We start from the raw sequence: 57,671 nt of genomic DNA, 5'->3' as shown, positions 1-57,671 counted from the left end.
GCTTTACTTGCAGATGGTATTATTACGCCGAGTATTACGGTAACTTCAGCTATTGAAGGATTAACCAATAAGTTTGATGTACCAGTAATTCCTATTGTAATCTCCATTTTAACCTTATTGTTTATAATTCAGCAATTTGGAACAAACTTGGTAGGCAAATTATTTGGCCCAGTAATGTTTGTATGGTTTGCGGTTTTGGGGGTTTTGGGATTTTCATTTATCGTAAAGGATTTTAGTATTCTTAAAGCATTTAATCCTTATTACGCCATTCACTTATTGGTTACCAATAAATTGGCATTTATAATTTTAGGAGGGGTATTTTTATGTACAACAGGAGCTGAAGCATTATATTCTGATTTAGGTCACTGCGGTAGAAACAACATTCGCATCAGCTGGATTTTTGTTAAGCTTACTTTAATCTTGAATTACTTGGGTCAAGGGGTTTGGATTTTACAGAATGCAAATAGCTACGTGCCTGGCGCTAAAATGAATCCTTTCTTTGAAATCGTTCCAGGGCAGTTTCAAGTTGCAATGGTAATACTAGCTACTATGGCTGCAATTATTGCCAGTCAGGCGTTAATAAGTGGTTCATTTACTTTAATAGCTGAAGCCGTTCGATTAAACCTTTGGCCAAAAATTAGAATTGTATATCCTTCTGTTTCAAAAGGACAATTGTATGTTCCATCTATCAATTGGATGCTTTGGTTGGGTTGCTGTGGAATTGTTTTACTTTTCCAAAAGGCAGAAAAGATGGACGCGGCTTATGGTTTATCTATAACGATAGCCATGTTGATGACCACTATTTTGGTGAGTTTTTACCTTCGAAGCAAGCGCTTTCCGAAAGGACTGGTGTTTACATTCTTTATCACTTACGTAATTATTGAAGGTACTTTTTTAATTAGTAATTTAACTAAATTCTTACATGGTGGTTGGGTAACCGTATTAATTGGTTCCCTATTATTTACCATTATGTGGAGTTGGTTTGTGGCTAGAAAGATCAAAAATCGCTTCGTTAAATATGTTGAAATTGAGGATTATTATCAGATTTTGACAGAGCTAAGTGGTGATGAATCTGTTCCTAAATATTCATCCCAATTGGTGTATTTAACCAGCGCCAATTTTAAAACTGAGATTGAATCTAAAATTATTTATTCCATTATTCAGAAGGAACCGAAACGTGCAGATGTGTATTGGCTAGTTCACGTTGATGTAATGGATGAACCTTATACGTTAGATTATAAAGTTGAATTTTTAATTCCTGGCAAGCTTATTCGGATTGATTTTAGACTTGGTTTCAGAATAGAGCAGCGTGTAAATTTACTATATCGCAAGGTTGTTGAGGAACTAGTTAAAAATGGAGAGATTGATATTACGAGTCAATATACTTCGTTGAACAAACATAAAATAGCTGGAGATTTCCGCTTTGTACTTTTAGAAAAACACTTATCTAAGTTTACTAAGTTGAGTTTCTATGAAAGAACAATTATGGATTACTACTTCATTTTAAAGAAATTAAGTTTATCAGAAGAAAGAAGTTTTGGTTTGGATAGCAGTTATGTTGATGTAGAAAAAGTGCCATTGATATTTGTTACTCCAGATGATATTGAATTACATAGATTGCCAGTTTAAATAATGAGAAATGCACTTTTAATCCTTGCGATTTTATTATTTCTCGCCGGACCACTCGCAAAGTTTTATCATTTTGGTGGTGGAAACCTAATCATTTTATCTTTTGTAGGATTAGGGATTATAACCTTCTTGGCCTTCCAAAAGAAGGCATAATCTGAATATATTACAACCTCAGTCTGTTAAAGGCTGAGGTTTTTTATTGGGTATGAAATTTGTCTTCATCCCATTTTTTAGGATTATTTATGATATAATTTGAGATGTTATAATAAGCATTTTCGTCTCTCATGATATGCTCATAATAATTGCGTTGCCACAATTTTCCCATTGATTTATTTTGCGATTTATAGATTTTCAAACACTCATTTGAAACAATTGATTTGTATGCTCCAACTATATCAGCAATAGTCGGGGCAACCCTAGCGGTTGCCCTATCTAATTTCTGATTTGAAGAATCAGAAATTATTAAATCTTTGTTTTCATTTTCTTCTTGGGCAACCGCTAGGGTTGCCCCGACATCTGACAAAACAATAATGCCATGCATATGATTAGGCATGATTTGAAAAACATCAAGTTCGAAATTTACAAATCTTTCAGAGAGATTTATCCATTCGTTATAGGCTATAACTCCTAATTTATTTAAAATCATTTCATTGCCTGAAACTTTTCCAAATCTATGAAGCCTATCTTCACAACAAATCGTAATGAAATAAGCGCCTGTTTTGCTATAATCATAATCCTTTAATCTTATCGATCTTCGATGGTGAATCAAAGGGTTATACTTCATTTTAGATAGCTCTGAACTTGTGCCAACTTACTATGCCTATACCCATAAGCAAAATACACAACTAGGCCAATTACTAGCCAAATTCCAAAGCCAATCCAGTTTGAGATACCAAGTTCGCACATCATGTAAAGACAGCTAATCAACCCTAAAACGGGAATTAAGGATAAGTTTTTGGTGATGCAATAGTAAGTGATAATTACGCAGATGATTAGGAAAATCCACATTGGTATTTTATGTTTAAATAACCCCCAGCCACTTTCATATTTCTTATCTATAGCCACTTTGGATGCCGAAATAAACTGCTCATAACGATCGCCAGGTAAAGCGCTTAGGTAAGATTCAGCGTCAACTTTATCTGTTAAAATTAATTGTGGCGCTGCGTTTTTAATAATTTCTTCTTTTACAATTTTCAGTTCATCACCACTTAATGAAGTTACGAAAGTTACCGTTTCGATAGTTTTTGGGGAATTTAATAGGAATGCTTTAGTTTCTTTGCCGTATTTTGTAAAGGCAAATGCGATAGTAGCAACAAAAACGATTGGAATAATATATTTACTGTTTGCATAAGGGATTTTAAATTTCCCACGCTGTACATCAGGTCTATTTTGAAGCACCAACACGCCTGCGCAAACCAATACAAATGCAAATAATGTTCCGATAGAACAAAGATCTGTTACAATGGTTAAATTCATAAATAACGAAGGAACTGCAACAACAAAGCCAACAACAATGGTAGCAAAAGATGGTGTTTTATATTTTGGGTGAATTCTAGAAAAAGCCTTTGGCAACAAACCATCTCTACTCATGCTCATCCAAATACGAGGTTGACCCATTTGGAAAACCAAAAGTACACTCGCCATGGCAAATACGGCACTCACGGCAATAATTCCACTCATTAATTTTAAATCAATTTGATCAAAAACAAACGCTAATGGATCACCGACTGCTAACGTATCCGATTTTACAATTCCGGTTAAAACCAGCGCAATTGCTACGTATAAGATTGTACAGATAATAATGGCCCACATCATCCCGCGAGGTAAATCTCTTTGTGGATTCTTACATTCTTCTGCAGTAGTAGAAATGGCATCGAAACCGATGTAAGCAAAAAATACTGCTGACACACCTTTTAAAACTCCAGAAACACCGTTAGGAGCAAATGGATGCCAATTTTTAGTGTCAACGTAAAATACACCTACGGCCAAAACCAAAAGAATTACGGCAAGTTTAACCACAACCATCGCATTACTAGCGTTGCGACTTTCCTTCATTCCGCGGTAAATTAACCAAGTAATTAAAATGATAATGCCCAGAGCTGGAATATCCGCAACTAAGTGGAAGCTACCAATTAATGGAGCAGTAATCCAGGCGTTATTCGCTAGAGCAGTTGCAGAATCTAAATCAGCTATGTTTTTGCCAGCGGCTAAAAGTGCCTCAGCGTGTTTATGTCCGTTATAAGCACTTAAATAATCCATTGTCATCCAATCTGGAACATGGATGCCATTAATCCCGAGAAAGGGTATTTTTATTGTGGAGAGAAGCCCTGTAAAATAATCCGACCAGGAAATCGCTACAGTTATATTTCCGATAGAATACTCCATTATAAGCGACCAGCCGATTATCCAAGCAATTAATTCGCCAAAGGCTACATAAGAATAAGTATAGGCACTTCCAGAAACTGGAACCATAGAAGAAAATTCTGCATAGGCAAAAGCCGCAAAACTACAAGCAACAGCAGTAAAAATAAATAGAAAAATTACGGCCGGGCCACCATCAGCACTTGCTTTACCAATTGTGCTAAAAATTCCAGCACCAATAATCGCTGCAATACCAAATGCGGTTAAATCGCGAACGCCTAAAGTTTTATGAAGTGTATTTTCATGGTCGCCATAACCATTTGCAGCATCTTGTAGTATTTTGGAGATAGACTTCTTTCTAAATAGCTTTTCGAACATCGTAATTTGCTTGTTGTATTCCTCAAACTTAAAAAAATATCGTTTAAAAACCTTCAACGGAGTATATAAATTTCATAACACTCCAATTAGCAGTTAATTATTTGGCTAGAGTGTAATTAAAGATAGGTTTATAGCAGAAAAGTCAAATTCCGTAATTCTTTGTCAAGCATAAATGTTTATTTGATTCGCATAATTTTATAGTCTGATAAAAATTTACTTTTGCCTCTCTTTATCAATCAAAGGATAATTTTAGGTTTAAAAGCACTTTGATTGAAAATAGAATTCAGATAAAATACTATGGCATCAACAACAATAAATACTAAGTACATAAAAGAAAAAAACCAAAGCTTAGCAACTTTACTAGCGTTTGCTTTGATTCCACTTTCGGGTTTTGCAACTGATATTTATATTCCTTCTTTACCAACAATGGCAGGAGAAATGAGCGTCAGCAGTATTCAGGTTCAGCTTACATTAAGTATCTTTTTAATTAGTTATGGGATTTCGCAGCTTTTCATTGGAAGTATTTTAGATAGTTTTGGGCGCTATAAGATTGGTTTATATTCACTTTTAATCTTTGCTGTAGCAAGCATAATTATTGCAACAACTCACAATATTTATCTGATTTATTTAATGAGGGTTGTCCACGGATTAACTGTTGGCGCTATCGTTGTAGCCAAAAGAGCTTACTTTGTGGATTTATTTAGTGGCGATACCCTTAAACATTATTTAAGTCTATTCTCGATCATTTGGTCTACAGGTCCAATTGTAGCACCTTTTATTGGTGGCTATTTGCAAAGTGCATTTGGCTGGGAATCTAACTTTTACTTTTTGGCGGGATTTGCGCTCGTATTTGCACTTTTAGAATTTCTTTTCAGCGGAGAAACCTTAAAGCACTTTACTGATTTCCAACTGAAGAAAATCACAGATATCTACGTCAGCATGATCAAAACCACAAGTTTTACTCTTGGAATTATTATGTTGGGCTTGGCTTATTGTATGGTTATGGTTTATAACATGACGGGGCCTTTTATTATCGAACACGAATTACACCTTTCTCCAATCATCGCTGGTTATAGCTCTTTAGTTTTAGGCTTTGCTTGGATGGTTGGCGGTTTTATCGGCAAAGCAACTATTAACAGGCCATTTTTTAAACGCTTAGCAATAAATTCTTTAATGCAAGTAGTTTTCGTAATTGCTATGATTGTTAGTCTGAATTTTATTTCAAATCTCTACTCGTTAATATTTTTCGCCTTCATTATCCATATTGGTGCTGGTTTTACTTTCAATAATTACTTTACTTTCTGCCTAAGCAAGTTCCCTAAAAATGCTGGGATTGCTGGTGGTTTAACGGGTGGAATTACCTACGTTATTGTTTCATTTTTAAGTTATGGAATTGTAAATATTCTTCCGGCTAAAGATGAACGAAACCTTAGTTTTAGCTATTTGATTATGATTGTAATCTCCGTTTTGGTTATGATTACCATATTGAAACTTAGAAAAAAGGATGAAGTTTTGATTTAATTAATAAGTATGATACTTAGTTTTTAACCACAGATGCACGCAGATAAACACGGATATAAAATCTGCAATCCAACCTTTTTCTGTAGATAAATTCTCGATTAAATAAAAAAAGTCGTAGCGAAATGCTACGACTAGAATATTTCTTAGATCTGTGTTTATCCCTTTTATCTGTGGTTAAAGTTTATTAACCCAATTTCTCCAATTCTTCTTTAACAAAGCTGGCCAATTCTTTTACATATTCAGCACTGAAATCAAATTTGATTCCCGCAGTTTCGTAAATTTCATTCATTGGTTTGGTGTAACCCAAAGCTAAGGCAGCTAAGTATTGTTCTAATGCTTTTTGTGGATTTTCTTTATAGTTTTTCCAAACTGCAATGGCACCTAATTGCGCAATTGCGTATTCAATATAATAAAAAGGAACTTCGAAAAGGTGCAACTGTTTTTGCCAAACATTTCCAAACTCGTGCTCTAAACCTTCCCAATTGGCAAAACCTCCACCAAAACGGTTGTAAATCTGTTTAAAGGTTTCTTCTCTATCTGCTGCGGTATGATTTGGATTGGTGTAAACCCAATGTTGAAATTGATCAATCACTGCAACCCAAGGCAAGGTTTTTAAAACATCTGCCAATTGCTCTTTTTTAGCACGATTCAATTCCTCGGGATTATCAAAATAAACATCCCAATTATCCATAGAGATTAATTCCATGCTCATTGATGCCAATTCTGCAACTTCTGATGGGCAATGCTTAAAATCGTTTAATTCTAAGTTTGCCGTTAAGAAAGTATGAATCGCATGACCGCCTTCATGTACCATTGTGGTTAAATCGCGAAGCGAATTAGCCGAATTCATGAATATAAATGGCGCCCCAGTTTCTGCCAAAGGATAATTGTAACCACCCGGAGCTTTGCCTTTTCTGCTTTCTACATCAAACAAATTATTGGCTTTCATTGCAGCCAATTTTGCACCTAGTTTCTCATCAATCGCATTAAAACAAGCGATGCTTTTATCAATTAGTTCTTCACCATCGTTAAAAGGTTTTAAAGCTGGTTTCCCACTAATACTAACTTCTAAATCCCAAGGTTTTAAAACCTCTAAACGCAATGCCTCACGGCGTTTTTCTGCCTGTTCTTTCAGGATCGGAACAATTTCTTTCTCAATCGCATTGGCAAAATCATAGCAATCTTGTGGTGTATAATCAAAGCGACCTAAAGCTTGAAACATATAATCGCGATAGTTTTCAAACCCAGCATTTAATGCCACCTGATTGCGCAAACGAATCAATTCATCGTATAAAATATTTAAGTCGTCTTTATCAACTAATCTGCGTTGCTGAATGGTTTTCCAAGCATTTTCTCTAACCTCGCGGTTTAAATCTTTAACAAAGATTGATGCCTGCTCCAACGTATATTCTTGACCATTAATTTCAACGCTCATTGCGCCGGTAATGCCTTGGTATTTCTGTTGTTTAACTTGAAGTTCGGTAAACAGCTCAATGTTTTCTTCTCGATAAAGTTCTAATGCTTTTTTAATCGCCCTGCTGTAAACGAAGAATTTTTCTTTGTCCAATTCGTCCATATAAGGGCTATCGACAAATTTTTTGTTTAATTCGTTGGCCAAAGGAGAAATCTTCGGATCAATTTCAGTTGCAAAATATTGGAAATTTTTAACCAACTCCTCATTTGCAGTATCGCAACTCATTTTAATGTATCGCCATGCGAAGTCCTCCTCTAAAGCGGCTTCCATTTCAGAACGGTCTTTTAACCATTGTTCCAATTCGGTAACATTATTAAGCTCACGATTTTGTAATTCGGTAAAAAGAGGTTCAAGGCTAGTCCAGGTAATGGCTAAATCTTGAGGAATATATGTTCTAGGTTTTTTGCTGATAATCATAACTATGGAATTCTATTATTTTTATTTAGTTCTCAAATAAGCATCCAGCAGAAAGCAAATTGCAAAAACTACAGACGCCATTCCATTTGTGGTTGCGAAGGCTTTATTTACTTTGCTTATATCGTTCGGTTTAACTAAAAGATGCTGATAGGTTAATGCAAAACAGAAAAATGCTACACCTATATAATATACCCAACTAAAAGAATGTGGCATTAAAAATATGGGTGCAATTACGCAAGCTGCAGAGAAAATGTGCAATACAACGGAAACATTAAGTGCATTTTTAATGCCTAGCGCCGATGGAATTGAGTGTAAATTTTCTTCCCGATCAAAGTCTTCATCCTGCAAGGCATAGATAATATCAAAACCACCAACCCAAAATAATACCGCAAACGAATATAAAACAGGTACTAAGGCAAAATGTCCGGTAACCGCAATGTAGGCGCCAATAGGAGCGAGGGATAAGCCCAAACCTAAAACCAAGTGACAAAGTGCTGTAAACCTTTTGGTGTAACTATAAAATAAAACTACAAACAGTGCAATCGGCGATAAATAGAAGCAAAGACTGTTAATGAAAAAGGTGCTCACTATAAAAAATACGCAGTTTGCAATTACAAATATTAAAGCCTCGTTAGCCGAAATTTTCCCAGCAGGGATGTCACGCATTTTCGTTCTAGGATTTTTAGCATCGATGTTTCTATCCAAATAGCGATTAAATGCCATTGCCGAATTTCGAGCGAAAACCATGCAAAGTAAAACCAAAATTAGTTTTTGCCATTGAAACGGATTTTCGGTTGTGGTTACACCCAAAAAGAATCCAATCATTGCAAATGGCAAAGCAAATATAGAATGTGCGAATAATACGAGTGAAAAGTATTTTTTCATTGATAACAGGTTAACTGCTTTAATTGTTAAATTGTTTGGATATTTAGCCCTCAAAATCAACTAATGACTATTGAACCAATTTTAAAATTTTTTATAATCCGTTGGGATAACGAAATCTTTATTTACCTCGCGGATGAAATCCAAAACTTCATCTTTCCCAGTTCCTTTTTCTGCCGAAGAAACAAACGTTGAAGGAATTTCCTCGAAAAACTCGCCTAGCTTTTTCTTAAAAGCAGCAACGTTTTTCAATGTAGTCGTCATCCCTTGTTTATCAGCTTTTGTAAAGATCAAAGAGAAAGGGATTTGCTTTTCACCCAACCAATAACAAAATTCGATATCAATCTGTTGAGGATCTAATCTACTATCAATCAAAACAAAAATGCATTGTAAGCTTTCTCTCTTTGTGATATAAGCACGGATAAACTTTTCCCACTTCTCTCTACTCGTTTTCGAAACTTTCGCGTAACCATATCCTGGTAAATCGACAATATACCAAGACTCATTAATTAAAAAATGATTAATTAATTGAGTTTTTCCTGGCCGTTGAGACGTTTTTGCTAAACCATGCTGATTAACCAACATATTTATTAAAGAAGATTTGCCCACGTTTGAGCGACCTATAAAAGCGTATTCAGGCATTACCGGTGGTGGTAGAGCCGAAATTTGGGTGTTGCTGCAAACAAATGTTGCCGTTTTGATAACCATTTCGCAAAGGTAGTAATTTTGTAAGGATGGTTAAGCGTTTGAAATGTTTAACTGGTTAACTGTTGTGCATTTGACAATTAACCGATTAAAAATGGCTAGGCTTTGAAATGTTTAACTGGTTAACTGTTGTGCATTTGACAATTCACCGATTAAAAATGGTTAAGCGTTTGAAATGTTTAACTGGTTAACTGTTGTGCATTTGACAATTAACCGATTAAAAATGGCTATGCTTTTGAAATGTTTAATGTGTTAATTGTTGCGCATTTGACAATTAACCGATCAAAACAATTTAAACAGTTAAACAATAAACTTATCTTTGCCTCACATCATGAATCAGAACATCACTCCATATCAAGTAGCAGATGCGACCAAAAAAGAGCAGGTTGCAACCATGTTTAATAACATTTCGGGCACATACGATTTTTTAAATCATTTCCTTTCTTTAGGGATTGACGTTTTGTGGCGAAAGAAAGCGATTAAGGAATTGGTTTCTACTCACCCAAGAATAATGCTTGATGTTGCCACCGGAACAGGAGATTTTGCTTTTGAAGCAATCAAGAAATTGCATCCAGAAAAAGTTATCGGTGTAGATATTTCTGAAGGCATGCTAGAAGTAGCAAAAAAGAAAATAAACGATCGTAGTCTGCATGAGGTATTTTCCGTTCAATTAGGCGATTCTGAAGGTTTGCATTTTGAGAATGATACTTTCGATGCCATTACTGTAGCTTATGGTGTTCGCAATTTCGAAAATCTTGAAAAAGGCCTAAGCGATATGTTTAGAGTTTTAAAACCAAATGGTAAAATTGTAGTATTAGAATTTTCTAAACCTAAAGCATTTCCTGTAAAACAGTTATATAGTTTTTATTTTAAACAGGTTACGCCATTCTTCGGAAAACTGTTTTCTAAAGATAGTCGGGCTTATACTTATTTGCCAGAATCTGTTGCTGCTTTTCCCGATGGAAATGATTTTACAACTTTAATGGAAAAAGTGGGCTTTAAAAGTACCAAACAGAAAATTTTGACGTTTGGAATAAGTTCGATATACACCGGTACTAAATGATCAGAAAATTAAGCCTCATAATCTCCCTCTTCACAATTTCTACAACTGCTTTTGCTCAAAATTGGGGCGGGGGTGTAGATGACGAGGATTGGACTTGGGGTTTTAACTTTCAATATATTTCTGCCGAATACAAGATTCTTAAAAAACCAACCTGGCGAAACATTTACCTCGATCCTTTAGATGGTTCTCCGGTAACTTCGGCACCGCTTTCTATTTCAAGTCCACCGTCTCAAGGTTTTGGTTTGGGCTTTGTAATGAATAGAAATATCAATGATAACTTCGATATCCGTGCAACTCCATCTTTAATTTTTAGCGATCGGGTTGTTCGATATGAATATGAACCACTTCCGCCTGTTGATTTGGGTAATGGTCAAACCAAAAACTTTCAGTCATCTATCGATAAAAAGATCCAATCTACCATGTTCGAATTCCCTTTGGGATTGAAGGTGAAATCTAACCGAATGAACAATTTTAGGGCCTATTGGTTGGGTGGAATGAAATATTCTATGGATATCGCATCTAAAAAGAAAACTTTTGATGAAGGCGAAACGCCTATAAACAAGTTGCTGAAAAGCCAACGGAGCTATCTTTCTTACGAAACTGGCATTGGCTTCGATCTGTATTTCGAATATTTCAAAATGTCGCCAGAAATTAAACTTTCATATTCTACAAGTGATTTGCTTCAACACGATGATACTGCTTTCGCGAATCCGATAGATAAGTTAATGTTGCGTCAATTAACGTTCAGTTTGATTTTTCAATAGTCGTACAAAACAAAAAAACTTACCTTTGCTGGCGTTGGTAAATCATTAACGCGTTGTTAATTTATTTTACCGAGACTTAAAATTCATAAACATGTCTAAAATTGCATTAATTACAGGCGCAACTTCTGGTATCGGCGAAGCTTGTGCACATATATTTGCTCAGCAAGGTTATAATTTAATTTTGTTGGCTCGTCGTGAAGATCGCTTAGCAAAAAATGCTCATCATCTTGAAGATAAATATGGCATTACCATTAAACAGGTTTTAGCTGATGTTCGGGAAAAAGAAAATCTTTCGACAGCATTAGAAGCTCTCCCTGAAGAATGGAAGAAAGTTGATGTTCTGATTAATAATGCAGGTTTAAGTCAGGGTTTAGATCCTATTGATAAAGGAAATACCGATGATTGGGATACCATGATCGATACCAATGTAAAAGGATTGCTTTACGTAACCAAAATCGTTTCTAACTGGATGATTCCGAATCAATCCGGTCATATCATTAACATAGGTTCTATCGCTGGAAAAGAAGTTTATCCAAACGGAAACGTATATTGTGCAAGTAAACATGCCGTTGATGCTTTGAGTAAAGCAATGAGAATAGATCTTTTGCCTTATGGAATTAAGGTTACCGAGATTAATCCAGGTATGGTAGAAACCGAATTTTCTGTCGTTCGTTTTAAGGGCGATGAAGAAAGAGCAAAAAAGGTTTACGAAAATTTCGAACCCTTAATTGCTGATGATATTGCCGATGCAATTTGGTACGTGGTAAGTAGACCTAAGCATGTAAATATTAATGATATGTTAATTATGCCAACAGCGCAAGCAACAGCGACAATTGTAAATAAAACCCCCTAGCCCCTGAGGGGGGAATTAAGAACTGGGAGTATTTAAACCAAATAATTAAACTTAAGAATGGAGGCCCCTTTAGGGGTTTGGGGTATGATATCAAATACAATAGATCAAGAAATAAAAAAAGCCATGTTGGCTAAAAATAGTGCTCAATTAAGAGGCTTAAGAGCAATTAAAGCAGCTTTGCTTTTGGCTAAGACAGAAAAAGGATCTTCGGAAGAAATTACAGAAGAAACTGAATTGAAAATTCTTCAGAAACTAATTAAACAACGCCGTGAATCTGCTGATATCTACAAACAACAAAATCGCGAAGATTTATTCCAAGTAGAAGAAGAAGAGATTGAAGTAATTAATCAATTCCTACCTCAACAACTGAGTAGAGAGGAAGTTGCTGTAATTATTGAAGACGTAATCAAACAATCTGGCGCAACATCAGTTAAGGATATGGGAAAGGTTATGGGCATGGCTAATAAAGCACTCGCAGGCAAGGCTGATGGAAAATTGATTGCGGAGCTGGTTAAAGAAAAACTGGCGTAGTTTAGTTTCAAGACCAAGTGAAAAGGACTAAAGCTTAATAGGCTACAGTCGAAGATTTAGGTTATAAGTACGGAGAAGTGCTCCTTCATCGCTTATAATTGCCTCTTGATACTTTAATATATGTTTTTGTACCGTTTTCGATTTTATTTCAATAAAATGGCACAGAAATGCAAAAATTTAATTTTACTCTACTAACTTAGTAGCAAAGTACCATCTCGAATATAATATGACCTACCAGATAATAGAAGAAGACGGATTTAAATTCATAGAAGCCGGACAAGGTGAAACGCTGGTATTACTACATGGCTTAATGGGCGAATTGAGCAACTGGGAGCTGGTTATTGAACATTTCAAGGATCGTTATCATGTTGTTGTTCCAATATTGCCAATTTACGATTTGCCTATTTTAACCTTAGGTGTTAAAGCATTGTCAAGATACGTACATCGTTTCTTGAAATATAAAAACTATAGTCAAGTAGTGCTTATTGGAAACTCTTTAGGTGGGCATGTTGGTTTGGTATTTACCGTTGCACACCAGGAATTTGTTAAGGCATTGGTGCTTACCGGGAGTTCTGGTTTGTACGAGAATGCATTTGGTGGATCGTTTCCAAAAAGAGAAAGTTACGATTACATAAAAGAGAAAGTAGAATTTACTTTCTACGATCCTGCAACAGCAACAAAAGAACTTGTTGATGATGTTTTTAAAACCGTTAATGATCGTTCTAGGGTAATTCGAATATTAACCATGGCAAAATCGGCTATCCGACATAACATGAGTAAAGAGTTATCAAAAATTACCATTCCTGTTTCTTTAATTTGGGGTAAAAACGATAAAGTTACGCCACCAGAAGTTGCAGAGGAGTTTCATCATTTATTACCCAATTCAGAATTGAACTGGGTTGATAAATGTGGCCATGCGCCAATGATGGAACATCCAGATGTTTTTAATAATTACCTAGAGAAGTTTTTAGATAGAATATTACTTAAATAATGTTTGCCGAAGAAATCATATCAAATGCAATATCACCTTTAAGAACCGATGACACGGTGCAAAAGGCTTTAGATCGTATGAACGAGTTTAAACTAAAGCATATGCCGGTTGTTAACGATGGCTCTTTTTTGGGTTTAATTGCCGAAGATGATTTGTTAAACCTTCGTGATCATGATACTTTAATTAAAGATATTTCTGTAAATCTGCTCAACGTTTTTATCTTAAAAGATGCCCATACTTATGATGTAATCAGATTGTTAAGTCAGCTTAAATTAACTGCCGTTGCTGTTTTAGATGCGCAGAAAAACTACGTTGGTTTAATCTCGATTAATAATATGATTGATGCCGTTGCCGAACAATATGCGGTTAATCAACCTGGTGGAATTATCGTTCTGGAAATCAGCAATCGCGATAATTCTTTAGCGCATATTTCACAAATTGTGGAGGCTGATAATGCACAAATCTTATCATCTTATGTAAATTCTTTCGAAGATTCTACTCGATTGGAAGTTACCCTAAAGATAAATAAAACCGAAGTAAGTGGTCTTGTTGCTTCATTTGAGCGATACGATTACCTAGTGAAAGAAGTATATAACAATACCCAAATTGATGATGGTTCTCAGGAACGATACGATTCTTTCATGAACTATTTAAATGTTTAAACCCTAATTATGAGGATTGCAATTTACGGGAGGGATTTTAATGATTCAGTTTTACCTTATATTCAAGAGGTTTTCGATCATTTAAAAAGTCATAACATCCAACCCGTTTTACACCATAAATTTAAAAACTCTTTACACGGCAAAATTAAATTGCCAGCAAATACGGTCATTTTTCATAATCATGACGAACTTAAACTCCATGCCGATGTGCTCTTGAGCTTGGGTGGAGATGGAACTTTGCTGGATACACTTTCTTTAATCCGTAACTCGGGCATTCCCGTGATCGGAATCAATTTTGGCCGTCTGGGGTTTCTCGCCAGCATCAATAAAAATGAAATTGGTTCAGCTTTGCACGCACTTATTAATGGAGAATATACGTTAGATACACGTTCCCTTTTGGTGCTTGAATCTGAAAATGGTTTATTTGGAGAAGAGAATTTTGCGCTTAACGACATTACCATCCACAGAAGAGATAATTCTGCCATGATGATTATCCATGCTTCCATGAATAACGAATTTATTAATTCTTATTGGGCAGATGGATTAATTATAGCAACGCCAACGGGGTCTACAGCTTATTCTTTAAGTTGTGGCGGACCAATTATTTATCCAGATTCTGAAAATTTTGTAGTTACACCAATTGCACCGCACAACTTAAATGTTAGGCCTGTTGTTGTTCCCGACGATAATTCCTTGTCTTTTGAAGTTGAAGCTCGTGAATCCAAATTTTTGGTTTCATGCGATAGTAGAACCGTTACTGTAGAACGATCAGTAAAAATTACCATAAAAAAAGCCGATTTTTGCGTAAATCTTATTCGCCTTAACAATGAAACGTACTTAAACACGTTAAGGAATAAATTATTATGGGGCATTGATACCCGTAACTACTAAGTATGACGCTAAACAAACTCCTATTAATCATCCTCTTATTCTTTTTCGGTGGACAGCTTGCTCATTCGCAAACTGCCAATTGGGAGCTCGGCTTAAATGCCGGCGGAGCTGGCTATATGGGCGATTTGAATCAGAATAATCCCTTGAAAATAAGTGGTTTTTCTGCAGGTGCTTATGCAAAACGCAACTTTAATCAGTACTTGGGTCTTCGTTTTAACTATACCTATGGCCAAATTCAGGCAAAAGATTCAGAATCTAGCAACGAACAATTTCGTGAACGTAATTTGAGTTTTAAAACCTCGCTTAATGAGTTTAGTGCTTTGTTGGATTTTAATTTCTTCGATTTTAAACTAGGCGGAGGAACAAGGCAATTTACACCCTACCTTTTTATGGGGGCTGGTGCGGTTATTTTTAAGCCAACTGTTAAATATGATGGAAATACTTATCGATTAGATCGATTGGGTACTGAAGGTCAAGATTACGCCTATAGCACTGTCGTTTTAACCATCCCTTATGGAGTTGGTTTGCGTTATAATTACAAAGATACCTGGAGTGTTTTTACAGAAATAGGGTATAGAACACCGTTAACCGATTACATTGATGATGTAAGTGGCAGTTATCCTGTGAGACAAGTTGTTGTTGGAAACCCGCCAAATCAACTCAATTTAACCGACCCTTCCCTTAACCAGACTGGATACGCAGGAACACAAAGAGGCGATTTTAGAAAAAGAGACACTTATCTATTTGTTAGTGTTGGCATATCTTTTACCTTTGTATCCTCAAAATGCTATTCCTTTTAAGCTGATTTTGATATAATTAATGGGATTTAAAGAACAAATAGACTATAACCGCCTGCCAAAGCACATCGCCGTAATCATGGATGGTAACGGGCGTTGGGCAAAAGGCCAAGGCAAAATGCGTGTTTTTGGTCATGAACATGGCGTGTTATCTGTAAAAGATATTGTGGAAGGTTGTGTAGAAGTGGGGATTGAATATCTTACTCTTTATGCTTTTTCTACAGAAAACTGGAACAGACCAAAAGAAGAAGTAGATGCTTTAATGCAGATTTTGATTTCGACCATCAATAAAGAAACCGAAACACTTAATAAAAACAATGTAAAGCTTAATGCTATTGGCGATATTAAATCATTACCGCAAGAATGTATTGATGATTTAAAAGAGGCGATGGCTAAAACGGCCCACAACGAGAAATGTACTTTAACACTAGCTTTAAGTTACAGCTCGAAATGGGAGATAGTAGAAGCGGTAAAGAAAATTGCATCAGCAGTTAAAGATAATACAATAACATTGGATGATATTGATGAAAAACTCTTTTCATCAGAGCTAACAACAGTAAATATTCCCGATCCCGAGTTAATGATTAGGACAAGCGGGGAGCACCGAATCAGCAATTATTTGCTTTGGCAAATGGCTTACACGGAGTTTTATTTTACTGATGTTTTATGGCCGGATTTCAGACGTGAAGATCTTTTCGAGGCCATTGTAGACTATCAAAAACGCGAGCGCCGTTTTGGTAAAATTAGCGAACAATTAAACTAATTTTTCTTTTAACACTTTTTAACAAGCGTTTAAACTAACTTAGCACCACTTTTATACGATAAATGAAACCACTTACAAGGGAAACTAAATAAAGTAATTTTGCTTTATAAAACATTGTTACCTTCGTGGCCATTACTGAACAAATTATTTTAATGAAAAGAATATTTCAAGTTTTAATCCTACTCGTTTTAGCATCTCCGGCCTTTGCTCAAATACGTCCACAAGGTCAGGCACCGGCAACGCCTTCATTAAAGGTTGGGGGCTTAGATCTCGATTATTTCAGTCCTAAAGAATTTATTATTGGCGGTACTACAATTTCTGGAACTCAGTATTTGGATAAAGAAGTTTTAGTTACGCTATCTAAATTAACCAAAGGTGATAAGGTTGTTCTTCCAGGTGAAGCTACAGCAGATGCAATTAAAACGCTTTGGGCACAAGGATTGTTTGACGATGTTAAATTAAATATCGAAAAATTTGTTCAGGATACAGTTTATTTTGAAATAGAAGTTGTTGAGCGTCCGCGTTTAAGTTCTATTGATTTAAAAGGAATTAGTAAATCTCAAAGAACAGCCATTCAAGAAAAACTGAACGATAAGACTGGGAAAATTGTAAACGACAACTTATATAATACAACATCAGCTATTGTAAAAAAATATATGTTGGATAAGGGTTATTTCTTTACCACAATTGATTACAAAACCCGTAAAGATCCGAATGCAGAAAACAGTGTTGTTTTAGAAGCTTATATCGATAAAGGAAGTCGTGTTAAGGTTCAGCATATTGATTTTACTGGTAACAAAGATTTTAAATCAGCAAAGCTGAGAAAATACCTTAAAAGCCCGAAACAGTTTGCATGGTGGCGTTTTTGGGGTTCTGGCAAATTTGCAAAAGAAAAGTATGATGAAAACAAGGTAAAAATGATTGCTAAAATGCATGAAAAAGGTTACCGTGATGCTGAGCTTTTAAAAGATACCATTTCTCAATACAATAAGAAAAAAGTTAACATTAGAATGGATTTGTATGAAGGCAAGAAATATTACTTCGGTAATATTACTTGGGCGGGTAATGCAATTTATCCTGATAGTGTTTTAAATAAAGTATTAACCATTGAAAAGGGTGATCTTTTTAGCGAAGAAAAATTAAATAAAAAACTTAACGGTGGTGGTGAAAACGGTGGCGATATTAACAGTATGTACACTGATAATGGTTACTTAACTTTTAATATTGACCCGGTACAAACCAAAATTTACGGCGATACAGTAGATGTTGAAATGCGTATGTATGAAGGACCTCAATATACCAACAATCGAATTACTTTAAAAGGTAATACCATTACCAATGATAAAGTGGTTTTGCGTGAGATTCGTACCAAACCAGGACAAAAATTTAATAAAAGTGATTTAATTCGTACCATTCGTGAGATTGGCCAATTGGGTAACTTTGATGAATCTAAAACAGTTCCAACTCCTCGCCCTAATCCGGCAGATGGAACGGTTGATATTGAATATGCTGTTGAAGAAAAACCTTCAGATCAGATTGAGTTATCAGGTGGTTTTGGTGGTGGCCGTATTATAGGTACATTGGGTTTAACCTTTAACAACTTCTCTTTACGCAACTTATTTAATTTAAAAGCTTACAAACCTTTACCAAAAGGAGATGGGCAGAAATTAAGTTTACGTGGACAAACAAACGGCAAGTATTACCAATCTTATAGTTTCTCTTTCTCTCAACCTTGGTTTGGTGGCGAGAAACCAGTTAGCTTTGGTGTAAGTGCATTTACTTCATTACAATCTAACGGTTATGATGAGGCAAGTTCTTCTTATCAAAAAATTCGTTTAAATGGTGTAACTGTAAGTTTGGGTAGAAGATTAAACTGGCCAGATAACTACTTCCAATTAAGCCATGCAGTTAATTTACAACAGTATATTTTAAATAACTACACAGGTTACTTATTTAGTACGGGTACATCTTACAACTTAAACTTATCACAAGAGATCAGTCGCGATTCAAGGGATTCACCTATTTTCCCTAAATCGGGTTCATTCCTTCGTTTCACCATTCAGGCAACGCCACCATATTCATTGTTTAACAAAACAAATTATGCAACGGCATCTGATAAGGAAAAATATCGTTTCACTGAGTATCACAAATGGAAATTCGATTCGCAATGGTATCAACGCGTTGTTGGAAACTTGGTTATTAAAGCACAAGCACAATTTGGTTTCTTAGGTCAATACAACAAAGCAGTTGGTCAATCGGCATTTGAGCGTTTCAAATTAGGTGGTGATGGTATGCAAGGGTTTGACTTCTTACAGGGTTCTGAGTTAATCGCAATGCGTGGTTATGCTAATAATACAGTAATCCCGGTAGGTTCTGATCCAACAATTGCACAACAATCTGGTAGCCCGATTTATACTAAATATGTTTTAGAGGCACGTTATCCGGTAATTGCAAGTCAGCAGGCAACAGCATTCGTGTTGGCATTTGCTGAGGGTGGTAATACTTGGAATAAGTTTAACGACTTCAATCCATTTAACATTAGAAGATCAGTTGGTGTTGGTGCCAGAATCTTCTTGCCAATTTTTGGTTTGTTGGGTATTGATTATGGTTACGGTTTCGATAAGATCCCTGGTTTACCAGATGCAAACAAAGGACAGTTCCACTTTAGTATCGCACAACAATTAGGTGGATTTTAATTGATAAATAATAAAAATTTAACTATTTATGCAATAAAACATATCAAGTTGAGTTTATAGAAAGCTTAGGTTATTGCTAATCATTAAAACACACACAAAATGAAAAAATATCTTTTTATCGCATTTTTACTTTGCACAACTTTCGGAGCCTTTGCACAGAAGTTTGCTTATGTAGATACGGAGTATATCCTTAAACATTTGCCAGAATACAAATCGGCATTAAGCCAGTTGGATGTTGCTTCAAAACAATGGCAACAGCAAGTTGATCAAAATTTTGGAGAGATCGACAGAATGTACAAAGCTTATCAGGCAGATCAGGTTTTATTAACGGATGATATGCGTAAGCGTCGTGAAAACGAAATTATTGAAAAAGAAAAACAGGCGAAAGAATTTCAACGTCAGAAATTTGGACCAGATGGAGAGCTTTTTCAAAGCAGAACAAAACTTATTAAGCCCATTCAGGATAAGGTTGCTGATGTAATTAAACAAATTGCCAAAGCAAAATATCTAGATTTCATTTTTGATAAGAGCAGTGAAGCAACCATGATGATTTACGCAAGCAGTAGTTACGATGTTAGTAATGACGTGATTGTAAAATTAGGTTACAAGCCGGGAACTGCGAATAATTAATTATATTCGCCCCTTGATTTTTAGGAAAAACAATTAAAAAAATAAAAAAGTAAAATAGAACGATGAGAAAGTTAATTAACGTATTCTTTGTAGCAGCAGGTTTATTGTTTACAGCGAATATGGCAAATGCACAACAAAAATTGGGTCACATTAATTCGGAAGAGGTATTTGCAAGTTTGCCTGAGGCTAAAGCTGCTCAAACTACTTTAGAAGGCTTAGGTAAAACCAAACAAGCTGATATTGATGGCATGATCAAAGAATACCAAACTAAATTGGCAGCGGCACAAGCTAAAGAAAAAACTTTAAGTGAAGCAAACAAAGAACAAGTAGGCAAAGAATTGCAAGTTGCAGGTCAGGAATTACAAGATCTTGAAAAACGCATTACTGATGCACGTACAAAAGCATCACAAGATTTAAGCACAAAACAAGGTGAGTTATTCGAACCAATCCGTGTTAAAGTTGGAAACGCAATTTCTGCAGTATCTAAAGAAAAAGGATTAGCTTACGTTTTCGATATTTCAAACGGACAAGGTGGAAACAACTTAGTTTTCTGGGAAGGTGGTGATGATATCACTGCAGCAGTTAAAACTAAATTAGGTGTATCTGCAACAGCAGCAAAACCAGCAGCACCAAAAAAATAGTCGTCAATCCTGAGTCGTTTGACTCAAGTGAAAATTATATTGCGGAATTAAGTTTATCTTAATTCCGCTTTTTTGTTTAAAATTAAACTGCAATATTTTAAACCAACCGGCAACTGGATATTATTAAACTATTTGCTAGCGTTAACGATGGAAGTGGCATCCTTTTTGGCTTTTTCTGACAAAAAGATATAACGAACAGCGTGTTAAAACGCCCAAATGAATATAAATTATTTTCGACTTTAGGTAATTAGATTTTAATATGAACAACACTTCACCAATAGGTATTTTCGATTCGGGCTATGGAGGCTTAACGGTTTTTCGATCTATTGCTGGACAATTACCCGATTACAATTATATTTATTTGGGCGATAATGCCCGATCGCCTTATGGAGATCATTCTTTCGATACCATTTACCGTTATACCTTAGAGTGTGTTGAATGGCTTTTTGCAAAAGGATGCAAGCTTGTGATATTGGCCTGCAACACGGCATCGGCAAAGGCGTTGAGAACGATTCAACAAAAGGATTTACCATTAAAGTATCCCGATAGGAGAGTATTGGGTGTAATAAGACCCACAGCAGAGGTTATTGGTCAGTACACCTCATCTAATCAGGTTGGCGTAATGGGGACTAGGGGCACGGTTAATTCGCAATCATACTTATTAGAAATCAATAAATTTTTTCCCGAGATTATTGTTCATCAGCAAAGTTGCCCAATGTGGGTACCGCTGATCGAGAACAACGAACATTTGCAAGCTGGAGCAGATTTTTTTGTTAACGAATATTGTAACGCGTTGATTGAACAAGCTAAAGATATTGATTGCGTTTTGCTCGCTTGTACACATTATCCTTTGTTATTGCCAAAGCTTAAAACTGCATTACCAGATACTATCACTATATTATCGCAGGGCGAAATTGTGGCTCAAAGTTTAATAAATTATCTGAACAGACATCCAGAAATGGAAGAACAGCTTGGTAAAGGTGGTAAAAAGGAATTTTATACCAGCGGAGATCCAACCGCTTTTGATGAACATGCTTCTATCTTTTTTGGAGCGGAGCTTAAGAGCAGTAAAATGTAATTCTTATGTGTGCATAATATATGCCTTAAAATGCAAGCATCATGCCTTAGACTACGGCTTAGCTATGAATAGGAACTGAATATAACTTAAGTAAACCCCTATGCAAAAAGCTTTGGTTTTGTATGACCTAGAAAAGCAATTTTAAAGGCTGGAACTTAAAAACTGGATTTATATCTGTATGTTTCCTATCACTTTAAAAAAATATGCATCCTTTCGGCTAACTATAGTTATGTACTTAATGCCTGGCGCTCAGTACATAATAAATGAGTTATGCGAGTTGTTTTACCATTTGATGGATAAATGTTGCTGTTAAAGGGTTTCTCCCTTAATAATTTTTCTATTCTTTGAAAAATAGTGAGGTGGCCTTGAGGGATCTTTCAAAATTCAAATTAACCGCACTGTGACAAAAGAAAACACTTTTGTTTAGGTTGTAACTGTTTAAAAGGATAACTTTGCGCCTTCAAACCCACACAATGAGTGATCAGATAAAACACGAATGCGGAATCGCTTTTATTCGCCTGTTAAAACCACTTTCTTACTACCAGCAAAAGTACGGTACAGCACTTTACGGCCTTAACAAATTATATCTTTTAATGGAAAAACAGCATAACCGAGGCCAAGATGGCGCAGGTATTGCCACCATTAAGTTGGATATGAAACCAGGCAGTAGGTACATAAGTCGATACCGAAGCATGGCTTCGAATGCGGTAGCAGATATCTTCGAATACGTACAGAACAAGTTCGTAGATATTCAAGAAAATACGCCTGAATTAATGCAGGATACAGAGTGGCTCAAAAACAACGTAAGCTTTATTGGCGAGGTGTTAATGGGCCATTTGCGTTATGGTACGCATGGTAAAAACAGTATCGAAAATTGCCACCCTTTTTTAAGGCAAAACAACTGGATGACGCGTAACTTGGTGATTGCCGGCAACTTCAACATGACTAATGTTGATGAGTTATTAGAGCAATTATATGAGTTGGGTCAACATCCAAAAGAAAAAGCAGATACCGTTACAGTTCTTGAGAAAATCGGTCACTTTTTAGATGACGAAAACCAAGAGCTTTTCGACGCTTATAAAAAAGATGGACACGATAACATTTCTATTACCCACAAAATTTCTGACAACTTAAACATTGCAAATATTTTACGCCGTTCGGCTAAAACTTGGGATGGAGGTTATTCGATCTGTGGTATGGTTGGTAATGGAGATTCGTTCATCATGCGTGATCCAGCTGGAATTCGTCCTGCTTATTATTATTACGATGATGAGATTGTTGTGGCGGCTTCAGAAAGACCAGCACTTCAAACTGCATTTAATATTCAGTTTAAAGATGTAAAGGAAATTGATCCTGGGCATGCTTTGATCATTAAGAAAAACGGAGAGGTAAGCATGGAGCAATTCCGCGAACCTACCGAAAGACTTTCTTGTTCTTTCGAACGCATTTATTTCTCTAAAGGAAGTGATGTTGAGATTTACCAAGAACGTAAACAATTGGGTCGCTTACTTTGTGATCAGGTTTTAAAAGCCGTTGGTCACGATTTAAAAAACACCGTATTTTCATTCATACCTAACACTGCAGAAGTTGCTTTCTTCGGGATGGTTGATGGTGTAAACCAGTATGTTCGTAATCACCAAAAAGATGTTCTTTTAAATAAAAAGGAACAATTAAGTGATGTTGAACTGGATGAACTTTTATCGATGACGCCAAGAGTAGAAAAACTTGCCGTTAAAGATGTTAAGCTTCGTACGTTTATTACTCAAGATGCTGATCGTGGTGAAATGGTAGCACACGTTTACGATACTACTTACGGAATTATCAAAAATCACCAAGATACTTTGGTGGCGTTAGATGATTCGATTGTTCGGGGTACAACGCTTAAACAAAGTATAATTAAGATTGTAGATCGTTTGCATCCCAAGAAAATCATCATTGTTTCTTCTGCTCCTCAAATTCGTTATCCAGATTGTTATGGAATCGATATGAGTAGAATGGGACAGTTTGTAGCTTTTGATGCAGCGATTCAATTATTAACTGAACGTGGTATGTGGCAAGTAATTGAAGATGTTTATACAAAATGTAAAGCTTCATTATTGCTTCCTAAGGAAGAAATTGTAAATCACGTTAAGGAAATTTACAAACCATTTACTCCAGAAGAAATTTCGGCTAAAATTGCGCAGATTATTACACCAAAGGGAACTGTTGCAGCAGTTGAAGTAATTTATCAAAGTTTGGAAAACTTACATAGTGCTTGTCCTAAAAACAAGGGCGATTGGTATTTCTCTGGAAATTATCCAACTCCTGGTGGTAATAAGGTTGTAAATAAGGCTTTCGTTAATTGGAAAGAAGGAAATAATCAAAGGGCTTATTAACAGTTAAATTCCCTTAAGGGGATTTGAAAACAAAGAAAATCGTAGTGCCTCATTGAGAACACACAATTTGGAGCCTTTAGAATTTCTAAAGGCTTTTTTGTTTAATGGGTCTAAAAAAAATATAAAATACATCAATTGCCATTGTTTAATATTTTGGTAATGTTTCTGAAAAAACGTTGAAGTAAGGAACTCTCTTCGGTGATAATTTCTGCGTCTCCCTGCATACCATTTTTCAATATAATTTTGTGTTCTCGGTCTTTATTTTCAAACTGTACAAAGCTTACTTTGGCAATAAAAACACTATCGTGATAGGCCACCTCCGAAATATATGTCAGCTTTCCCCTGATCATGCCAAACTGTTCAAATGGGAAACTGCGCATTTTTACCAAAGTAACCGAACCCTTTCGGATCTTTCCCATATTATATTGAGGAATCTGTATCTCTCCAAAGAAATCGGTATTGCCCGGGTTAATGGTAAATATTTCCTGACCAGATTCTACATTCTGGTTTTGCTGTACAATACCTGCGTAAGATATCCTGCCCGAGACGGGTGCCAATAGAACGTGTTGCATAATCCAACTATCACTTTCAGTAATACATTGGTTCAATGCCTGTACAAACTTGCCTTGTTCTTCTTCTATAGTATGTTTCAAGTCTAGAAGTTCTTTCTCTTTGTTGCTGTAGCTACTGTTGTTGTTTAACAATTCAGTTTTGCTCTGTTGTAAAGGGTATTTTGAAGCAAGATATTTGTTTTCCTGTTGTGTAAACTCGCTACGCGAAATCACCTTATTTGAGTATAACTTTTGATAAGCTTTATATTCTGTTTCCTGATTGGCATATTCCTGCAACTGTATTTTTTTTTGTTGCATTATTTGTTTACTTAACTCTTTAACGTTCTTTAAGTCTTTTTCCAGAAAGGCCAACCTGTTCAAGTAGTATCCATTTTTGAGAGTCGAACGATATTGTAAATACTGTTGGTAAAAATTTTGAAAACTGCCCTGTATCTCCCCAAGATTAAGCCTCTCGGGTAGGATTGCGGATTCTAGGCTGTGGTTTAGCAATTGGGTTTGTAAGGCTTTTAATTTAACGTTTAGTTGAAGCACATCAGCGGGCAGTGCCGTACTTTCCAGATAGGCTAATGGTTGATTGGTCTTTACCATTTGTCCTTCAGCAACCAATAATGCTGTGAGCTTGCCCTTTTGCCGGGCAAGTACAGTTTTTGGCGCATTCAGTGAATTGACCTTAAGGTTAGTTGTAACGACATCAGGATATTCGATGAAAGCAGATAAAAGTACAATTCCGCCAATAATGGCAAATACAATAGTAATACCCCACTTTAAAATCCATGAAGGTACGGCGGTGATGATCTCGTGTACTTCCTCACTATGGGTTTCAAGTTCTATGATGTCTTCTGGCATAACGATAGAATTAATTTCCAAGTTCTAGCTGGTTCTTAACCAAAGTATAATAAACACCCCTATTTTGCGTCAGCTCTATATGAGTTCCCTGCTCAATAATCACTCCTTTTTCCAACACCACAATATTATCGGCATGTTTTACAGTGCTTAAACGATGTGCCACTACAACAACTGTCTTGCCCTTAAAAAAACGTTGCAGATTATCCATAATCACCAGTTCATTATGGGCATCCAAAGCATTGGTAGCTTCATCAAAAAAAATGTATTCAGGGTTTTTATAAACGGCTCTGGCAATAAGTATCCGTTGTCTTTGCCCTTGGCTAATACCATTCCCTTCAGCACCTATTTTGGTGTTTAGGCCCAAAGGTAGATTTTCAATAAACTCATTGATATTGGCCATTTCGATCGCATTTTTTAGCTTGGCCACATCCGTATACTCATCGCCCACTGCAATATTACGGGCAATTGTGTCTGAGAAGATAAACCCATCCTGCATTACAACACCACACAGCCCCCTCCAATAACGAAAACTGATATTGGTGAGATAATTGTTGCCCACCTTGATTTCCCCTTTTTGCGGCTCGTAAAAACGGAGTAAAAGCTTTAATATGGTGGTTTTTCCACTTCCGCTCATCCCTACGATTGCTGTTGTTTTTCCTTCGGGAATATTTAGATTGATGTTGGAGAGAACAGGTTCGTTGCCAGCACCCGGATAGGTAAATATAATATTTTGAAGATTAAGACTTTTATCTGTGGGAAGCTCTTTAACAAATGTCTTACCCGATGGTTCCTCATCATCCATTTCGCGGATCTCGTTTAGTCTTTCCAGTGAGATTTTTGCATCCTGTAATTGCTGTATAAATCCGAGCATCTGCTCAATCGGACTGTTCAGTTGACCAATAATATATTGCACCGCCATCATAGCGCCTAGAGTCAGGGCACCATCAATAACGGATTTTGCAACCAAAAAAGTTATGAGTATGTTTTTGCCCTCATTTATGAAAAAAGCCCCTGCCTGCTGATATTGCCCTAATTTAAGACTACTGATATTAAAACGGAAAAGGCCTGCCTGTAGCCGTTCCCACTCCCAGCGTTTCTGTTGTTCGCAGTTGTTGAGTTTGATCTCCTGCATCCCGCTGATGAGCTGGACCACAGCACTCTGATTTTTAGCCGATAGATCGAAGCGTTTAAAATCCAGGTTACGCCTTCTTTTTAGAAAAAGGACAACCCATAAGCTATACAATACACTGCTAATTAGAAAAATCACGAAAATAGTGGCGTTGTAATAAGCCAGAACAAAACTAAACACAACCAGATTGAATACGGAGAAAATCACACTCAGTGTTGATCCCGTTAAAAATGATTCAATCCTTTTCTGATCGTTCATGCGTTGCATGATATCGCCGGTCATCTTGGTATCAAAGTAGCTAATCGGAAGCTTCATCAATTTGATAAGGAAGTCCGTGAGGATCGAAATATTAATTCGTGTACTCATGTGCAGCAGTATCCATGATCGGATAAAATCTACGCTCATTCTGCCTATAAAAAGCATGGTCTGTGCTATCAGTACGATATAGATAAAATTTAGATTACGTGTATTAATGCCGATATCAACAACAGATTGCGTGAGAAATGGTAAAAGCAGTTGAAGTAAACTGCCTACACCTAAGCCTACAAAAAGCTGTATGATCAGTAATTTATATCTGTAGAAGTATTTTAATAGATAGGATAAATTTAGGCTCCTATTACTATCTCCTTCCTGATTATAAAAATCTGGAGTAGGCGTTAACATTAAGCCTATTCCCTCAGTATTTTCAGATGAATGGAGCCAATGCTTTGTAAATTCTTTTTCTGTATAAGTAATTAGGTCTTTTGCAGGGTCAGCAATAAAGTAACGGTTATTTTTTACCTTATAAAGTACCACAAAGTGATTTTGGTTCCAATGAAGAATCATCGGTAGTTCAGCCTCCGTTAGCTCTGCCAGATAAAATTTTGAGGCAACAGTTCTGAAGCCTATTTTTTCGGCAGCCTCACTAATGCCTAATAAAGAAACGCCTTCACGGTTAATTCCAGAAATATCCCTCAGCTTTTGCAAACTGAAATTTTTTCCATAATATTTCGCAATCATACGCAGGCATGTAGGCCCACAGTCCATTTGATCGGGTTGCTTGTAAGACAAGAATTTAGACAATGTTTTCGAGGATTATAGGTAAGCTTTAGTTGTGTAAACAGCTATTTTTTAACGAGATGTATCTTTAACTGTACGTTTTACATTGTCATCAAGCTTGGTAAGCCCCGTATCGTCCTGATCTGAATTGTAAACAATTTTACCTTCCTTATCTATCAATAAACAGGTAGGAACAGCATATACTCCAAATGACTTCTGTATTTTACTCTCTGTTGGCTTGAGCCTTTCAGATACATTGATCCAGGTGAGTTTGTTTTTGAGAATATGTTCCTTCCAGCGTTTTACATCAGAATCGTTGTTAAAGTATACCACTTTCAAACCCTCTGGTTTATATTTTTCGTATACCTGTTTTAGTAGCGGTAACTGTTTTTGGCAGGGTGCACACCATGTTGCAGAGAAAACAATTAAATATGGCTTGCCCTTTAAAGATTCATTTTGGAATAATTTTCCGTTATCATCTTTTACGGAGAAATAAGGTACAGCTTTACCTACTTTAACTGATTCAAGGTTGCTAATCAATTTACTTTGTTCCCTAAAAATTTCTTGACCTAATGGGCTATTCTGAAGATCTTCATTTAACAATGATAATGTATTGAGAGTCACTTTAGCATAGTCTTCAGTACGGTCATAATGAGTTAATTGGTATAATGCAAGTACGCTAAAATACTCATTCGGATAATTTTGAAGAACACTAGCCATTTCACGGATAGAGGAAGGCGATATATTCTGTTGAATTTTAATGGCAATTAACTTATCATATATTTCATTACTTTTCGTTCCAATGGTTACTCGGTCTAAAGTTGTTTTAGAATCTAGTTTTAACGCTAGGGACAAGCTGTTTTTGCCTGAGTCAATAACAAAATTTTCTGAAATATAGCGGCCTTTATATTTAATCAATAAAGCAGCGTAATGGGCGGGCTGAGTAAATGTTCCGTTAAACTTTATATAATCACCATTGATAATAGCGGAGTCCTTTTTTATCAATTTCCATTCAATGTTATCCAAAATATTAAAATAGAGTTTAGTACCTTTCGGTAATTTTGAAATAACCTTCAACTCGTATCTGTATTGAGTATAACCGGTAGTAAAAATAAAAATCAGCTGAATTAATAATATTATTTTTTTCATGTTTTTTCCTAGATGATGGGCGTTTTGAAAATTCAATTATCAAGGTCGAATTTATTAAGATGCTTATGTCATATCGTTTTTGCAAGTGCAAAGACCCCGTCAATTGCGATAGCAAGTCTACTTTTAGTGTAATTCCTGAGATTAAATATATCAATTCTAACTATAATAAATTATTATTATAATCTATAAGCAGGTATTTTTATAAATATGCCTCCAGTTAAAGGAGGCATATTTAATTAATTTAGGCAGGCACTACTCGGTACGCTCTGCGTCGCAACCCCGTTATTGTAAGCTACGCAACGACATTGACCCGTTTGCATAGTTGCACATCCGCCTCCAGTGAGACCGTCGGTGCCAGTGAATACACAAGCGTAATCTGATCTACACCTATCACCAATAGGATCAGGAGTAACACCTCCACCGCCGAAAACGTTTTTCATTTCGGACTTGCTAAGCAAATTTAATTTTTTCATTTTGTTAATTATTTAATTGTTTAAGATGAGCAACCTTGCCACGTAGGGTTGCATACCACGATGCCGGTAACCGCCGTCATTCGGTTTAACATCCAGTGCTTTTATATTCAGATATAAATGATCAATTTCAGTGTGCTTCGTTAGGCGAGTAAATATTTTAAATCATCAAGGCGGTATGGCTCAGGGAGCTTATATCCGTTCACTAATATCGTTGGTGTGTAATTTATTTCTGCTAGTTCACACCACTCCTTTTGCCTTTTTGTAATATCCGTTATGTCTTCGGTTTTTTTTATCGGATAATGCTTTGCCCACTCATTATATACTTTATTGGTTTCCCCATACCATTCACTTAATGCAGTTTCGACTATTTCTTCATCAGCATATAAATTAAGCGAGGTCATATGCTGAACGATCTTGCTTCGATCATCATCAAATGTGCCTCCGTTTGTAAAGATGATTTTCACCTTAAGGTTTTCATCCTGTTTAAGCCAGTCTTCTATTGTTTTGTGCGCTTTAGAGCATGGCCTACAATAAGGGTTGCTCACAATGGTAATGGCTTGTTCTGATTCTCTGTTTCCTAGTATGATTGGTTTTAATTCATCAGGTACCGCATAACGTGGTTGATTGGTTAGCGACTGCTTAAATAAATCGCTGTTGTATTTAAATTTCTTTAACTGCTGTTGCAGCGGTTTTATTTTTGAGGCATTAAGCAGAGATTGTTTTATTAATCCCCAAGCTAATAGTGGGACTAGAAACCCGATTATTAGGGAAATTGGTAGTAGAGATAGATTTGAAAAGGTCCCAGTGAAATGACTAAATGAAATATTAAGAAGAAACTCCAAAACCAATATGGCCTGTACCGAGCAACATAATACGCACCAGTTTTTAGTTCGGTACTGATAGGAGATAGAATAGATGGTATAAGGGAGTACAAATACATTTAGCCATGCAAGTATGCCCAGAGTATTAATGTTAATCAATAGTGATAATAAAGAACCCGCAAAGTAAAAGAACCCTACTTCGCTCCAGCTAAGCCACGAGGTAACCTTAGCAGCATCAGACTTTAATAAGGCATTGCAATCACTTTTTCCGGTAAGCCCGCACAAATTCTGAATGAAGGGGTTATTGGAATTTATACTTTGGCTTAATAAAAGTATACTAATTATTACACCTGCTATTTTAGTTACCGATAAGATTAAATATGCAATTTCAAAAGAATGGAGACTTAATAACAGGTACAGAATTAAAGTTCCCAAAATGATAAGCAAAGGAAAAGCTATCTTCTTAAGCGCATATTTGATTCTATTCTGAAAAAAGTCTTTTTCTTCACTTTGATTTGTAACTTTTGCATGCAGCACTATACCATCCCATAAAAAAAGAAAATTTTCTTCTGGCATTTTATTATTCTTTTTTAGCTCGTCAGAATAATAGATCGTGCCGTCAATTATTTTTTCTACCAAAATTAACCGACCAGTATTTTCCTTTGTATGTGCTAAAAAAGGAAACATGAAATCGTTCGGATCGTAACTGTCTATCTGAATCTGAAAGACCTGATGCTCTATTTTCCATTCATCAAGACAATCACTCAAGGCTAAAAGATTGGGATAGCCCGGATGGTCTTCCAATTTGTTTTCAATAGTACCTGCTGTTACTTTCGCATTTAGCTTTTTAATAAGAAGTTGTGTAACACCTACCAAATTTGACTTTGAAGTATTTAAGAATTTCATTTTGATTGTATCTTATTGTGCGTGATTATCTAACAATTTGGTTATGCTAATTTTTACACTTTTTATGGCTAATCAAAGCCCCGAAACAGGCTATTACACCAAATACCTTTTTGAAAGGACACAAAGCTGTCTTCAGCGGACTAACTCGTAAAAAAAGGAGAAAAAAGATAATGTATTAATTAAAAATATGGTTTAAAAGCTTATTTTTTTACTGTAAGGCAGATGCAAAACCTTCGAATTATTTAATTCCAGAGAAAAAAATTCAATGAAGTTTGCCTATAGATTCAATACCTTATGTGAAATATATGGAGGTATTACCGACAGAATAAAACAGTCAAAAGGGGGAGATAGGCCATGGAAAATTATAAGCCAGAATATCTGTAAAGAAAGTAATTAGGAAAGCAATGGAAGATAGTCCGTCCCAAATGCCAAAAAACCCCTTAATATTTAAGTTAAAATAAACTGATGCAATTTTCTGCCTACGCTGTTAAATAGGATTCACTTTTATAAGTATTATGTATAAAATAGGCATTTCGTCCTTAAAACAACCCGTTTGGTTTATTATTTTTTGAGGCAACTCTTATAAGTTATACATTTAATTCACTTATATTTAATTCTTCATTATTATGGAAATCAAAAAACTAGAAAAAAAAACATTATTTCTTTTTAAGAGAAAGTCTATGTCCGGCCTTAGCAGAGAACAAATGCGATTAATTAAAGGTGGCGACAGTACCACAACAAATGAAGGAGACCCTCCAAAACCATCTACATTACCGGGGTGTGTTGAAAATAAACCAACGACAACCGTATCGCTTAGCCTGTAATGCTCATACAAGCCTAATGGAAATGCATAAATACATAAAGACTTTTGCAACCTTCATGTTTGTCCTCGCTTTTCTTTCTTCAAAAGCTCAAAACTGCAATTGTGGCGACAATTTAAAATTTGTAATAGAGCGGGTAAAAAAAAATTATGTTGGTTATACAGACAAAGTAACTATTTCCAATAGGGATAAATTTCAGTTTTTTACGGATAGCCTGCTCAATGAAGCTAGAAAAGCACAATCTTACCAATGTTCGCCAATTATCAGGTTATGGCTTTCTTTCTTTAATGATAAGCATATGTCTATTACTTATGATGATAGTAACTACAGCAAAGAACAGATAAGGAATTATTATGCTAATGAAGAAAAATTGATTTATACAGAGCCAGTATTCCGTTCTTATCTGAGCAAAGGTGGAAATAGACTAGACGGTTTAGAAGGGATTTGGAGAGATCATACAGGAGCCTATGAAATAGGAATAATTAAGGACCAAAAAATCAAAAATGAATTTATCGGCTTTATTTTAAAGGCGGATGGTGCTAGATGGACACCTCAACAGGTTAAATTCAGGTTCACTAAAAATCGTAGCACATACCTTATGAAATATTTTAAGGCTATAGATCATTCAAAAAATCTTCTGTCCTTGAATAAAATCGGAGACACATTAACACTCGGAAATGGTGCCGTTACCTCAAGGTGGTATAAAAGCTCAGTTGTTGTTCCGCAGTTACCTAACAAGACTGAGGAAGCTAACGTTTCGCCCATGTTTAAAGTTTTGGATGATAAAACATGCTTATTTCAAATGCCTGAGTATGCAACATTGAATTATGTAAGCATGATGGATAGTATAATTAAGAAAAATGCACATGAATTAGAAACACATGATCATTTAATAATAGATCTTCGAAATAATTACGGTGGTTCTGTCCTTGTTTATGACAAGCTAATACCTTATGTATATACCAAACCAATCTTAACGGAAGGAGCAAGTGTGCTTGCCACTGAAGAGAATATTCGTGATTATTATAGTCAGATTCCCTCAGATCTTGCGGACAGTGTGAAAAGAATGTTCGAAAGCAATCTACGCAAATTGAAAGCTCACCCTAATGAGCTTTACCCTTTATATCCGGTTGACACGATTACCATTTCAAATGTGCGTAACTATCCCAAAAGGGTTTCTTTGATCACAAATGGAAATACAGCGAGTGCTGCCGAGCTTTTTATTTTAGAGGCAAAACAGAGCTCGAAAGTAAAAATTTATGGCAGTAATTCATCAGGGGCTATTGATTACTTAGAGGTCGTAAAAACCAAGCTGCCCTGTGGCTTTTATAGTTTGGGTTATCCCGCCTGCAAATCTTTGAGATTACCTGCGTATCCTTTGGACAATATTGGGATTAAGCCCGACATATTTATACCAGCATCAGTTTCCGATTGGATAGATTTTGTTCGGACATATAAGGATAGATAAAAGGAATGAAACAAAAATACAGATTAATAATATACCATGTAATTTTTTGGCTTGCGTACATGTTAGTTAGTACTCTGGTTGAATTCGCTACAAACCCGAAAGATTATTTTTTTAGTATTGGCGATTTTTTCTTTACACAGTTCCCAAGTATATGCACGTTTTATATGTGCCTGTTTGTGTACACAAAATACGCAAGTCCTTTAAAAATATATTCATTAATAGCTGGGATAATTTTTGCTTATCTTTTTTCTTATTTAAATTGGTATATAACTGCCTATTACATCAGGCCCCTAATCAAGGCAAATGGTGGGCCAACGACTCCCTTTCATATTTGGATATTTGCCGTAGGTGTTCTTTGGTTATATATTAAATATTCATTTTTTGCATTTGCATATTATTATGCAACTGAAAACGTTAAGCACCAAAAGCAATTACGCTTAAATGAAGAAGAAAAGCATCATGCACAGTATACATTTTTGAGGGCTCAGATCAATCCTCATTTTTTAAATAACACCCTGAATTTTTTTTATGCGAAATCTTTACCGCTCTCATCTGAATTATCAGATGGTATTATGACCCTGAGCCAGATTATGCACTACTCTTTAAAACAGGATGACGATGATCAGACTGTACTGATTGATGAAGAAATTGAACACATTAAGAATGTAATTAAGATTAATCAGCTTCGTTTTAAGCACGAGTTGATGATTGACTTTGAAGTTCTAGGAAATACTGGCAAAGTCAGCATTATACCTTTTGTATTAATCACTATAGTTGAAAACATACTAAAGCATGGAGACTGTACGGATGAATCAAATCACGCTAAAATCCTGCTGGAAATAGGTGAAGATAACAGTATCAGTTTACGCACCTATAACAAAAAAAAGGAAAGCTCAACAGAGCTTTCAAGTGGTATCGGTATGGAAAACATTAAAAAAAGACTGAATTACTATTACGGAAGTAAATTTAACCTTTCAATAGACGAAACAGAAACAGAGTATTCAATTTCACTGATTATAAATTAACTTTTGGCACACCTAATCAAAAGTAAAAAAACATCCCCAAAAATCCAGTCCAATAATTATTAAAAACTCAATACCCTTATTATGGCAAACTGTATTATTGTTGATGATGAAGCACCAGCAATTGAAGTCTTGGAACACTATATCAGATCAATCAGTGAACTTAACTTAATAGCGACTTTTAATAAACCAACCGAAGCCATTACTTTTTTAAATGATCACCACGTTGATTTAATATTTCTTGATATCAATATGCCAAAAATATCAGGCATAGAATTCATTAAAGCTGTCCGCCATAAAAATTACAATTTTATCCTAACAACTGCTTATAGTGAATTCGCGTCTACGGGATTTGACCTCGACGTAGTTGACTATTTGATCAAACCCATTCCTTTGCCACGTTTTTTGCAGGCTGTCACCAAGGCGCAAAAAATAATAAGCTCACAGCACACAGATTACAATCATACTTCAGCGGATAGCAGCTATTTCATTGTCAAAACGCAATTTAAAAGCCAAATGATCAAAGTATATATCAACGACATTGATTATATTGAAGGAATGAAGAATTACGTTGCCCTTCACCATAATGGTAATCGTACGCTTGCACTTATTACGATGAAGGATGTCGAGGAAAGATTACCGAAAAATCGTTTTATGCGGATACAGAAATCTTTTATCATTGCTTTGGATAAAGTCATTGCCATCAATGGTAATCAGGTTGTACTTAAAGGAATATCCTGCGAAATTTCTATTGGAGAAACATATAAAAAGCAATTTTTAGAAACAATTAAGAAAAATTTAATTAATCCTAATTAATTGGATTTTGAAGTATCTAACTAATAATAGAAAGGTTATTAATACTTTATTCAGAGCCTATTAGGGTAAAATAAAGAGAAATAAATTTGATTCAAAATGTCTTGTTCTGACCAGATATGACTCACTTTAAATATGTATAATGGAGGTTTTTCTCTCATTCCGATTTTTTTTGTGATTAATTTTTATCATTAGTCCTCGTTCTAATTAAAAAATAGTTAGTTCTCTTTTGCATAAAGATCTCGCTTACGCAGAAATGACCTTAATAGCTTTGTCATGCGCTCACTTCGCCTTGCCAGAGTCTTATTTGTTTCGAACAGAGTATTATTACTTTAGAAAAGCCTTTATTTATTTTGGAAAGCTCATTTATTTTGGACAGACAATTATTATTTCGGACTGATCAATATTTATTTTTGCCAATGTCTAATTTACTTTTGACAAGCCTTCGTTTAATAGACATTAAGATTCCCACCTGCGCGGGAAAAGACGGCTCGGGTGATGGTGGCCGCCTCACTGTTCGTAGCCTATTGTCGGCTCAAACGGTAGTGTGTTGAAAAAATGTTTTCGTATTGAGCTATTTTGTAAGTGAAATGTTAAGGTTTTGCATGAGGGATAGCAGTGAAAATCCTTTTTTGATTTTTCTTCAAAAAAGATTGCAATGGATAGCCCGACCCTTGCGAAGCTTGGGGCATGCCCAAAATATTTAAACACAGGGTAAACCACTCAAATCTGAATTGAGCTGTTGAAGGGATTTATGAATAAAACTTAAGATAAGTTTTAGCAATTAGCCAGAAGGCGAAGAAAATAATAATTACACCGGCAATTTTATTCAGCTTCCGTAAAGCATCCTCTTTAATTTTATAGCGAAGTTTGCTCGAATAATAACTTTTTGCACCATCAATACTGAGTTGCGTAGCCATAGCAATAAAGAAGCATACCAGCTTTTCGTTCAGCATGTTATTCAGTTTAACAGAGATAATTCCGCTTACAATAATCCAGAACATTAAAGTAGAAGGCGTGAGGATGCACATTAAAAATCCTTTGATCAGATAACCCCTTTTGCTTACTTTTTGAAGCTTATTAGTTTTATAATGGATGGAGATTTTGGACACTAGATAATAGATGCCCACAGCAAGTAAAAATATCCCTCCAATAATACCAACGTACTTATCAAAGCTAGCTTTATAATCAAAAAATTGGCTTCCGAAAAGAACAAGGGCAATTAGAACTACATCACTAATAATTACACCAATAGCTAAAGAAAAACCAGCCTTAAAGCCTTTTTCTATGCTGGTTTTTATCATTGCAAAAAATACAGGACCAGTTAAAAACGACGAAATAATCCCTGCCCCAATACCTAATAATATGGCTTCAAACATGCATTGTATTGTTTATAATATGCGAATATGCAACTTTATACCTAAACATCTAACATTTATTTTTGTTGCATTAGTTGCATAAAAGTTACCCTTTTTTAATTTTTTTTTAATTATGTTTAGACCCAATAAAACTAAATTTAAAAATGAGTTCAGAACAGACACAAACCAAGTGGGGGCAATTTATTCCCCTAGTTACCGTATTCTTTTTTTGGGGCTTCGTAGCTGCAAGTAATGACATATTAATTCCAGTATTTAAAAAAGCTTTTGATTTAACTCAAAGCCAAAGTCAGTGGGTTTCCTTAGCATTTTATATTGCTTATACGGTTGGTGCGTTAATTTATAACGCAATTTCTGTTTTAATAAAACAAGATATTGTAAACAAGCTTGGATACAAAAACTCCTTAGCGCTTGGATTAGTTATTTCTGCAGTAGGTACATTATTATTCTACCCTGCAGCAAATTTAGGCTCGTTTCCTTTAATGCTATCGGGTTTATTTATTGTGGCATTGGGTTTTTCATTACAACAAACTGTTGCAAATCCACTAGCCATTGCTTTGGGGCCAATTAGAACTGGTTCACAAAGATTAACCTTAGCTGGTGGTATCAATAACTTCGGTACAACAATAGGTCCATTGGTTGTAAGTTTTGCAATTTTCGGATCTGCAGCAAATGCAAGCAGTAATATCAGTATCGAAAGTGTTAAAATTCCTTATTTAATCTTAGGCGCTGCATTTATCGCTGTTGCTGTTTTCTTAAAATTATCTTCATTGCCAGATAGACCAACATTGGTTGAGGCTAAAACGGAAGATGCAAGTCATAAAGGTTCTGCTTTAAAATACCCTCAATTGGTTTTGGGAATGATTGCAATTTTTGTTTATGTAGGCGTTGAGGTTTCTACGGCAAGTAATTTGCCTGCTTATATGGAGAAAGATTTAGGTTTTGCTATTCAGGATATTGCACCATATATTTCGCTTTATTGGGCAAGTATGATGATTGGTAGATGGACGGGAGCTGTAGAAGCATTTACAGATAATGTTAGCACTCAAAAAATATTAAGGTTTATTGCACCTTATTTGGCATTCGGGATCTTTTTAGCTGTTAATGCAATTGCTAAGCATGATCTTGCACCATTTTATGTTTATGCAGTGATTATCCTTGTTTTAATTATTGCTGATATGGCAAGTAAAGGAAACCCTGCCAGGATGTTGTTAATCTTCTCTTGTATTGGAATTACTGCTTTAGTAATTGGAATGTTTACAAAAGGAATGATCAGTGTTTATGCATTTACTAGTGTAGGTTTATTCTGCAGTACTTTATGGCCTTGTATATTTACTTTAGCTGTGAGTGGTTTAGGTAAGAATACAAGTCAAGGCAGTAGCTTCTTAATTATGATGATTATGGGCGGTGGAATAATCAGCTGGTTACAAGGATTCGTTTCAGAATATACCGGAATTCAACACAGTTATATTGTTGGTGTTCTTTGTTTTGCTTACTTGGCATTTTATGCAGTACGGGTTAGTGGAATATTAAAAGCACAGGGAATTAACTTCGACAGAAAAATTGCTGGCGGACATTAATTTTTAATAAACTAATTTTACGGCCACAGATCGATTATTCTTTCTGTGGCTTTTTTGATTTTTTACATGACAGATAAACCGAGTTTCGACACAATTTTTATGAACCTTGCGACCGATTTGGCCGCTCGTTCTCATTGTGTGCGTGCGCATGTTGGTGCAGTTTTAACAAAGGATACCAGAATTATTTCTATCGGATATAATGGCCCACCCGCCGGAACGCACAATTGTGATGAAGAATGGCCGGAACATGGCTGTGCAAGAGATAGTAAGGGGAGTTGTTCACTAGCGCTTCATGCAGAAGAAAACGCAATACTATATGCTTCTAAAAACGGATCGAAAATAGAAGGATGCACGCTCTACACCACTTTGTCGCCCTGTATCGCTTGCGCCAGATTGATTCTATCTTCAGGAATTAAACTGGTTTATTATTCAAAATCTTATGCGGCTTATAAAGGCTTGCCCAGCGATGAAGGAGTGGATTTTTTAAGAAAGTTTGGTGTTGAGGTTAAGTTGATGGAATTGTAGTTTAAATTGTTAACTGTTAAATTGGTTAAATGATTGAATAGATTAAGTGTTGATTATTGAATTACATAATGAAAATTTCACGCTGAAAATTTGTGCTCAATGGATAACAATTAGGCAATAAAACAATTTAACAATTCCTTTTCTTTCTCTATCTTTGCGGATGCAAGAAAAAATCATTATCGTCGATTTTGGTTCGCAATTTACACAACTCATTGCCCGTAGAGTACGCGAATTAAATATTTACTGTGAAATATATCCATTCAATAATCTTCCTGAGATCACTTCAGATGTAAAGGGAATTATCTTTTCTGGTAGTCCATACTCTGTTCGTCAGGATGATGCGCCTCAAATAGATTTAAGTCAATATCATTTAAAATATCCATTGTTAGCCGTTTGCTACGGTGCACAGTACATTGCACAACAATCTGGCGGTCAAGTTCAAGCATCTTCAACACGCGAATATGGTCGTGCTAACCTAAATTTTGTAAATCAAGAAAACAAACTTTTCAAAGGAATCAATATCGATTCTCAAGTTTGGATGAGCCACGGTGATACCATTACCGATATGCCTGAAAACGCAGAGTTAATTGCGAGTACAGAAAGCGTAAAAGTTGCTGCTTATCATATAAAAGATTCTGATACTTATGCCATACAGTTCCACCCGGAGGTTACCCATAGCATTGATGGAAAAATTCTTTTAGAAAATTTCTTGGTCGATATTTGTGGCTGTAGTCAAGATTGGACATCCGCTTCATTTATCGAAACTACAATTGCCGAATTAAAAGCAAAACTAGGCGACGATAAAGTTGTTTTAGGTTTATCGGGTGGTGTAGATAGTAGTGTAGCTGCGGTTTTATTGCATCAAGCTATTGGAACAAACTTACACTGTATTTTTGTTGATAACGGCCTTTTGCGTAAGGACGAATACAACCAAGTGCTTGAGCAATACAAACACATGGGTTTAAATATTAAAGGCATTGATGCTAAAGATCGCTTTTTAAGCCAACTGGCTGGATTAAAAGATCCAGAATTAAAACGAAAAGCAATCGGTCGTGTTTTTATTGAGGTTTTTGATGATGCCGCACACGAAGTTACAGGTGTAAACTGGTTAGGCCAAGGAACAATTTATCCTGATGTAATTGAATCCATTTCTGTAAACGGCCCATCAGCAACCATTAAGTCGCACCACAATGTTGGTGGTTTACCAGATTTTATGAAACTTAAAGTTGTTGAACCATTAAATACCTTATTTAAAGATGAGGTGCGAAGAGTGGGTAAAGCTTTGGGAATTGACGATGTTATTTTAGGTCGTCATCCTTTCCCGGGACCAGGTTTAGCCATTCGTATTTTGGGTGATGTAACCGCAGAAAAAGTAGAAATATTGCAACATGCAGATGCAATTTATATCAATGAATTAAAAAATGCAGGTTTATACGATAAAGTTTGGCAGGCTGGAGCAATCTTTTTGCCAGTTCAATCTGTTGGTGTAATGGGCGATGAGCGTACTTACGAAAATGTAATTTGCTTACGTGCGGTAGAATCTGTTGATGGTATGACGGCTGACTGGTGTCATTTACCTTATGATGTTTTGGCGAAAATTTCTAACGAAATTATCAATAAAGTTAAAGGTATTAACAGAGTAGTTTACGATATCAGCTCTAAACCACCTGCAACAATAGAGTGGGAATAATTCAATTTTGAGTTTGATTTAAAATTCACAACTAAATGATAAAAAGGAGTATGCTAGTGAGGTGGAATAAACTTTACTAGCATATTTTGTTAAAATATATTGGTATGCTTGTTAAAAATAGATCTTGGTTTTTTATTTTATTCGTTCTGGTTATGGCTGCTTGTTCTCCAAAAGTTAGAACAGTTAAAAAGGAAGCAGAAAAGCCAGTTGAAAAGGAAAAACCAGCTGAGAAAAAGCCAATTAAAAAGTTTACTCAAGCCAATATTTCTTTGCTTATTCCATTTAAGTTGAACGAAATTAACTTAAAAACTGCCACAAAAACTGATATTGAGAAGTATGCAATGCCAATTGATTTCTATCAGGGTTTTAAACTGGGATTAGATTCTGTTGCTGCATCCGGATTAAATTTTAAGCTGAATGTTTTCGATACGCAAGATGATAATGCTCACATCGGCGCATTGTACAATAATGATCGATTTAGAAAAAGTAATTTAATTGTTGGTCCTGTTTTTCCAGAAGGTGTTAAATATATTTCCAACTATTCTAAACTCAATAATGCGATTGTAGTTTCGCCTTTGGCGGCTTCTCATCCATCTGATTTCGATAATCCAAATTTGATCTCTGTTGTAAATAACATTGATCTCCACGGCAAGAAAATTGCGACTTACATCGCAAAAAATTTCAACCCGGCGAATACTATTGTTGTTCTAATCAATCCAAAGAAAACGGAAGATGAGCAATTTGCTACCCCGATTAGAAATTATTTTCTAGCTCAAGGCAATACGAAATTTATAGTTCAAGAATACGCTTCTGCTTATACATTTGAAACGAAAATGATAAAAGGTAAACAATACGTTGTGGTGGTTACCTCGTCAGATCGGGCATTTGTTTTGCCTACAATAGAGAAACTTTACAAGCTTAAAAATCTTCCAACAGGAGGCTATAACATTAATTTATTTGGTCATCCGAATTGGGTTAAACAAAATTATCCAACGGATAAGCTTCAAGGTTTAAATACCGTGATTAGCTCTTCATACAAAGTCGATTATAAAAATTCGGCAGTGATTTCTTTTGTAAGAAAATATCGTACTAAATATGGTTTTGAGCCTGGTGAATTTGCTTTTAAAGGTTTTGATGTTGGTTATTATTTTGGAAAACTTCTTTCTACCTATGGAGAGGATTATTTGGAATACATCACCAAAGAAAAATATAAAGGCTTACAGAATAATTTTTCTTTCATTCATGATGAAAAATTGGGCTATATTAACACCAGCCTAATGTTGTTGCGGTATAAGAATTTCGCACTGAACATTATTGAATAATCAATTGATTTTATTTTTCCTTTTTAATTCTGAGATATGAGAGTAGAGCATCAGCTGCGAGCCTTTGAACAAATTTTAAATCGTTACGATGGAAGTTTACCATTACACCGTTTTTTGCCGGCATATTTCAAACAAAACAAACAAATGGGTTCATCTGATAGGAGATGGGCAACAAGACATATTTATAGTTTTTTTAGATTAGGTAGAGCGCTATCCAAATTAACCATTGAGGAGCGATTAAGCATTTCAGATTTTCTTTGCCACGATACACTAAGTCCGGTGGTGGGGAAGAATTTGCCAGATTTCTCAGAAGAGATTCTCCTCCCGCTAGAAGATAAATTGAAACTTGTTCAATCAAAATATCCTGATTTCAGTTTGGAGGAAGTTTTCCCTTTCAACGCTCACTTATCCGAAGAGATCAATAAAATCGATTTTTACACCTCATTTTTTAAGCAGCCCGATTTATTTATTCGTGTAGCAGAAAATGCGGCTGGAGAGATTGTATCTACTTTAAAAGATAATCATATTGCGGTAAAACAGATTGGCACAACAGCTTTGGCTTTACCCAATGGAACTAAGTTGGAAACCATTTTAAAAGAAGGATTGTACCAAGTACAAGATTTATCCTCGCAACATACCGGAACATATTTTATGCCCAATAAGTATGATAAATGGTGGGATTGCTGTGCTGCATCTGGAGGGAAAACATTGCTTTTGCATAGTTTGGAGCCTGTTATTGAGTTATTGGTTTCTGATCTCCGTGAAAGTGTGTTGGTTAACCTTGATGAACGTTTCCGTTTAGCCGGCATTAAAAAATATCATAAAAAGGAGTTAGATCTTCTACAAAATAACGATCAAATTCTTCACCACTATGCCTTTGATGGAATCATTTTAGACGCTCCTTGTACGGGTTCTGGCACATGGGGCAGAACTCCAGAAATGTTAAGCTTTTTCGAAGAGCGTAAAATCAATTATTTCGCCAACATCCAAAAGGGTATTGTTCAGAATGTGGTTAAGTATTTGAAACCCGGAAAGCCTTTAATTTATATTACCTGTTCTGCATTTGCACAAGAGAATGAGGATATGGTTAAGCATATGCTCGAGACATTACCTCTAACACTCGAAAAAATGGAATTGATAAAAGGTTATGAAAATAATGCAGATACCATGTTTGTGGCAAGATTAATCAAAAAGCAAGAGTAGGACCAGGATTAGTCAGGATTAAGGGATTTTTAAGATCAGGTAGCAAAAATTAATTTAGAATAATAGGCGCCAAACTATACATGCTCAAACCACGATTTGAAATTTTTCTTCAGATATTTTACAGCTTCAATTAAAACTGCAATTGCACCGATTATTAAAGTATATTCTTCAAAGCTGTTCATTTTTGGTTAGCTTTTATGTTTAGATAAATATACTCAATTAATGTTACAAGTAAAAGCAGAAAGACTAGGGGGTGAAAGACTAAAGAACAAAGCAGAAAGACTAAAGTTAAGGTGCTGAAATAATTAAAGCCCAGTGTTATTTCTAAATAGCTTAATCGCGATGGCCAACAAGATTACTCCGAAAGCCTTACGAAGAATGTTTAAGCCTGATTTGCCGAAGAGTTTCTCTAATCTATTGGTATTCTTTAAAACGAAGTAAACAAAAAGCATATTCAATACAATTCCAACTAATATATTTTGTGTATCGTATTCTGTTTTTAAAGATAGAAGAGTGGTCATGGTTCCTGCCCCGGCAATTAGCGGAAAAGCAAGTGGAACTATAGAAACTGTTTCTGGGGCTTCTTCCTTAAAAATGGTTAAGCCTAAAACCATCTCCATCGCGATAAAAAAGATTACAAAAGAACCTGCGATAGCAAAAGATTCTACATCAAGTCCGATTACTTTTAAAAGCGATTCTCCTAAGAAAAGAAATAAAATCATCAAGCCTGTAGCCACTAAAGAAGCCTTTTCAGATTCTATATGTCCTGCTTTTCTGCGTAATTCGATTACAACAGGAATAGCACCTAAAATATCAATTATGGCGAATAACACCATTGTGGTCGAAAGAATCTGACTTAAATTGAATTTCATAGAGAGGAGATTATATGCAAATGTAGGGCAATTAAATTCTTAGAGAAATTATTGGGCATAAAAAAGCCCCGATTTTTTGTCGGGGCTATAAAAATATTAGCTAAAATTATTTAGAATCTTTTAAATGAGAATTCTTTTTGCTGTATCCGAAGTAGATTATAAACCCTAGAGCCAACCAGCCGAATAATCTCAACCAATTTGTCCATCCTAAACCTAAAATCATTAAACCGCATGCTGCAACTCCCAAAATTGGAATTAAAGGAACCCATGGTGTTCTAAATTGACGAGGCAAATCAGGATCAGTTTTCCTTAAAATAATAACTGCGATACAAACTAACATAAAGGCGAATAATGTGCCAATACTCGTCATATCACCAACAACATCTCCAGGAATAAATGCAGCGAATAAACCTACAATTACTAAAATTACCAAGTTGGCTTTATAAGGTGTTTTAAATTTCGGGTGTAAATCACTGAACATTTTAGGCAATAAACCATCTTTACTCATTGAGTAAAATACACGACTTTGTCCTAATAACATTACTAGAATAACGGAAGAGAAACCTGCTAAAATTGCAACGGTAACTAATTTCGCTAACCATCCGTAACCTGTCATATATTCGCTAATTGCCGCTACAACTGAAGCTTCGCCACCTTTAGTTCTGAAAAACTCTACTGGTGCAATTCCTGTTAAAACGTGTGCAAACAAGATGTATAATACTGTACAAACGGCTAATGATCCTAAAATACCAATTGGCATTGCTGTTTTAGGGTTTTTAGTTTCCTGAGCAGCTGTACTCACGGCATCAAAACCAATGAAAGCAAAAAATACGGTTCCTGCAGCCCCAATAACTCCCCAGAAGCCTCCATAATTGTGGCTAATTCCGGCTTGATCTATATATTTTGTAGCTACTGGAATATATGGATGATGATTTGCTTCGTGAATAAAGCCCCATCCCAATACAATAATTAAAATTACGATAGCAACTTTAGTAATCACAATAACTCCATTTACAAAAGCTGATTCTGAAGTACCTTTAATTAGAAGTAAGCTTAACAACACTACGATAAATAGTGCCGGTAGGTTCATGATTCCATTAACCGTTCCATCTGGATGCGATTGAAATGGTGAGTGACACCATTGATAGGGTATGGGGGAAATATGCAATACTTCAACCAATAATTTATTAAGATATTCGCTCCAAGCTATACCTACAGTAGCCGCACCAACGGCATATTCTAAAACTAAATCCCATCCAATTATCCAAGCCATTAATTCACCCATGGTTGCGTAGGTGTACGTATATGCACTTCCTGAAATTGGAATAGATGAAGAAAGTTCAGCATAACATAATCCTGCCAAGGCACAGCCAATTGCAGCAATTATAAAACCGATTGTAACTGATGGACCAGCATTTTGAGCAGCTGCAGCCGCAGTACGAACAAATAGTCCGGCGCCAATGATAGCCCCAACACCTAATGCCACTAATGCACCTGCACTAAGAGTACGCTTTAAGCCTTTGCCTGAATCGCCTGCTTCTTCAAGCAATAGATGCATTGGCTTTTTAGTAAATAAACCCATATTATAGTTTTTGTTTAGATTAATTCAGTTCCAAACCTAAATAAAAATTACGGAAAAGTAAAAGGGATTTTGGTTAAAAAATCCCTTTTGCCGTATTATATCTATGATTTTACAACTAATTTGTTAAAGTATCTATTGTATTCTTTAAAGTATCAATAATTATGTTGCCCAAGCTGTCTGTTTTTTGTTCAATTCTAATTTCTTTGCGAACTTCTTGCTTATGTTCCGAAGCTACAGCCTTAACTGCAATGTAAGGTGCAATAACTAGTGAAACAATCGACATTAATTTGATTAAAATGTTCATTGAAGGTCCGGAAGTATCTTTAAAAGGATCTCCAACTGTATCTCCTGTTACCGAAGCTTTATGTGGTTCTGATTTTTTGTAGTGCATTTCGCCATTAATCATTACACCTTTTTCAAAAGATTTTTTAGCATTATCCCATGCACCACCAGCGTTGGATTGAAAAATTCCCATTAAAACTCCAGAAACAGTAACGCCTGCTAATAAGCCTCCTAAAATTTCAGCAGAGCTAACAGCAGGGAAAACACCTTTAAATCCGAAACCAACAATAATAGGAACCAATAGGGCGATCGCTCCTGGCAACATCATTTCGCGAATAGAAGCTTTAGTAGAAATGGCTACACATTTTTCATATTCTGGTTTTGCCTTATATTCCATAATTCCTGGAATGTCACGAAACTGGCGACGAACCTCTTGAACCATATCCATAGCAGCTTTACCAACTGCAGCAATACATAATGCTGAAAATATGAAAGGAATCATCGCTCCAACAAATAAACCAGCTAAAACCGGTGCCTTGTAAATATCAATTGCACTAATACCTGCTACGCCAACAAAAGCTGCAAACAAAGCTAACGATGTTAATGCAGCAGATGCAATTGCAAATCCTTTTCCTGTTGCGGCTGTTGTGTTACCAACAGCGTCTAAATTATCTGTACGCTCGCGAACTTCTGGAGGTAATTGGCTCATTTCTGCAATACCACCTGCATTATCTGCAATCGGGCCAAATGCATCAATAGCCAATTGCATAGCTGTTGTTGCCATCATTCCGGCTGCAGCAATTGCAACCCCATATAAACCTGCAAATGAATAAGAACAAATAATACCAGCAGCTAAAACCAAAATTGGCGCAACTGTAGATTTCATACCTACAGATAAACCACCAATAATATTAGTGGCGTGACCTGTGCCAGATTGCTGGATGATTGAATTAACTGGGCCTTTTCCCATTGCGGTATAATATTCAGTTATGATACTCATTAAAGTACCCACTACTAAACCAACAAGAATGGCATAATAAACATCCATGCTGGTAAAATCAACACCTCTTAAATGCAAAGATGCAGGCAGCATTGTTTTAACAATAAAATAAGAAGCAATTGCAGTTAGAGAAACCGAACTCCAATTTCCTAAATTTAATGCAGTTTGAACATTAGAATCTTCGCCCTTAATGCGAACAAACCAAGTGCCTACAATAGAGAAGATAATACCTAAACCACAAATTACCATTGGCAATAGAACTGGAGAGAAACCTCCTAATCCGTCAGTATATATTCCGTTTAATTTTTCAACTACAATTTCTTGTCCTAAAACCATTGTTGCTAAAATGGTAGCTACGTAAGAACCGAATAAATCGGCACCCATACCCGCTACATCACCCACATTATCGCCCACATTATCTGCAATGGTTGCAGGGTTACGTACATCATCTTCAGGAATACCTGCTTCTACTTTACCTACCAAATCTGCACCAACATCGGCAGCTTTAGTATAAATACCACCACCAACACGTGCAAATAATGCAATAGATTCTGCTCCTAAAGAGAAACCTGTTAACACTTCAATAGCCGTTCTCATCTCTACACTATTCGGGGCAATTACGTGGAATATCTGCAAGAAAACAATAAATAACCCACCTAAACCAAGTACTGCCAAGCCAGCAACACCAAGCCCCATTACGGTACCTCCGGTGAAACTTACTTTCAAAGCTTGTTTTAAACTGGTTCTAGCGGCTTGAGTGGTACGAACGTTTGCTTTGGTTGCGGCTTTCATGCCAATAAATCCAGCGAATGCCGAGAAAAAAGCCCCAATAATGAAGGCAATAGCAATAATCCAGCTGGAGTGCATGGGTACACCATTAATTTCTGTAATTGTACCCGAATAAGCTAAAATTGCGGCGGTAAAGATTACGAAAATACTCAATACTCTCCATTCGGCTTTTAAAAACGCCATTGCTCCATCGGCAATATAGCCGGCAAGTTCCTGCATGTTTTTATCGCCAGCATCTTGTTTGTTTACCCAGGCGCTTTTAAACATCATCACAATAATTCCGATAAGGCCTAGCACCGGAATACAGTAAAGTAAATTGTTTTGTAAAAAATCCATAGTTAATATTTGGTTATTGGTTAATTATATCAATGGTTAAAGATTTACCCTCATCGGTAATTCAACATCGATTATTATAATTTGGTTATTAGTTTAGCAATATAATAATTTTATTTCCTTGTGGTTAAATAATTAACAACCCAAAAGAATATTTTTTGTTCAATCAAAATAATACACTCTAACATGCTATGATTTATTTTTTTTAGATAAATTAGCCACAAACTAACTAAAACCAAACAAACCTATAAAATGGAAAAACAACCGGAAAAGGGATTCCTTAAAAGAAAATTAGGCCTTTTTGATGCCGTTATGCTGGTAATGGGCTCCATGATTGGAAGCGGGATCTTTATTGTAAGTGCCGATATTATGAGGAATTTAGGTTCTGGTTATTGGTTAATTGTTGTTTGGATAATTACTGGAGTAATGACAGTTGCCGCCGCAATTTCTTACGGAGAACTTTCTTCTATGTTTCCTAAAGCGGGAGGTCAGTACACTTATTTAAAGGAGATATTCGGTAAAATGATGGGGTTTCTCTATGGTTGGGGACTATTTACTGTAATTCAAACAGGAACTATTGCCGCCGTGGCAGTTGCCTTTGGTAAATTCACAGCCTATTTAATACCAGCCTTAAATGATGCAGCTCCAATTTTTCAGAGTGGCGGTTATAAAATTACTTGGATCCAGATTGTGGCTATCGGTGTTATTCTACTGCTTACCTACATAAATACTAAAGGTGTTGAAAGTGGTAAAATACTGCAGAATGTTTTTACAGGATCGAAAATTGTCGCTTTAATCGGCTTAATTATTTTAGGTTTTCTTTTAGTGAAAAGCAATTTTTGGAGCGAGAATATGAAGTTTGGTTGGAGCGCTTTCAGTAACCTTAAAACAGATGCAAGCGGAAACTTTCTTAAATCTGGATGGGAATCTATTTCTGGAATGACGATAATGGGTGGAATTGCAGCTGCAATGGTAGGTTCGGTATTTTCGAGCGTAGCTTGGGAGAACGTAACTTTTGTTTCTGGCGAGATTGAAAACCCTAAAAAAAATGTAGTGCGTTCAATGGTTTTGGGTACTTCAGCAGTAATGGTTCTTTATTTATTGGTCAATTTTATCTATCTCAATACTTTGAACAGAGATGGTATTGCATTTGCCATCAATGATCGGGTTGCAGTTGGTGCCTCCGAACAAATTTTTGGCAGTGGAATAGGTACAATTGTAATGGCTGTACTGGTTATGATTTCTACTTTTGGTTGCGTTAATGGAATAGTACTAGCTGGAGCAAGGGTTTTCCAAACTATGGCAAAAGATGGAATGTTCTTTAAAGCTGCTCTTGAAAACAATAAAAATGGAGTTCCGGAGAAATCACTTTGGATGCAGGGAATCTGGGCTTCTGTTTTATGTTTGAGCGGTCAGTATGGGAATCTTTTAGATATGATCTCTTTTGTTATCGTGCTGTTTTATATGATTACTGTTTTTGGGGTTATTTATTTAAGGTTGAAAAAACCTGATTTAGAAAGACCTTATAAAACGTGGTTATATCCAATTACGCCAATTATTTATTTATTAATTGGCGCTGCATTCTGTATTTTACTTCTAATTTATAAACAACAATATACTTGGCCTGGTTTAGTAATTGTATTGTTAGGTGTGCCTGTTTATTTCTTTATTAATAGAAAAAAGGCTTAGGATCAGGATCTGCCTGATTTAAGGATTTGCAAGATAGAGGTCTATAGAAATTATCTTGGCTATAAGTTTATAATCTCTTGAAAAGCAAAAGCATTGCTTATCGGTTTCGAAAGTCCTGCTCTTACTGCAATCTTTTTGCAACATTATTTTTGAATCCCGAATTGAAAAGTTCGGGATTTCTGTTTTGCAACAAAAAGTATTTCCGCATCGCTCGGGTTTAGTTTAATAAATAGCTGCAAGAACTAAATTCCCTAAACCCGATATAAGCGAAAAGCCAAAACTTTTTCTGTTTTTCTTGCAGCATTAGCGGGATGATACATTAATATTTTCACTGCAGTTGCTTTACAAATAATTATTAGGCTTTTGTAATCTTGGTAAGCAATGTCGATATCTTGGCAGTATTTGTGTATTATTGCAATTAATGGGAACACAGGTAGATTTAGGCATAAAGGGGTATAAAAATTACGGCACACATTTGCGTGAGAAGTACAACGGTCAGCGGGTTTTTAAAACTATTGTTGATGGCGGTTTCACTTGCCCTAACCGCGATGGGAGTAAAGGATATGGTGGCTGTACTTATTGTAATGTAGATTCTTTTACACCGGAGATTTCCAGAAAAATGCCAACTATCCGTGAGCAATTGGAAAAAGGAATGGAACGTGGCAAGAATTTTTATAAAGCCGATAAGTTTATTGTTTACTTTCAGCCAAACACCAATACTTATGCTCCAGTGCATTATTTAAAAATGATGTATGATGAAGCATTATCAATCAATACGGAAGACGTTGTTGGTTTCTCTGTAGGTACTCGCCCAGATTGTATCGATGCAGAAAAAATTGCTTTATTAGAAAGTTATACCGATCGATTTGATGTTGATTTGGAAATGGGAATGGAGTCTATTTACGACGAAACCCTTAATCAGATTAATCGAGGCTGTAGTCATGGCGAATTTGTAGAAGCAGTAATGCTTTTAGAAAACAGCAAGCTAGATTTATGTGTACACACCATCTTTGGTTTCCCTTGGGAAACTAAAGAAATGATGTTGGGTTATATTCACGAAATTAATCGATTCCCTCAAATAAAATTTGTTAAGTTCCATCACCTGCACATTGTGGAAGGCTCTATCATGGGTGCTAAATATAAAAAGGAGCCTTTTAAATTATTCTCGCTTGAAGAATATACAGATCTACTTTGCGAATTAATTCCATTACTACGTCCTGATATTGTTATTCAGCGTTTATTTGGAATCTCTGATTGGGATTTGTTGATTGCACCTAATTGGGGGCTTAATAAATCGGCAATTCAAACCTATATTGATAAAGAAATCGAAAAAAGAGGCGTTGTTCAAGGTTCTCAGTATTTTATCTAAAAAGATAAAATTTTATTTTAATTTTTTAAAAACCTGTGAAATTTCATAGGTTTTTTTGTTTTTGAGTTGTTTTTAATGCTAATTTTTTAGAAAATATTGATAAAATATCATAATTCTATTGTAAAATCAGATTTTCTTTTTGTCAAAAACCTACCTTATTCTTTGCTGTTTTTTTTGTTAATTGTATTTTTTGAATAGTTTTTTGTTTGGTTTTATAAAAATTCAATCAATTTGTTAGAATATTTCTAATATATAGTGTAAAAATTACAATATGTTGTATTTTTATAAAAATTAAATCGATAGAAATCAATTATTTTATCAATACAAACAAATTAAACTAAAAACTATGAGTAAATTTTCCTTAAAACAGGTTGCGCCCTTTTTGGTGCTCTCTATTGTGGCAATCGCTGCAATATTTGTTCCCGCTTTACCGAATTATGATGTAGGTAAGTATAATGCTGCGGATGTGGCTTGGGTACTTGTTGCAACAGCGTTAGTGTTTTTAATGACGCCAGGCTTGGCATTCTTTTATGGTGGCATGGTGCACAGAAAAAATGTGTTATCAACAATGATTAAAAGTGTTGTTGCTGCCGGTGTAGTATCTGTGCTGTGGGTTGTAGTAGGTTTTAGTTTAGCTTTTGGTAAAGATATTGGTGGCTTTATCGGCGATCCTTCTACATTCTTTTTCTTTAAAGGTGTAAATTCTGGAGAACCTTGGAGCCTTGCGCCAACTATTCCTTTAACATTGTTCGCGTTGTTTCAATTAATGTTTGCAATCATTACTCCAGGATTGGTTGTTGGTGCTGTTGCAGAACGTATTCGTTTTACATCTTACATTTTATTTACGGTTCTTTTTGGCTTATTAGTATATGCACCATTGGCGCACATGACTTGGAGCCCGGATGGTTTATTAATGAAGATGGGTGTATTTGATTTTGCTGGTGGTACTGTAGTGCATATTTCTGCTGGTATGGCTGCTTTAGCTGGTGCTTTAGTTTTAAAACGTAGAAAAGCACATTTAGATCATAAAGAAATTCCACCTGCAAATATCCCTTACGTATTAATTGGTACTGGTTTATTATGGTTCGGTTGGTTTGGTTTTAATGCTGGTTCTGCTTTAGGAGCAGGTTCATTGGCGGTTTCTGCTTTTGCTACTACCAACGTTGCAGCGGGCGCAGCAGGTTTATCTTGGATGTTCTTTGATGTGCTTCGCGGTAAAAAACCTTCAGTATTAGGTTTCTGTATTGGTGCAGTTGTTGGTTTAGTTGCCATTACGCCAGGTGCTGGTTATGTTGCAATTCCACAAAGTATCTTTATTGGTGCCTTTGCAGCCATCGTTTCTAACTTGGTTGTTTATGGAAAATCTAAAACTACAATTGATGATACTTTAGATGTGTTTCCTTGCCATGGTGTTGGTGGTATTGTAGGTATGATCTTGACTGGTGTTTTTGCAACCAAAACTGTAAACTCTGCAGGTGTAGATGGTTTATTATATGGTAACCCAGATTTCTTTTTCACACAATTAAAAGGTGTGGCGATTGTTGTGGTATTTAGTTTTGTAGTTTCATTCATCATCTTCAAATTCATTAACTTAATTCAACCAATCCGCGTTTCAGACGAAGAAGAAGAATTAGGTCTAGATGCATCACAACATGACGAAAAATACTCTCAAGGTACTTTATTGGTAGAAGATAAAGCTGTGTATATCGAAAAAAATAGTCCAGTTCAAGAAACCATCTAAGAAATTTTATATATCTAAACCCCCAATCCGCTCAAACATGAAGAAACTTTTAACCGCTATATTTGCTATAGCTAGCACTACGTGTGCCTTGGCTCAAGAGACGCCAGCATCACCACTTGAAATTTCAGGGTCGGTTGATACTTATTTTAAATATGATTTTGCTAAACAACCAAACAATATTTTAACCTCATTTGCTTCTGATCATAATTCAGTTTCGTTAGGGATGATTGATTTAGCTTTGAAGAAAAAAACAGGTAAAGCATCATTTGTAGGCGAACTTTCTTTTGGCCCAAGAGGTCAAACGCAATCTATTCCAGATGCGGCTAGTGGAAACTCATCATTCCACATCCAAAACTTATACATAAATTATGATTTCTCTGATAAATTTGCAATGACTGCAGGTTACATGGGTACATTTATTGGATATGAAGTAATTTCTCCAGTTGGAAACTTCAATTATTCTACCTCTTATTTGTTTACAAGCGGTCCATTCCAAAATGCCGGAATTAAAGCAACTTATAAATTCTCTGATAAAGTAAGTTTAATGGCTGGTTTGTTCAACGATTGGAATGTTTACAGTGCAACTCGTGGCGTTTCTAGCGTTGGTGGTCAGTTAATGGTTGCGCCGGTTGAAGGCTGGACAGCTTATTTAAATGTTTTATCTGGTGCTGGTGGTGGCGGTTATGGCACTATCGAAGATTTAACAACTGCTTACCAAATTACCGAGAAATTTAAATTGGGTTTAAATGCAGCCAATTACGACATCGACAATGATGGTGGTGGTTATTCTGGAGTGGCGTTATATCCTCAATACGCAGTTGCTAGTGCGGTAACATTGGGTTTAAGAGGCGAATATTTTAAAACAAAGGATGTTGGTGCCGTTACAGGAACAAAATATACTGCTGTAACTTTAACTGCTAATATCAAATCTGGTGGTTTAACTTTTATTCCAGAAGTAAGACTTGACCATAACGGCGATAAACCATTCTTGAAAAATAATGGCTTATCTGCACCAAATGCTGGTCAGTTCTCTTTAGCTGCGGTTTACGCTTTCTAGAAAATAATTGATTTTAATTTAAGGCCGTCAGCTTTCTAAAACTGACGGCCTTTTTATTGCTTCGAGAATTGATTTTTTGCTGTAATAATTTATACATTTAAGCTTTACGGAAAACCCATTTACAGATGAAAAAGTACCTAGTTCTAATAATTTTTTTAGCCACATTTATTAGGCTTTCGGCTCAACAAAAGCAACTTCCTTTAGATGATAGAGGGAAATATATTTATTATGAAGTTGTGGATACCAAAACTGTAAATAAAGATAGCTTACTGCAAAGGGCAGAATTTTTTATAAATAAGGTTTATAAAAAATCAATGAAGCAAGAATCCTCAACAGATTCATCTGTTCTAGCGAGTGGAACATTGGTAATTGATAAAACGCTTTTGGTTGCAGGGCATCCTAGCGGAGAGGTTAAGTACAATTTTACTGTAGAAATCAGATCAGGAAAATATAGGTTTTGGCTTACAGATTTTGAGTATATTCCTTACCAACGCGATCGTTATGGCAATTTTGTAGCTACAACGAATATTGGAACACCCTTGGAAAAAGCACCCGGTAAATTAAATTCGGGTCAGTGGAAAGATATTCTTGGTGGCGTATCTGTAAAAGCGACAAAATTTGGTGAAGACTTTAAAAAGGTTTTAGCAACCTCTAGATCTGAAAAGGCTAAAAAGAAAGAAGAAACAATCTCAACTAAAAAATGGTAGTGTTGCGTTTTGATTAACTATCTCTGCTCTCAGATTTAAAACTTCCCAAAAAGCTCTTCTACTTTTTTATATCTAAAATTAAAAATCTCGTTTATTTTTTTGCTCACCATTATGCTGTTAGCGATTGATCCAATAGGACCAAAGCCAATGCCATAATGTAAAGTATCATGCATTAAAACTCCGCCATCTATGGCCTCGAAATGATGATTATGATGCCAGAAAGCAAACGGTCCGAATCTTTGCTCATCAATAAAATACTCCTTATCCCTAGCGTGAGTAATTTCAGTTACCCAATTTAGTTTAATTCCGAGAAGTGGAGATACTTTATAGGTGATAATCATCCCAGGATACATTTTGGCGCCTTTCATATTTGGAGACGTTACCTCAAATGTCATATCCTTAGGCGTAATTTCGGACAAGTTAAGTGGTGATGAAAAAAAATCCCAAGCGGTATCTAAATCAACAGGTACTTTCTGCGTAAATTCTATTCTGTAGGTTTTCAATGTATATATTTAAGAGAGTAACATTTGTTTTGCTATTTTGTTGAAGATGTACTCAGTTTATCTTGAATTAATTTAACCAGCTCCTTAAATTCCTTCTCTTCATAACCCATTGATTGATAAATTATTTTTCCGGTTTCATCAATTAATATATTCCTGGGGATAGATTGTTTTGCGAATTTGCTGAAAATAGAACGGTCAACATCCGGTAAGATTGGGAATGTGAAACCTTTTTTAGCTTTGTAGGGAATTAGTTTTTCCCAACCTTCCTCACGCCCAAATACAAAGAATGCAAATTTTTTGTTGTCTTTATATTTATCCCAAATTTCCTTTTGAGCTAATGGAAGTTCGATGTTACAAGGCGGGCACCATGTTGCAAATAAATTAATCAGAATCAATTTACCTTTATAGTCGGCAATATTTACGGTTTTACCTTTTTCAATTTCAAAACTGAAAGCCGGAACGGCATCACCAACTTTAACATAAGAATCTTTATCAGCTTGAGCAAATGCGGTTGTAGTGCAAGCCAAAATAAACAGGGAAAGGAATATCTTTTTCATACAGGGGATTTGATGAATTAAAGATACTCCTAAATAATTTCATTTAAAACTAATGCACCATTTTATCGGCACAGGTAGAGCTTGCGAAAGCTTCGGGTTTGGCTTTGAAAATAAAGCCCATGCTTAAAATGTAGCCCATCGCATCGTTTAAGGCTTTGTTCGATTTAAACGAAGGACTGGTGTTGATATCCGCATGCACTTCTAAAGCAACATCGTAAATGTCTAGTAAATCGCAAATTGAGTAAGCAGTTTCAATAGATTTTTGAACTTCCATCAGCATTCTTTCCTTGATGCTAACCTGTTGTGCACTTTTTTCTTGATGGATGTACATAAAACCACCATGGTGTTCTCTTACTAAAACAATTACTGTAGCAAAATCTGTTATTGTTCCTTTAACTTGAGAGTCGGTACCGATACAGACTTTTAGCTTGTAGCCGTTTTCTGTTTCGCGAATAATTGCCTGTTCTACTTCTTCTAAGATTGATGATTGAATGATTTCACCACTAAATTTTTTCCAAGTCATACATTATGTGTTTTTAAGGTTAATTCTAAGGGAATCTCTTTGGGACAAATGATAATCGGGTTTCTATAAAAATAAGCGCTAAAGATTAAATCTGTGTTAAGTGTAAGTTGTTTATTTGCTAACAAAAACTTAGTTATCAACAAGTTAATCAATATTTATCGAATAGATTTAATGTTTGTTGAAACAAATAAATATTCAGGTCGTTTTATAATTAGTATTCAACTAAATCGACCAAGTTATGAGAATTGAATTAATCCAAGAATTTGAACAATTACAACAGAGTAGGGCAAATAAATTTGCAGATGATTTAACTGATAGGTTTCTATCCTCTGTTAATGCCGTAAATGAAAAGGTTGCTTCTTCGTTATCAAAAAGAGGAAACATGCTCTTGATGCTTGAAAAGAAATTAAATTTCGCAACCCTTAAAAAATTGAGGAATAAATATTTCAAATACTAATCCATAATCTGGAAATAGCTAAGTGCAGAAATGTTACCTTTACGGCACAATGATAGAGAATGCGCTAAAGAGATTAAATATTTCTGCACTTAACGAAATGCAAAATGCATCGATTAAATCGGCTAAAACTGGTAGCGATGTATTGCTTATTGCCCCAACAGGTTCAGGAAAAACACTTGCCTTTTTATTGCCTTTATTAAATAATTTAAAGGCTGATGTTAAGGGCGTCCAATCGCTTATCTTAGTGCCATCTAGAGAATTGGCCTTGCAAATAGAACAGGTTTTTAAACAAATGGGTACGCCATTTAAGGTGAATTGTTGCTATGGTGGTCATGCTGTTAGAATCGAAAAAAACAATTTAGCGCATCCACCAGCTGTTTTAATCGGTACGCCTGGTAGAATTGCTTATCACTTAGAGCATCATAATTTTGATGAATCTTTTGTTGAGACCTTAATCCTCGATGAATTTGATAAATCGTTAGAATTTGGTTTCGAAGCAGATATGTCTTATATCATTGGTTCGTTATTATCTCTAAAACAAAGAATTTTAACTTCGGCTACCAAAATGGAAGAAATTCCAGCTTTTGTTAAACTTAATAAATCCATATCGGTAGATTTCTCAAAAAATATTCAGATTAAGCCAGATCTCAAACTCAAAAAAGTTATGGCCCCTGCCGCAGATAAGCTGGAAGTTCTTTTTAAATTATTGAGTAAAATTGGCGGTAAAAACACTTTGGTTTTCTGTAACCATAGGGAAACAGTAGATCGAATTAGTGATTTACTTTTTGAGCATGGTTTAGGTCATGATGTTTTTCATGGCGGAATGGAGCAAATCGATCGAGAGAAATCCTTATTGAAATTTAGAAACGGAAGCCATAAAATTTTAATCACTACAGATTTGGCTGCCAGAGGTCTGGATATTCCTGAAGTAGAGCATATTGTGCATTATCAACTTCCATACACGGAAGATGCCTACATCCATAGAAATGGAAGAACTGCACGCATGCACGCTAAAGGTACTGCTTATGCCGTTTTAACTGAGGAAGAGCATTATAAATATTTGCCAGAAAATATAGAAGAAGAGGTCTTGTCTGATAAATATAAATTGCCAGAACAAAGTGATTGGCAAACTTTATACCTTGCTCATGGCAAAAAAGATAAAATTAACAAAATTGATATTGTTGGATTATTTTTGCAAAAGGGTGGCTTGCAAAAAGATGATTTGGGATTAATTGAAGTTAAAGATACCACAAGCTACATAGCCGTAAAAAGAAGTAAAGTTGAAAAATTGCTTAAGATTTTGCAAGGTGAGAAAATAAAAGGAAAGAAATTAAAGTTGGAAGTGGCGAGTTAA

48 protein-coding genes (1 of these 48 cut by a window edge) are annotated in these 57,671 nt (G+C 35.6%); 32 read left to right on the top strand and 16 right to left on the bottom strand.

Annotated elements, in window-relative coordinates:
- Nucleotides 1–1,629: the 3' portion of a KUP/HAK/KT family potassium transporter gene (locus H7U22_RS04035; RefSeq protein WP_187070063.1), read on the top strand. It extends 330 nt beyond the left edge of the window; only the last 1,629 of its 1,959 coding nucleotides appear in the window; its start codon lies beyond the left edge, outside the window; its stop codon occupies nt 1,627–1,629.
- Nucleotides 1,630–1,825: 196 nt separating this feature from the next.
- Here H7U22_RS04035 and H7U22_RS04030 read toward each other — a convergent pair whose 3' ends face one another.
- Both H7U22_RS04030 and H7U22_RS04025 read right to left on the bottom strand, forming a co-directional pair.
- Nucleotides 1,826–2,413 carry a transposase gene (locus H7U22_RS04030; RefSeq protein WP_187070062.1) on the bottom strand — a complete coding sequence of 196 codons (588 nt, stop codon included), beginning with the start codon at nt 2,411–2,413 and terminating at the stop codon, nt 1,826–1,828.
- A complete protein-coding gene (locus H7U22_RS04025) occupies nt 2,410–4,368 on the bottom strand; it encodes an amino acid permease (protein ID WP_187070061.1) in 1,959 nt (652 codons plus the stop codon). Before H7U22_RS04025 ends, H7U22_RS04030 begins: the two co-directional genes overlap by 4 nt.
- Nucleotides 4,369–4,665: 297 nt before the next feature.
- On the opposite strand from H7U22_RS04025, the gene H7U22_RS04020 reads away from it, so the two are divergent.
- A complete protein-coding gene (locus H7U22_RS04020) occupies nt 4,666–5,889 on the top strand; it encodes an MFS transporter (protein WP_187070060.1) in 1,224 nt (407 codons plus the stop codon).
- Between the two features lie 184 nt (nt 5,890–6,073).
- Here the strand turns inward: H7U22_RS04020 and H7U22_RS04015 are convergent, their stop codons facing one another.
- The 3 genes from H7U22_RS04015 to yihA all read right to left on the bottom strand — a co-directional run bounded on the left by H7U22_RS04015 (nt 6,074) and on the right by yihA (nt 9,370).
- The gene (locus H7U22_RS04015) at nt 6,074–7,780 is read right to left on the bottom strand and encodes a M3 family oligoendopeptidase (RefSeq protein ID WP_187070059.1); all 1,707 of its coding nucleotides are present in this window, start codon (nt 7,778–7,780) and stop codon (nt 6,074–6,076) included.
- 21 nt (nt 7,781–7,801) lie between these two features.
- Nucleotides 7,802–8,665 (bottom strand): UbiA-like polyprenyltransferase, encoded by an 864-nt coding sequence (locus H7U22_RS04010; protein WP_187070058.1) that lies wholly within the window; start codon nt 8,663–8,665, stop codon nt 7,802–7,804.
- Between the two features lie 81 nt (nt 8,666–8,746).
- Nucleotides 8,747–9,370: a ribosome biogenesis GTP-binding protein YihA/YsxC gene (gene yihA, locus H7U22_RS04005; protein ID WP_187070057.1), complete on the bottom strand. Its 624-nt coding sequence runs from the start codon at nt 9,368–9,370 to the stop codon at nt 8,747–8,749.
- Between the two features lie 328 nt (nt 9,371–9,698).
- On the opposite strand from yihA, the gene ubiE reads away from it, so the two are divergent.
- The 14 genes from ubiE to H7U22_RS03935 all read left to right on the top strand — a co-directional run bounded on the left by ubiE (nt 9,699) and on the right by H7U22_RS03935 (nt 24,102).
- Entirely contained in the window at nt 9,699–10,430 is a 732-nt protein-coding gene (gene ubiE, locus H7U22_RS04000) for a bifunctional demethylmenaquinone methyltransferase/2-methoxy-6-polyprenyl-1,4-benzoquinol methylase UbiE (RefSeq protein ID WP_187070056.1), read from the top strand.
- Entirely contained in the window at nt 10,427–11,194 is a 768-nt protein-coding gene (gene porT / locus H7U22_RS03995; RefSeq protein ID WP_187070055.1) for a type IX secretion/gliding motility protein PorT/SprT, read from the top strand. The genes ubiE and porT overlap by 4 nt, the downstream gene beginning before the upstream one ends.
- 91 nt (nt 11,195–11,285) lie before the next feature.
- Complete coding sequence (locus H7U22_RS03990) at nt 11,286–12,047, top strand: SDR family oxidoreductase (RefSeq protein WP_187070054.1); 762 nt, start codon at nt 11,286–11,288, stop codon at nt 12,045–12,047.
- Nucleotides 12,048–12,131: 84 nt separating this feature from the next.
- On the top strand, nt 12,132–12,578 hold the full coding sequence (locus H7U22_RS03985; RefSeq protein WP_187070053.1) for a GatB/YqeY domain-containing protein: 447 nt from the start codon (nt 12,132–12,134) through the stop codon (nt 12,576–12,578).
- A 226-nt stretch (nt 12,579–12,804) separates the two neighbouring features.
- The gene (locus H7U22_RS03980) at nt 12,805–13,569 is read left to right on the top strand and encodes an alpha/beta fold hydrolase (protein ID WP_187070052.1); all 765 of its coding nucleotides are present in this window, start codon (nt 12,805–12,807) and stop codon (nt 13,567–13,569) included.
- Nucleotides 13,569–14,231 carry a CBS domain-containing protein gene (locus H7U22_RS03975; protein WP_187070051.1) on the top strand — a complete coding sequence of 221 codons (663 nt, stop codon included), beginning with the start codon at nt 13,569–13,571 and terminating at the stop codon, nt 14,229–14,231. Before H7U22_RS03980 ends, H7U22_RS03975 begins: the two co-directional genes overlap by 1 nt.
- A 9-nt stretch (nt 14,232–14,240) precedes the next feature.
- The gene (locus H7U22_RS03970) at nt 14,241–15,122 is read left to right on the top strand and encodes an NAD kinase (protein WP_187070050.1); all 882 of its coding nucleotides are present in this window, start codon (nt 14,241–14,243) and stop codon (nt 15,120–15,122) included.
- 2 nt (nt 15,123–15,124) lie between these two features.
- Nucleotides 15,125–15,922, top strand: a complete 798-nt coding sequence (gene porG, locus H7U22_RS03965; RefSeq protein ID WP_187070049.1) for a type IX secretion system protein PorG — start codon at nt 15,125–15,127, stop codon at nt 15,920–15,922.
- Nucleotides 15,923–15,941: 19 nt separating this feature from the next.
- The gene (locus H7U22_RS03960) at nt 15,942–16,682 is read left to right on the top strand and encodes an isoprenyl transferase (protein ID WP_187070048.1); all 741 of its coding nucleotides are present in this window, start codon (nt 15,942–15,944) and stop codon (nt 16,680–16,682) included.
- 152 nt (nt 16,683–16,834) lie between these two features.
- A complete protein-coding gene (gene bamA, locus H7U22_RS03955; protein WP_187070047.1) occupies nt 16,835–19,378 on the top strand; it encodes an outer membrane protein assembly factor BamA in 2,544 nt (847 codons plus the stop codon).
- Between the two features lie 99 nt (nt 19,379–19,477).
- Complete coding sequence (locus H7U22_RS03950; RefSeq protein ID WP_109931306.1) at nt 19,478–20,008, top strand: OmpH family outer membrane protein; 531 nt, start codon at nt 19,478–19,480, stop codon at nt 20,006–20,008.
- A gap of 62 nt (nt 20,009–20,070) precedes the next feature.
- A complete protein-coding gene (locus H7U22_RS03945) occupies nt 20,071–20,649 on the top strand; it encodes an OmpH family outer membrane protein (RefSeq protein ID WP_187070046.1) in 579 nt (192 codons plus the stop codon).
- Nucleotides 20,650–20,908: 259 nt separating this feature from the next.
- Entirely contained in the window at nt 20,909–21,727 is an 819-nt protein-coding gene (murI, locus tag H7U22_RS03940) for a glutamate racemase (RefSeq protein ID WP_187070045.1), read from the top strand.
- Between the two features lie 473 nt (nt 21,728–22,200).
- Nucleotides 22,201–24,102, top strand: a complete 1,902-nt coding sequence (locus H7U22_RS03935) for an amidophosphoribosyltransferase (protein ID WP_187070044.1) — start codon at nt 22,201–22,203, stop codon at nt 24,100–24,102.
- A 131-nt stretch (nt 24,103–24,233) separates the two neighbouring features.
- Here the strand turns inward: H7U22_RS03935 and H7U22_RS03930 are convergent, their stop codons facing one another.
- The 4 genes from H7U22_RS03930 to H7U22_RS03915 all read right to left on the bottom strand — a co-directional run bounded on the left by H7U22_RS03930 (nt 24,234) and on the right by H7U22_RS03915 (nt 31,036).
- On the bottom strand, nt 24,234–25,520 hold the full coding sequence (locus tag H7U22_RS03930; protein ID WP_187070043.1) for an HlyD family efflux transporter periplasmic adaptor subunit: 1,287 nt from the start codon (nt 25,518–25,520) through the stop codon (nt 24,234–24,236).
- 10 nt (nt 25,521–25,530) lie between these two features.
- Nucleotides 25,531–27,699 carry a peptidase domain-containing ABC transporter gene (locus H7U22_RS03925; RefSeq protein ID WP_317172939.1) on the bottom strand — a complete coding sequence of 723 codons (2,169 nt, stop codon included), beginning with the start codon at nt 27,697–27,699 and terminating at the stop codon, nt 25,531–25,533.
- A gap of 60 nt (nt 27,700–27,759) precedes the next feature.
- The gene (locus H7U22_RS03920) at nt 27,760–28,836 is read right to left on the bottom strand and encodes a TlpA disulfide reductase family protein (protein WP_187070042.1); all 1,077 of its coding nucleotides are present in this window, start codon (nt 28,834–28,836) and stop codon (nt 27,760–27,762) included.
- 613 nt (nt 28,837–29,449) lie between these two features.
- Entirely contained in the window at nt 29,450–31,036 is a 1,587-nt protein-coding gene (locus H7U22_RS03915) for a thioredoxin domain-containing protein (protein WP_187070041.1), read from the bottom strand.
- A 626-nt stretch (nt 31,037–31,662) separates the two neighbouring features.
- Between H7U22_RS03915 and H7U22_RS03910 the strand changes: the two genes are divergently transcribed.
- The 4 genes from H7U22_RS03910 to H7U22_RS03895 all read left to right on the top strand — a co-directional run bounded on the left by H7U22_RS03910 (nt 31,663) and on the right by H7U22_RS03895 (nt 35,163).
- Nucleotides 31,663–31,860: a hypothetical protein gene (locus tag H7U22_RS03910; protein WP_187070040.1), complete on the top strand. Its 198-nt coding sequence runs from the start codon at nt 31,663–31,665 to the stop codon at nt 31,858–31,860.
- Between the two features lie 22 nt (nt 31,861–31,882).
- Nucleotides 31,883–33,325, top strand: coding sequence for a S41 family peptidase (locus H7U22_RS03905; protein WP_187070039.1), 1,443 nt, complete (start codon nt 31,883–31,885; stop codon nt 33,323–33,325).
- Nucleotides 33,326–33,330: 5 nt separating this feature from the next.
- A complete protein-coding gene (locus H7U22_RS03900) occupies nt 33,331–34,350 on the top strand; it encodes a sensor histidine kinase (RefSeq protein ID WP_187070038.1) in 1,020 nt (339 codons plus the stop codon).
- A gap of 81 nt (nt 34,351–34,431) precedes the next feature.
- Complete coding sequence (locus H7U22_RS03895; RefSeq protein ID WP_187070037.1) at nt 34,432–35,163, top strand: LytR/AlgR family response regulator transcription factor; 732 nt, start codon at nt 34,432–34,434, stop codon at nt 35,161–35,163.
- A gap of 749 nt (nt 35,164–35,912) precedes the next feature.
- Here H7U22_RS03895 and H7U22_RS03890 read toward each other — a convergent pair.
- Nucleotides 35,913–36,539 carry a LysE family translocator gene (locus H7U22_RS03890; protein ID WP_187070036.1) on the bottom strand — a complete coding sequence of 209 codons (627 nt, stop codon included), beginning with the start codon at nt 36,537–36,539 and terminating at the stop codon, nt 35,913–35,915.
- Between the two features lie 143 nt (nt 36,540–36,682).
- Here H7U22_RS03890 and H7U22_RS03885 point away from each other — a divergent pair, with 143 nt between their 5' ends.
- The 5 genes from H7U22_RS03885 (at nt 36,683) to H7U22_RS03865 (ending at nt 42,856) form a co-directional block, all read left to right on the top strand.
- Nucleotides 36,683–38,116, top strand: a complete 1,434-nt coding sequence (locus H7U22_RS03885; protein WP_187070035.1) for an MFS transporter — start codon at nt 36,683–36,685, stop codon at nt 38,114–38,116.
- Between the two features lie 66 nt (nt 38,117–38,182).
- A complete protein-coding gene (locus H7U22_RS03880; RefSeq protein ID WP_187070034.1) occupies nt 38,183–38,641 on the top strand; it encodes a deoxycytidylate deaminase in 459 nt (152 codons plus the stop codon).
- A 160-nt stretch (nt 38,642–38,801) separates the two neighbouring features.
- Nucleotides 38,802–40,331, top strand: coding sequence for a glutamine-hydrolyzing GMP synthase (gene guaA / locus H7U22_RS03875; protein ID WP_187070033.1), 1,530 nt, complete (start codon nt 38,802–38,804; stop codon nt 40,329–40,331).
- A gap of 86 nt (nt 40,332–40,417) precedes the next feature.
- Nucleotides 40,418–41,653: an ABC transporter substrate-binding protein gene (locus tag H7U22_RS03870; protein ID WP_248284677.1), complete on the top strand. Its 1,236-nt coding sequence runs from the start codon at nt 40,418–40,420 to the stop codon at nt 41,651–41,653.
- 36 nt (nt 41,654–41,689) lie between these two features.
- A complete protein-coding gene (locus tag H7U22_RS03865; RefSeq protein WP_187070031.1) occupies nt 41,690–42,856 on the top strand; it encodes an RsmB/NOP family class I SAM-dependent RNA methyltransferase in 1,167 nt (388 codons plus the stop codon).
- A gap of 305 nt (nt 42,857–43,161) precedes the next feature.
- On the opposite strand, the gene H7U22_RS03860 is transcribed toward H7U22_RS03865, so the two are convergent.
- From H7U22_RS03860 to H7U22_RS03850, 3 genes are all read right to left on the bottom strand, one after another.
- Nucleotides 43,162–43,728 carry a MarC family protein gene (locus tag H7U22_RS03860; protein ID WP_187070030.1) on the bottom strand — a complete coding sequence of 189 codons (567 nt, stop codon included), beginning with the start codon at nt 43,726–43,728 and terminating at the stop codon, nt 43,162–43,164.
- A 106-nt stretch (nt 43,729–43,834) separates the two neighbouring features.
- The gene (locus H7U22_RS03855; RefSeq protein ID WP_187070029.1) at nt 43,835–45,310 is read right to left on the bottom strand and encodes an amino acid permease; all 1,476 of its coding nucleotides are present in this window, start codon (nt 45,308–45,310) and stop codon (nt 43,835–43,837) included.
- Between the two features lie 115 nt (nt 45,311–45,425).
- Nucleotides 45,426–47,717 carry a sodium-translocating pyrophosphatase gene (locus tag H7U22_RS03850; protein WP_187070028.1) on the bottom strand — a complete coding sequence of 764 codons (2,292 nt, stop codon included), beginning with the start codon at nt 47,715–47,717 and terminating at the stop codon, nt 45,426–45,428.
- 249 nt (nt 47,718–47,966) lie between these two features.
- On the opposite strand from H7U22_RS03850, the gene H7U22_RS03845 reads away from it, so the two are divergent.
- The 5 genes from H7U22_RS03845 to H7U22_RS03825 all read left to right on the top strand — a co-directional run bounded on the left by H7U22_RS03845 (nt 47,967) and on the right by H7U22_RS03825 (nt 54,277).
- Nucleotides 47,967–49,403, top strand: a complete 1,437-nt coding sequence (locus tag H7U22_RS03845) for an APC family permease (protein ID WP_187070027.1) — start codon at nt 47,967–47,969, stop codon at nt 49,401–49,403.
- Between the two features lie 421 nt (nt 49,404–49,824).
- Nucleotides 49,825–50,772, top strand: coding sequence for a TIGR01212 family radical SAM protein (locus H7U22_RS03840; protein ID WP_187070026.1), 948 nt, complete (start codon nt 49,825–49,827; stop codon nt 50,770–50,772).
- A gap of 346 nt (nt 50,773–51,118) precedes the next feature.
- Complete coding sequence (locus H7U22_RS03835; protein ID WP_187070025.1) at nt 51,119–52,513, top strand: ammonium transporter; 1,395 nt, start codon at nt 51,119–51,121, stop codon at nt 52,511–52,513.
- 37 nt (nt 52,514–52,550) lie between these two features.
- Entirely contained in the window at nt 52,551–53,570 is a 1,020-nt protein-coding gene (locus H7U22_RS03830) for a porin (RefSeq protein ID WP_187070024.1), read from the top strand.
- A gap of 125 nt (nt 53,571–53,695) precedes the next feature.
- Nucleotides 53,696–54,277: a DUF4468 domain-containing protein gene (locus H7U22_RS03825; RefSeq protein WP_187070023.1), complete on the top strand. Its 582-nt coding sequence runs from the start codon at nt 53,696–53,698 to the stop codon at nt 54,275–54,277.
- 35 nt (nt 54,278–54,312) lie between these two features.
- Here the strand turns inward: H7U22_RS03825 and H7U22_RS03820 are convergent, their stop codons facing one another.
- Genes H7U22_RS03820 through H7U22_RS03810 form a run of 3 tightly spaced genes read right to left on the bottom strand, consistent with a single transcriptional unit; the run spans nt 54,313 to nt 55,860 of the window.
- The gene (locus H7U22_RS03820; protein WP_187070022.1) at nt 54,313–54,780 is read right to left on the bottom strand and encodes an SRPBCC family protein; all 468 of its coding nucleotides are present in this window, start codon (nt 54,778–54,780) and stop codon (nt 54,313–54,315) included.
- 32 nt (nt 54,781–54,812) lie between these two features.
- On the bottom strand, nt 54,813–55,337 hold the full coding sequence (locus H7U22_RS03815) for a TlpA family protein disulfide reductase (protein ID WP_187070021.1): 525 nt from the start codon (nt 55,335–55,337) through the stop codon (nt 54,813–54,815).
- Between the two features lie 49 nt (nt 55,338–55,386).
- Nucleotides 55,387–55,860: a ribonuclease H-like YkuK family protein gene (locus H7U22_RS03810; protein ID WP_187070020.1), complete on the bottom strand. Its 474-nt coding sequence runs from the start codon at nt 55,858–55,860 to the stop codon at nt 55,387–55,389.
- Nucleotides 55,861–56,098: 238 nt separating this feature from the next.
- Between H7U22_RS03810 and H7U22_RS03805 the strand changes: the two genes are divergently transcribed.
- Together H7U22_RS03805 and H7U22_RS03800 are read left to right on the top strand one after the other, a co-directional pair.
- Nucleotides 56,099–56,317: a hypothetical protein gene (locus H7U22_RS03805; protein ID WP_187070019.1), complete on the top strand. Its 219-nt coding sequence runs from the start codon at nt 56,099–56,101 to the stop codon at nt 56,315–56,317.
- A 49-nt stretch (nt 56,318–56,366) separates the two neighbouring features.
- Nucleotides 56,367–57,671 (top strand): DEAD/DEAH box helicase, encoded by a 1,305-nt coding sequence (locus tag H7U22_RS03800; protein WP_187070018.1) that lies wholly within the window; start codon nt 56,367–56,369, stop codon nt 57,669–57,671.

This window comes from Pedobacter fastidiosus, assembly GCF_014306625.1.
In the GTDB taxonomy this organism is placed as follows: Bacteria; Bacteroidota; Bacteroidia; order Sphingobacteriales; family Sphingobacteriaceae; genus Pedobacter; species Pedobacter fastidiosus.
The sequence above is the reverse complement of the archived record's forward strand: the minus strand, read 5'-3'. Positions and strand labels throughout refer to the sequence as shown.

Excerpts from the sequence above, each read along its gene's own strand:
- H7U22_RS03920 (WP_187070042.1), bottom strand. The coding sequence starts at position 28,836 with ATGAAAAAAATAATATTATTAATTCAGCTGATTTTTATTTTTACTACC.
- H7U22_RS03945 (WP_187070046.1), top strand. The coding sequence starts at position 20,071 with ATGAGAAAGTTAATTAACGTATTCTTTGTAGCAGCAGGTTTATTGTTT.
- H7U22_RS04030 (WP_187070062.1), bottom strand. The coding sequence starts at position 2,413 with ATGAAGTATAACCCTTTGATTCACCATCGAAGATCGATAAGATTAAAG.
- H7U22_RS03830 (WP_187070024.1), top strand. The coding sequence starts at position 52,551 with ATGAAGAAACTTTTAACCGCTATATTTGCTATAGCTAGCACTACGTGT.
- H7U22_RS03840 (WP_187070026.1), top strand. The coding sequence starts at position 49,825 with ATGGGAACACAGGTAGATTTAGGCATAAAGGGGTATAAAAATTACGGC.
- H7U22_RS03950 (WP_109931306.1), top strand. The coding sequence starts at position 19,478 with ATGAAAAAATATCTTTTTATCGCATTTTTACTTTGCACAACTTTCGGA.
- H7U22_RS03935 (WP_187070044.1), top strand. The coding sequence starts at position 22,201 with ATGAGTGATCAGATAAAACACGAATGCGGAATCGCTTTTATTCGCCTG.
- H7U22_RS03960 (WP_187070048.1), top strand. The coding sequence starts at position 15,942 with ATGGGATTTAAAGAACAAATAGACTATAACCGCCTGCCAAAGCACATC.
- H7U22_RS04025 (WP_187070061.1), bottom strand. The coding sequence starts at position 4,368 with ATGTTCGAAAAGCTATTTAGAAAGAAGTCTATCTCCAAAATACTACAA.
- H7U22_RS03855 (WP_187070029.1), bottom strand. The coding sequence starts at position 45,310 with ATGGGTTTATTTACTAAAAAGCCAATGCATCTATTGCTTGAAGAAGCA.
- H7U22_RS03980 (WP_187070052.1), top strand. The coding sequence starts at position 12,805 with ATGACCTACCAGATAATAGAAGAAGACGGATTTAAATTCATAGAAGCC.
- H7U22_RS03810 (WP_187070020.1), bottom strand. The coding sequence starts at position 55,860 with ATGACTTGGAAAAAATTTAGTGGTGAAATCATTCAATCATCAATCTTA.
- H7U22_RS03890 (WP_187070036.1), bottom strand. The coding sequence starts at position 36,539 with ATGTTTGAAGCCATATTATTAGGTATTGGGGCAGGGATTATTTCGTCG.
- H7U22_RS03910 (WP_187070040.1), top strand. The coding sequence starts at position 31,663 with ATGGAAATCAAAAAACTAGAAAAAAAAACATTATTTCTTTTTAAGAGA.
- H7U22_RS03845 (WP_187070027.1), top strand. The coding sequence starts at position 47,967 with ATGGAAAAACAACCGGAAAAGGGATTCCTTAAAAGAAAATTAGGCCTT.
- H7U22_RS03975 (WP_187070051.1), top strand. The coding sequence starts at position 13,569 with ATGTTTGCCGAAGAAATCATATCAAATGCAATATCACCTTTAAGAACC.
- H7U22_RS03835 (WP_187070025.1), top strand. The coding sequence starts at position 51,119 with ATGAGTAAATTTTCCTTAAAACAGGTTGCGCCCTTTTTGGTGCTCTCT.
- H7U22_RS03880 (WP_187070034.1), top strand. The coding sequence starts at position 38,183 with ATGACAGATAAACCGAGTTTCGACACAATTTTTATGAACCTTGCGACC.
- H7U22_RS03900 (WP_187070038.1), top strand. The coding sequence starts at position 33,331 with ATGAAACAAAAATACAGATTAATAATATACCATGTAATTTTTTGGCTT.
- murI (WP_187070045.1), top strand. The coding sequence starts at position 20,909 with ATGAACAACACTTCACCAATAGGTATTTTCGATTCGGGCTATGGAGGC.
- guaA (WP_187070033.1), top strand. The coding sequence starts at position 38,802 with ATGCAAGAAAAAATCATTATCGTCGATTTTGGTTCGCAATTTACACAA.
- H7U22_RS04015 (WP_187070059.1), bottom strand. The coding sequence starts at position 7,780 with ATGATTATCAGCAAAAAACCTAGAACATATATTCCTCAAGATTTAGCC.
- bamA (WP_187070047.1), top strand. The coding sequence starts at position 16,835 with ATGAAAAGAATATTTCAAGTTTTAATCCTACTCGTTTTAGCATCTCCG.
- ubiE (WP_187070056.1), top strand. The coding sequence starts at position 9,699 with ATGAATCAGAACATCACTCCATATCAAGTAGCAGATGCGACCAAAAAA.
- H7U22_RS03930 (WP_187070043.1), bottom strand. The coding sequence starts at position 25,520 with ATGCCAGAAGACATCATAGAACTTGAAACCCATAGTGAGGAAGTACAC.
- H7U22_RS03970 (WP_187070050.1), top strand. The coding sequence starts at position 14,241 with ATGAGGATTGCAATTTACGGGAGGGATTTTAATGATTCAGTTTTACCT.
- H7U22_RS03805 (WP_187070019.1), top strand. The coding sequence starts at position 56,099 with ATGAGAATTGAATTAATCCAAGAATTTGAACAATTACAACAGAGTAGG.
- H7U22_RS03985 (WP_187070053.1), top strand. The coding sequence starts at position 12,132 with ATGATATCAAATACAATAGATCAAGAAATAAAAAAAGCCATGTTGGCT.
- porG (WP_187070049.1), top strand. The coding sequence starts at position 15,125 with ATGACGCTAAACAAACTCCTATTAATCATCCTCTTATTCTTTTTCGGT.
- H7U22_RS03800 (WP_187070018.1), top strand. The coding sequence starts at position 56,367 with ATGATAGAGAATGCGCTAAAGAGATTAAATATTTCTGCACTTAACGAA.
- H7U22_RS03850 (WP_187070028.1), bottom strand. The coding sequence starts at position 47,717 with ATGGATTTTTTACAAAACAATTTACTTTACTGTATTCCGGTGCTAGGC.
- H7U22_RS03885 (WP_187070035.1), top strand. The coding sequence starts at position 36,683 with ATGAGTTCAGAACAGACACAAACCAAGTGGGGGCAATTTATTCCCCTA.
- H7U22_RS03825 (WP_187070023.1), top strand. The coding sequence starts at position 53,696 with ATGAAAAAGTACCTAGTTCTAATAATTTTTTTAGCCACATTTATTAGG.
- H7U22_RS03895 (WP_187070037.1), top strand. The coding sequence starts at position 34,432 with ATGGCAAACTGTATTATTGTTGATGATGAAGCACCAGCAATTGAAGTC.
- H7U22_RS03815 (WP_187070021.1), bottom strand. The coding sequence starts at position 55,337 with ATGAAAAAGATATTCCTTTCCCTGTTTATTTTGGCTTGCACTACAACC.
- yihA (WP_187070057.1), bottom strand. The coding sequence starts at position 9,370 with ATGGTTATCAAAACGGCAACATTTGTTTGCAGCAACACCCAAATTTCG.
- porT (WP_187070055.1), top strand. The coding sequence starts at position 10,427 with ATGATCAGAAAATTAAGCCTCATAATCTCCCTCTTCACAATTTCTACA.
- H7U22_RS03865 (WP_187070031.1), top strand. The coding sequence starts at position 41,690 with ATGAGAGTAGAGCATCAGCTGCGAGCCTTTGAACAAATTTTAAATCGT.
- H7U22_RS03905 (WP_187070039.1), top strand. The coding sequence starts at position 31,883 with ATGCATAAATACATAAAGACTTTTGCAACCTTCATGTTTGTCCTCGCT.
- H7U22_RS03915 (WP_187070041.1), bottom strand. The coding sequence starts at position 31,036 with ATGAAATTCTTAAATACTTCAAAGTCAAATTTGGTAGGTGTTACACAA.
- H7U22_RS03990 (WP_187070054.1), top strand. The coding sequence starts at position 11,286 with ATGTCTAAAATTGCATTAATTACAGGCGCAACTTCTGGTATCGGCGAA.
- H7U22_RS03860 (WP_187070030.1), bottom strand. The coding sequence starts at position 43,728 with ATGAAATTCAATTTAAGTCAGATTCTTTCGACCACAATGGTGTTATTC.
- H7U22_RS04020 (WP_187070060.1), top strand. The coding sequence starts at position 4,666 with ATGGCATCAACAACAATAAATACTAAGTACATAAAAGAAAAAAACCAA.
- H7U22_RS04010 (WP_187070058.1), bottom strand. The coding sequence starts at position 8,665 with ATGAAAAAATACTTTTCACTCGTATTATTCGCACATTCTATATTTGCT.